This is a genomic window from Pseudomonas subflava, from assembly GCF_023823685.1.
Lineage (GTDB): Bacteria > Pseudomonadota > Gammaproteobacteria > Pseudomonadales > Pseudomonadaceae > Aquipseudomonas > Aquipseudomonas subflava.
In genome coordinates this window covers 448,669-504,888 of sequence record NZ_JAMXBF010000003.1, presented here as the reverse complement: position 1 = coordinate 504,888, position 56,220 = coordinate 448,669, and the positions used below count along the sequence as shown (strand labels likewise).

Sequence of the window (56,220 nt, the reverse complement as noted above, 5' to 3'; positions counted from 1 at the left end):
CACCTCGACCGACCTTGCGCGCTCGCTGGCCCTGCTGACCCATGGCGAGGTCAGCGCCCACTACCTGATCGGCGACGGCTCGGCCAAGGTCTACCGCCTGGTCGACGAGGACCGCCGCGCCTGGCACGCCGGGGTCAGCGAGTGGCAGGGCCGCACCTGGCTCAACGCCAGCAGCATCGGCATCGAGCTGGTCAACCAGGGCTACTACGACGGACCCACCGGGCGTTACTGGCAGCCCTACGGCGAGGCACAGATCCAGGCTCTGATCGCCTTGCTCAAGGACCTGGTCCAGCGCCACGACCTGCCGATCGACAGCATCATCGGTCACAGCGACGTCGCGCCGCAGCGCAAGGTCGACCCGGGCCCGCTGTTCCCCTGGAAGCGCCTGGCCGACGCCGGCCTGATCCGCTGGCCGGATGCCGCCGCCGTGGCCCGCGAGCAGGCGCGCTTCGCCGCCGTGCCGGCGGATGTCTTCTGGTTCCAGCAGCAGTTGCAGCAACTCGGCTACACGGTGCCGCATACCGGCGTGCTGGATCAGGCGACCCGCAACGTGCTGATCGCCTTCCAGATGAAGTACCGCCCGGCCCGTTACGACGGCGAGCCGGATGCCGAGAGCGCGGCCATCCTCCAGGTGCTCAACGGGCGCTGAGGTGGCCGTCCGTCGACCCGCTCGGGCATTTCGCTGCGCACCGAGCGATGCGCGGCGCCGGCGCCTGCCGCTGGGCTATACCTGAAGGGTCCCGTCCGGAGCCCTCCCCATGTCGCTCAGCCTGCGCCGCCTGATTTTCCGTCCCTGGCCGGCGGCGCTATTGGCCGGTTGCCTCGCGCTGCTGCTGTTCACTGCCGCCGGTCTGTGGCTGGCCAATCAGCAGGCCCAGCGGGCCGAGGCCGAGCGCCTGCAGGCGCAGGGTCAGCGCTTCCTGCAGCGCATCGAGCAGATCTTCGGCCAGCTCGGCGCCGCTCTCGACGAGCTGGAGCAGCAGCCGTTGCGCGGTTGCGACATCGCCATGGTGGAGACCCTGCGCCGCGTGGTGTTCCAGCACCGCTTCGTCTACGAGGCGGCCTTTATCGGCGGCGGTCAGCGCTGCTCGTCGTCGCCGCGGCGTAGCTCATTCGGCCCGGAGCGGCCGGCGGACCTGGAGGGCGAACGCCAGCGCTACTGGCTGAACACCACGACCCAGCCGGATGACGACCTGGCCGCGCTGGTGGTCGGCCGCGGACATTTTCGCCTGTCCACGTCTCGCGGCCACCTGGCCGACATGGTCGAGCTGCCACCCGGCGGCAGCCTGATGATCGTGCCCGGCGGCGGCTCGGCCGCGCTGCCCATCCTCGGCCAGGCTCAGGCATGGCCGCCGGCCGAGGGTTGGCCGCAAAAGCAGGCGCTGCTGCTGACGCCGGACCAGTTGATCTACCGCATGCCGACCAACAGCCCGGACTTCGAGCTGGTGCTGTTCGCCGACCGCAGCCTGCTGCAGCAGCGCCTGCGCCAGGGCATGGCGGGCTGGCTGCCGGTGGCCGTGCTGCTGGCGCTGCTGGTCGGCGGCACCACTTATCACCTGGTCAGCTATCGCCAGTCGCTCGGTGGCTCGCTGGCCTCGGCGCTGCGCCGGCGCGCGCTGCGAGTGCGCTACCAGCCGATCTTCGACCTGGAGAGTCGCCGCTGCGTCGGCGCCGAGGCGCTGGTGCGCTGGCGCCGCGCCGACGGCAAGCTGCTCGGCCCCGACCATTTCATTCCCATGGCCGAGAGCAGCGGGCAGATCCGCGAGATCACCGACTACATGCTGGAACAGACCCTCGCCCAGCTCGGCGAGCTGCTGCGCCAGCGCCCGGGCCTGTATGTGTCGATCAACCTGGCTGCCTGCGACGTGGCCGAGCCGCGCATCGGCGCCCTGGCCTCGCGCCTGCTGCTGCAGTACCGGGTCAGCGCCGCGCAGATCGCCTTCGAGGTCACCGAGTCGGGGCTGGCCGACATCCAGGCCGCCAAGGGCGTGCTGGCGCAGCTGCGCGCCAGTGGCCACCGGGTGCTGATCGACGACTTCGGCACCGGCTACTCCAGCCTCTCCTACCTGCAGGAGCTGCCGGCCGACGTGCTGAAGATCGATAAATCCTTCGTCGATGCCCTGGGCCACGACGCCGCCAGCAGCGGCGTGGCGCCGCACATCATCCAGATGGCCAACGCGCTGCAGCTGAAGGTGGTGGCGGAGGGCATCGAGCACGAGGCCCAGGCGCTGTTCCTCGCGTCCCAGGGCGCACACTGCGGCCAGGGCTGGCTGTTCGCCAAGCCGCTTACCGCCCGGCAGTTCCGCAAGCTGCTGGAGCTGCAGGCGGCCTAGGCGTCCTGGCAGCCGATCAGCCGCGAGTCGGCCAGGGCCGCGGTGCGATGCACGGTGGCGGCGCGGTATTCGGGGTCGGCGAGCATGCCGAGGAAGGCCTCCGGCGAGGGATAGCGCACCAGCAGCACTTCGTCCCAGGTCTCGCCCTCTGGCGCGATGAGTGCGGCGCGCGCCGGGGTCAGCAGGCGCACCTCGCCGCCCACGCCACGTACCTTGGCCAGGGCCTTGCGGCTGTAGCGGGCATAGGCCTCGCGGCCGCTGCAGGCTGCGTGCGGACTGGCGTCCGGATAGGCGGCCGCGGCGTTGTAGCGCAGCAGGTTGAGCATGAGGATGGGTTGGCCCGCGGGCATGTCGGCGGCGAAGGCGGCCAGTTGCGCCGGGCTGGGGTTGAGGCTGGGCATGGGCGATCTCCGTGAGGGTAGGCGGCCAGCCTGTTCGCTACGGCCGCCCCCTTCAACCGCCATCAGCCGGCCTGATGGCGGCCCATCAGGGTTTGAAGCTGCGGGCGTCCTTGGCCCAGGTATCCAGCGCCGGCTTGAGGTCGTCGAGCGTCAGCTGGCTGCTGTCGTTCTCCAGCTGCAGGCCGTGGCCCTTGCGCACCACCCGCACCATTGGCTGGTTGTTCTCGGCGTTCACCGCCTCCAGCTCGACGTAGATGTTGGTGTCGCGGTCGCGGGTACCCGCCGCGGTGCTGGCGGCCGCGGCGACCAGGGCGATGGGGATCACCTCGTAGACCTTGAGGCCCTCGGCGGAACTGTCAACGCCGGTGATCGCGCTGCGCAGCACCAGGCTGTCGCGGGTCGGCGTGTCGACCACCTGCATGCGTTGCGACAGTTCGCGCTCGATGGCCTGCTTCAGGTAGTCGGTGATCTGCTCCAGCGTCGCCTGGCTGACCTGGTCGCTGGGCTTGGGCGCCGGGTAGAACACCGGCTTTTCGACGTAGACCGAGACGTAGTCGGTCGCCTTGTAGTCCGGGGAGACCCAGCGCAGCACCGGCGCGCCACTCGCCGAGCTGGCCGGCTTGAGCTCCGAATAGTCGGCGAGGAAGCCGGAGTACTGCGAGGGCTGGGTGGTCTGGCTGGCGCAGCCGGTGAGTAGCAGGCCGGCGAGCAGGCCCAGGCAAAGCGGGGAGGCGCGGGACATGGTGGACGCTCCTGTTCCAGGGAGAATGCCACCAGCCTAGATGTCGCTTCGCTATCCCGCCAGGCCGTGTGCTAGCCGCCTGTAAGCTCGCCCAGCAGGCGCTCCAGCAGGGCCAGATCGTAGGGTTTGACGACGGCCTCGCTGGCCGCGTCGGGATGGCTCGCGCGCACCTCGTCGAGCAGTTCGCGTTCGCCATAGCCACTGGCGAACAGTACCGGCAGGTTGGGTCGCAACTGGCGGGCGGCGCGTACCAGCTGGCGGCCGTCCATGCCCGGCAGGCCGACGTCGGTCATCAGCAGATCGAAGTGCTCGTCTCCGCGCAGCGCCTCCAGCGCGCCGGGCGCCTCCTCGAAGGGCAGCACCTGGTAGCCGAACTCCTCGAGGACTTCGAGGGTGAGCAGACGTACGACCTGATCGTCTTCGACCAGCAGGATCTTCTTGGGGGTGGCGGTCATCGGTTCCTCTGTCGTGGTAATCGGGGCGGCGAAACGCGCAAATGTTTGGCAAACTTCGGGGCGCGCGCGCGGTCAGTGCGCCATACGCGCCCGGATCAGAAGCAGCGAGTCAGCCAACGAATGGACATCCCCATGTCGAATCAGTCCGCAATGGACGAGGAAAGTTTTCGTCGTATTCTCAGCCGCAACGTCAGCCTGCCCCTGGGGCTCGGGCTGCTCAGCGCGCTGTTCTTCGCCGCGGTGATCGGCTACCTGCTCAATGCGTTCAAGTGGGTGGAACACACCGACCAGGTACTCAATCGCGCCAGTGAAATCTACAAGCTGAGCCTGGACATGGAAACCGGCATGCGCGGATTCCTGCTCAGCGGCAACGAGGAATACCTCGAGCCCTACCAGCTGGCGCGGGTGAAATTCGCTCCGCTGGTGGAGCAGCTCGCCGTGCAGATCGCCGACAACCCCATGCAGGTTCAGCGTACCCAGCGGCTGCTGGCGCTGCAGCAGCAGTGGGACGAATACGCCCAGGAGATGATTGCCGCCCGCCGTGGCGGAGCCGACTTTCTCGGTGACGTGATCCGCGGGCGCGGCAAGAGCCTGACCGACGCCATGCGTCGCGAACTGGACGCCTTCATCGGCAGCGAGCGCACCCTGCGCCAGGAGCGCAATGAGGACGTCAGCAGTAGCACCACCTGGAGCACCGGCGCCTACTTGCTGGTAAGCATCCTGTTCAGCGGCCTGCTAGCGCTGTTCGGCCGTCGCGAGCTGCTCAACCTGTCGCGCGTGTATTCCGAGGCCATGGACAAGCAGGCCGCTTACGCCGAGGAGCAACGCCAGCGCGCCTGGCTGCGCGGCGGCCAGACCCAGCTCGCCGAGCGCCTGATTGGCCAGCAGCAGGTGCAGGACCTGGCCGATCGCTCCCTGGAGTTCCTCGCCGAATACCTCGGCTGCGTGGTCTCCGCCCTCTATCTGCGCGACCTGCAGACCGGCGACCTGCAGCGCATCGCCGGCTACGGCTTCAGCAACGACGAGTCGCTGGGGCAGCAGTTCTATCGCAACGACGGCCTGGTCGGACAGGTGGCCCAGAGCCGCCGCCCGGTGCAGCTGGAGCAGCTGCCGGACGATTACATCAAGGTCGCTTCCGGCCTCGGCGAGGGCGCGCCGGCCAGCGTGATCCTGGTGCCGCTGCAGGCTGACGACCGTACCAACGGCGTGCTCGAGCTGGCCTTCATGCGCCCGCTCGGCGCGCGCGACCAGGAATTCCTGGAGTCCATCGCCGGCGCCGTCGGCGCCTCGTTGGAAGCCGCGCGCTATCGCCAGCGCCTGCAGGAAGTGCTGGCCGAGACCCAGCAGCTCAACGAGGAGCTGCAGACCCAGCAGGAAGAACTGCGCGCCGCCAACGAGGAGCTGGAGCAGCAGGCGCGCCTGCTCAAGGAGTCCCAGGCGCACCTGGAGACCCAGCAGGCCGAACTGGAGCAGACCAACGAGAAGCTCTCCGAGCAGACCCAGGTGCTGGCCGACCAGCGCGACGAACTGGACCAGCGCAACGTCGCCCTGGGCCGCATCCAGGTGCAGCTGGAAGAGCGCGCCGAGGAGCTGCAGCGCGCCAGCCGCTACAAGTCTGAATTCCTCGCCAACATGAGCCACGAGCTGCGCACGCCGCTGAACAGCTCGCTGATCCTGGCCAAGCTGCTGGCGGAAAACCCCCAGGGCAATCTGGATGGCGAGCAGGTGAAGTTCGCCGAGTCCATCTACTCGGCCGGCAACGACCTGCTCAATCTGATCAACGACATCCTCGACATCGCCAAGGTCGAGGCCGGCAAGCTGGAGGTGCGCCCCGAGCGCACCCTGCTCGCCAGCATGCTCGAAGGCCTGCGCGACGTGTTCGCCCCCTTGGCCGGCGATCGCGGCCTGGGCTTCGAGGTCGAGCTGCACGCCGGCGTGCCGGAGGTGCTGTTTACCGATCGCCAACGCCTGGAGCAGATCCTGCGCAACCTGCTGTCCAACGCGTTCAAGTTCACCGAGCGCGGTTGCGTCACCCTGAGCGTGTCGCGACATGACGAGCGCACCTTGGCCTTCGCCGTGCGCGACACCGGTATCGGCATCGCGCTCGACCAGCAGGAGGTGATCTTCGAAGCCTTCCGCCAGGCCGATGGCACCACCAACCGCCGCTATGGCGGCACCGGCCTCGGTCTGTCCATCTCGCGCGATCTGGCGCAACTGCTTGGCGGCAGCATCGGCGTCAGCAGCGTGCCCGGTGAGGGCAGCGTGTTCACCCTGCTGGTGGCCGAGCGCATGGACGAGGCGCCGCGCATCGAGCCGCAACCGCTGCCGGCACCCGTGCCGGCGCCGCGCCAGCCGGCCCCAGTGCCGGCCGTGGCGCGCCCGGCCGCGCCCTTCCCTGACGACCGCGAGCTGCTGGCCGAGCGCGGTGGCCGTTGCGTGCTGGTGGTGGAGGACGAGGCGCGCTTCGCCCGCATTCTCTTCGACCTGGCCCACGAACTCGGCTACGCCTGCCTGGTGGCGCCAGGCGCCGACGAGGGCCTGGAACTGGCGCGCCTGCATCGCCCCGACGCCATTCTGCTCGACATGCACCTGCCCGATGGCTCCGGCCTCGGCGTGCTGCAGCGCCTGAAGGATGACGCGCAGACCCGACACATCCCCGTCCACGTGGTGTCGGTCGAGGACCACAGCGAGGCGGCCCTGCACCTGGGTGCGGTCGGCTACGCGCTCAAGCCCACCAGCCGCGACCAGCTCAAGGACGTGTTCGGCAAGCTCGAGGCCAAGCTCAACCAGCAGGTCAAGCGCGTGCTGCTGGTCGAAGACGATCCGCTGCAGCGCGACAGCATTGCCCGCCTGATCGGCGACGAGGACATCGAGATCACCGCCGTGGCGTTCGCCGGCGAGGCGCTGGAGAAGCTGCGCGAGACGGTGTTCGACTGCATGATCATCGACCTCAAGCTGCCGGACATGCAGGGCAACGAGCTGTTGCGGCGCATGGCCGCCGAGGACATCTGTTCGTTCCCGCCGGTGATCGTCTACACCGGGCGCAACCTGACCCGCGACGAAGAGGCCGAGCTGATGAAGTACTCGCGCTCGATCATCATCAAGGGCGCCCGCTCGCCGGAGCGCCTGCTCGACGAGGTCACCCTGTTCCTGCACAAGGTCGAGGCCGAGCTGTCCAGCGAGCGCCAGCGCATGCTCAAGACGGCGCGCAGCCGTGACAAGCTGTTCGAGGGCCGGCGCCTGCTGCTGGTGGACGACGACGTGCGCAACATCTTCGCCCTGTCCAGCGCGCTGGAGCAGAAGGGCGCGGTGGTGGAAGTGGCGCGCAATGGCCACGAGGCGCTGGCCAAGCTGCGCGAACACGACGACATCGACCTGGTGCTGATGGACGTGATGATGCCGGAGATGGATGGGTACGAGGCCACCCGGCAGATCCGCAAGGAGGCGCGCTGGAAGAACCTGCCGATCATCGCGGTCACCGCCAAGGCGATGAAGGACGATCAGGAGCGCTGCCGCGAGGCGGGCGCCAACGACTACCTGGCCAAACCCATCGAGCTGGATCGGCTGTTCTCGCTGATCCGCGTGTGGATGCCCAAGCTGGAACGCCTCTGAAATGCCCGACGAGATCGAACTGCGCCTGCTGATCGAGGCGATCTACCTGCGCTACAGCTACGACTTCCGCGACTACGCGGGCGCGTCGCTGAAGCGGCGGGTGCGCCAGGCCCAGGCGCAGCTGGACTGCCCGACCATCTCGGCCCTGCAGGAACGCATCCTTCATGACCCCAAGGCGTTCATGCAGCTGCTGCAGTTCCTCACCATCCCGGTCAGCGAGATGTTTCGCGACCCCGGCTACTTCCTCGCCCTGCGCCAGCAGGTGGTGCCGCTGCTGCACACCTACCCATCGCTGAAGGTGTGGGTGGCCGGCTGCAGCACCGGCGAAGAGGTGTATTCGCTGGCCATCCTGCTGCGCGAGGAAGGGCTGCTCGAGCGGACCATGATTTATGCCACCGACATCAATCCACATTCGCTGGAGAAGGCCGAGCAGGGTATCTTCGCCCTCGACCACATCCGCACCTATACCGAGAACTACCAGCGCTCCGGCGGCAAGCGCGCGTTCTCCGATTACTACACCGCGGCCTACGACCGCGCGCTGTTCGACAAGACGCTGCGTGACAACGTGACCTTCGCCGATCACAGCCTGGCCACCGACAGCGTGTTCGCCGAGACCCAGCTGATCTCCTGCCGCAACGTGCTGATCTACTTCAACCGCGGCCTGCAGGACCGGGCCCTGGGGCTGTTCCACGAGTCGCTCTGCCACCGCGGTTTCCTCGGCCTGGGCAGCAAGGAGAGCCTGGACTTCTCCGGCTACGCCCGGCAGTTCGAGGCGCTGGTGCGGCAGGAACGGATCTTCCGCAAGCGATGAGCAGGCAACCGCAGATCCGCCTGCGCGGGCGTTCGCGTGCGCCGCTGGAGGCCATTCTGGTCGGTGCGTCGGCAGGTGGCGTCGAGGCGCTGATGAACCTGTTCGATGGGCTGCCGGCAGACTTCCGCCTGCCGGTGGTGTGCATGCTGCATATGCCGGAGAGCGGCGACAACCTGCTGGTGGAGCTGCTCGCCCGCCGTGTGGGTTTGGCGGTCAAGGAGGCCGAGGACAAGGAGCGTCTGCGTGGCGGCGTGCTTTACGTGGCGCCGGCGGGCTACCATCTTTCCATCGAGATGGATCGCAGCTTCTCGCTGAGCCGCGAAGAACCCCGACACTTTTCCCGACCCTCGATCGACATTCTCTTCGAGTCCGCCGCCGACGCCTATGGCGCCGGGGCAGCTGGCGCGCTGCTTACTGGCGCCAACGAGGACGGCGCCGCCGGCCTGCTGGCGATTGCCCGGGCCGGTGGCCTGACACTGGTACAAACACCGTCCGACGCTCAGGTGCGGACCATGCCGGAGGCGGCGCTGGCGCTGTTGCAGCCGGACTTTCTCCTGCCCATCGATGCCATGCGCACGCTGCTCGCCGAACTGGATGCCCCCCTATGTTGAGGAAGATCGAAGCCAAGCTGCTGATCGTCGATGATCTGCCGGAAAACCTGCTGGCGCTGCACAAGCTCATCCAGGACGACGAGCGCACCGTCTACCAGGCTGCCAACGCCGACCAGGCGCTGTCGCTGCTGCTGGAACACGAGTTCGCGCTGGCCATTCTCGACGTGCAGATGCCTGGCATGAACGGCTTCGAGCTGGCCGAGCTGATGCGCGGTACGGAGAAGACCAAGCACATCCCGATCATCTTCGTCAGTGCCGCCGGGCGCGAGCTGAACTACGCGTTCAAGGGCTACGAGAGCGGCGCGGTGGATTTCCTGCACAAGCCGCTCTCGCCGTTCGAGGTGCGCAGCAAGGTGGCGGTGTTCGTCGAGCTGTATCGCCAGCGCAAGGCGCTGAGCCATCAGCTCGAGGAACTGCAGGCGGCTCGTCGGGAGCAGGAAGCGCTGCTCACCGAACTGCGCGAGACGCAGACGGAGCTGCAGAAGGCCGTGCAGATGCGCGACGTGTTCATGTCGGTGGTGTCCCACGAGCTGCGCACGCCACTCAACGGCCTGACGCTGGAGGTGCAGCTGCGCAAGATGCGCCTGCAGCAGAACCGCGACGAGGCCTTCACCCTGGACAAGCTGCGCGAGATGACCGCCCGCGACGAGCGGCAGATCCGCAGCCTGACCCGGCTGATCGACGACATGCTGGACGTGACCCGCATCCGCACTGGCAAGCTGTCGATCCGCCCGCAGCCCGGCGATTTGGGCGTGCTGGCCGGGCGCGTGGTGGAAAACCTGGCGGCCCAGTTCGCCAGCGCCGGCTGCCATGTGGAGCTGGCGGTCGATGGTCCCGCGCCCGTGCTGATGGACGAATTCCGCATCGAGCAGGTGCTGGCCAACCTGCTGACCAACGCCCTGCGCTACGGCGGTGGCAAGCCGGTGACGATGCGCGTCTGGGAAGAGGGCGAACAGGTCTGCGCCGAGGTGCGCGACCGGGGCCTGGGCATCTCCGAGGTCGACCAGCGGCGCATCTTCGAGCAGTTCGAGCGGGTCGGCGACACCAGCGTCGCCCAGGGGCTCGGCCTGGGGCTCTACATCAGCGAGCAGATCGTCCATGCCCACGGCGGACATATCACCGTGTGCAGCCGGGTAGGCGAGGGTTCCTGCTTCACCGTCCTGCTGCCGCGCCTGCACGGTCGTGCAATTTGCAATGAGTAAAAGCGTGCACTTTGCAAAGCGCATGACACGGTGGTGTCATCGATAAAATAAGTTGCTGATTTAAAAGGAAATTTTAAAGCGAATAAGTTGGCATGGCCGCTGCAACATCAGTCTCCGTAAGCCCCATTCACCCGCTGACGGAGAAGCACCATGCACACTGTTCACCTGAGCCTGTTCTGCGCTGCCGCACTGCTGGTCAATGGAGCTTACGCCACGGAGTTCACCGGCTCGGCCGGCGCCGCCGCGAAGACCGCAGAACTGACCGTACCGGCCGTCCAGGTCGGCCAGGCTCAGGATGCCACTTCCCTCCTCGACCTCGACGGTTATGCCGAGCTGCGTCGTCAGGCCTCCCGCGCCGCACGCGAGGACGGCCGCTGGGTGCGCATCTCCGACCAGGGTGACACCGACACCGCCGCCCGCCAGCCGCGCCCGTCCGACAGCACCCCGCGCTGGGTGTTCTAAGCGACCGACCGAAAGGAGCCTGCCATGTCCCGTAGCGCCGTGTTTCTGCTGATCATGACCCTGCTGAGCCTGGGTTCCCTCTGGCTGAACCCCGATATGGCCGAGATCCCCGCGCTGGCACTGAAATGCGCTTCGGGCTTCTTCGGTTTCGCCTTCGCCTTCGCGCTGGTGGCGGGCCGCCGCTTCAAGTTCGACCCGATCCTGCGCTGAGCGCGGGTTCGATCTCAGCCGCCTGCGGGCGGCTTTTTGTTGCCCTCGAAAGGGGGTAACGGCTTCCGCCGCGGCCGCGCTAGTGCACATGTGCTAATTGCCCCCGCCTCCCCGCGCCCCTAGATTCCCAGCTTCCATGTCATCCGGCGGAGCGTTCGTCCGCCTGCCGCCACAGGAAGTCCAGATGCCCTCGCTCGCTCGGATTCGTTTCGCCGGCCTGCTTCTCGCGTTGACCGGCGCCCATGGCTTCGCCGCCGATATCGAGGACATCTTCCATGCGGAAGACACCAACGGCGACGGCGCGATCTCCGTGGACGAGGCGCGGGTCGTGGCGCCGGCGAACTTCCTCCGCATCGACCGCGATGCCAGCGGCGGCGTCGAGGCGCAGGAGATCGCCGAGTTCACGGCCGCCGAGTCCTGTCCCGACGGGGTATGGCCGGCCGACGTGCTGGCATCGGTGGCGCGCAAGACGCTGGAATACTGGGACGGCAACCGCGACGGCAAGGTGACCGAAGCGGAGTACGCGGACGCTGCCGTCGCCCTGATGCTGCTGGCCGACGCAGACGGCAACCGCGAGGTGACCCGCGAGGAGCTGCAGCGCTTCCGCGGCGAGGCCGCGTCACCCCGATGACGGGGCCCGGGCCTAGCCCGGCCCCTGTCGGGGGCTCAGGGCGTGCGTGAGTCTCGGACCTCAAGGCAGAGCGGTACAGCGCTTTCATCTTCGGCAGCTAGCCAATCTGGGCTGGTCGGCTCGCGGTGACCTGCGCCTGCATTACCGCAACGGGCCGCTACGGCGGCTGCCCGATCACGTCGCGTGAACGCACTCGACGCGATTGCGCCCCGCCGCCTTGCCCCGGTAGAGCGCGGCATCCGCCTGCTGGATGCAGGCGTCGAGGGCCTGCGCACTTGTGAGTCCCGCCGAGACGCCGAGGGTCACGGTGCAGCTCAGCGGCCGGTCCGGGCTGGTGCCGGGGACTTCGCTGTGTTCGATCGCCGCGCGGGTGCGTTCTGCCAGCTGCAAGGCGCCGTCCCGGGTCGTGTCCAGGCTGATCACCACGAACTCCTCGCCACCCAGCCGGCAGATCAGATCGCCCTGGCGGGCGCTGGCCTTGAGGACCTGGGCGACGTGGCAGATCACCCGGTCGCCCACCTGGTGGCCATGGGTGTCGTTGATGTCCTTGAAGTGATCGATATCGACGATCAGCAGGTAGGCCGGCCCGGCCGTTCGCGAGCGGAAGTGCGCCTCCAGGCCTTCCATCAGCCCGCGCCGGTTCAGCACCCGGGTGAGCGGGTCGTGGGCGGCCATGCTGCGCAGTTCGTCCGTGAGTCGGCGCAGCACCAGCCAGACCACGCACGGCGGCAGCACGGTGCCGAGGAAGGACATGTAGATGTAGAAGGTCCGCTGAAAGGCGCTGTTCAGGTCGAGGGCCTCGAGGCCGCCGGAAAGGATCACCACCAGCTTCGCGGCATTGAGCGCGCCGAGGACGCCGATCAGCACGGCGAACACCGCCATCTCGGCGCGCAGGTCCCGCGCAACGGCGCGGCCGGCGTAGAGCGCGGCCAGGGCCATGGCCAGAAAGAGCGCGGCGCACGAGCCCGCCAGTAACGCGTGACGGGCCTCGCTGCCGAGCGTCGTCTGCACCAGCACCTGCATCGCGGTATAACCGGCCGCCACCGTCAGCAGCGGCCGCCACACCGGGGTCGGTCGGTCGAAGAAGCGCAGGGCGCCGAGGACGTAGGCGATGGGCGCACAGAGTGTGAGCGTGTGGTTGACGACGCTCATCAATCCCCAGCCCGCCGGGCCGCCCAGCAACTGCAGGATGTAGGCGAGCCCGAGCAGCAGATTGCCCAGGGCGAATACTTCCATGCCCATCTTCTTGCCGTTCAGCCGGGTGCTGATCAGCAGGAACATCACGCAGAAACACAGCAGATGCACGCAGAGCATGCCGAGGATGACGGTGGTGACCATGGATTCGAGCACGTGGGAGTCAGCGACGGGAGCCGAGCACGGAGGGCATGACGGAACGCCGGCCAGGACGTTCCCCGGCGTGATGGCGGGGCTATTGGATGTCGGGAATGCTAGCCAGATGTCGCGCCGGATGACAATCGGTCGGCGCGTCGGTCACCGGATTGCTGGGCGTTCAATCGATCTCGCGCGGCCCGGTGCGCGTGGTGGCCATGGCGGGTTTCGGTGCGAATCTGGCGGCCGATGCGCTCTACCCGAACGCCAACCTCGAGGGTCAGGGCCCGCCACTGCAGGGTGGGCGGCGCTACCGCCTGCACTTCGCGGCCGGGCAGCTGCCACCCGCCAAGGCCTTCTGGTCGGTGACCGCCTATGATGGCGACGCGCCAATCCACCGTGCCGCTATGCCCTGGGTGATCGCGATCCGCTCGCATACAACGAGGACGGATCGCTGGACCTGCTCCTGCAAAGCGAGGCGCCGGATGCCGCGAAACGCAGCAACTGGATACCGATCCCGCAAGAGGGGCCGTTCAGCCTGACCGGCAGAATCTATCTGCCCGAGGCCAGCATGCTCGAGGGTCGACGGCACATGCCCGCCACGGAGCCGCTATAACGAGCCGGAGGCCGCGGCGCTGCTTCGGGCGCCGATCTCCGGCCGGTAGCCTGTCACCGGGATCTTCCAAAACAAGCGGTCACGGCCTCCGCGCTTGCGGCTCGTCCGCTAGAGGCCCAGCTCCGACAGCCCCGGATGATCGTCCGGGCGACGCCCCAGCGGCCAGCGGAACTTGCGCTCGGCCTCGCTGATGGGCAGGTCGTTGATGCAGGCGAAGCGGTGGGCCATCAGACCGTTGTCGGCGAACTCCCAGTTCTCGTTGCCGTAGGAACGGAACCAGTTGCCGGAGTCGTCGTGCCATTCGTAGGCATAACGCACGGCGATGCGGTTCTCGGTGAAGGCCCACAGCTCCTTGATCAGGCGGTATTCGAGCTCCTTGTTCCACTTGCGGGTCAGGAAGGCCTGCGCCTCGGCGCGGCTGCTGGCGAACTCCGCGCGGTTGCGCCACTGGGTATCCGGGGTATAGGCGAGGGCCACCTTGCCGGCATCACGGCTGTTCCAACCGTCTTCGGCCAGACGCACCTTGAGGATCGCGGTCTCGCGGGTGAAGGGTGGAACCGGCTGGCGGATTTCGGGCGTGGACATGGGCTTGCTCCTGTGGGCGAAGGGGATTGGGGCGTTCAGTGGCGCGCGGCGCCGGCGACTGGCTGACGAATGCCGGTGCGTAGCGCGCGCCACAGGCTGAGCAGGCGGTTGGCCGAGGCGGCGGAGCAAGGGTGTTCGAGCGCCGCGGCCATCTGCGGCAGCAGCAGGTTGGCTTCCCACTCCATGACGTCACGGCTCGGCGGAGATGACGCGGGTGCGTCGTGCCATTGCACGGACGGCTGCATTTCCCAACTGCGCAAATCGCTTCTGTTCATGTCACGGCCTCCTCGTCAGAGATCCAGCACCAGGGGTTGCGGGCTGTCGTCGGTCTGCGCCGGCACGGCGCAGCAGATCAGCACCTTGTCGCCATCCGGCAGCTGCGCCGGCGGATTGGGGTAATGCACGGCGCCGCTGACCAGCCTGGCGGCGCAGGTGCCGCACGAGCCGCCACGGCAGCTGAATTCGGGGCTCAGGCCACGGCTTTCGGCCAGCTCCAGCAGGCTGCCGCTGTCGGGCTTCCAGCGCGCCTCGGTGGCCGAGGCGGAGAAGTACACCGGCACCGGCACCGTGGCTGCTGGTGGCTGCTCCAAGCTCGGTGGCTGTTCGCTCTGCGAACGGCGCAGGGCGGAGGGGCCGAAGGCCTCGGCGTGGATGCGCTGGTCGGGGATGTTGAGGCCGCGCAGGCCGTCGTACATGTCCTGCAGAAAACCGCTGGGGCCGCACAGGTAGAAGTCGTAGTCGTCCAGCGGCAGGCGCGCCTTGACCTGGGCGAAGCTCAGACGGCCGGCCAATTGATAGTCACGTTCGAGCTGCGCCTCGGCGCCGGGGCTGCTCAGGGCGCGGTGGATATGTAGCAGCCCGTCCGACTGCTGTTGCAGCGCCGTCAGCTCCTCGCGGAAGGGTAACTCGGCCAGGCTGCGGGCGCTGTGGAACAGATGGATGTGCCGCGCCCGCTGGTGCTGGCGGTTCTGCGCCACCAGCTCGCGGGCCATGGAAATCATCGGCGTGATGCCGACGCCAGCACCGATCAGCACCACCGGCCGCTCGCTGTCATCCACCAGGGTGAAGCTGCCCAGCGGGCTGCGCACTTCCAGCAGATCGCCGACCTGGATGTTTTCGTGCAGGTGGCGCGAGGCCTTGCCCTGCAGCTTCACGCTGATGCGGATATGCCCGTCGGACGGCGCACTGGAAACGCTATAGGTCCTGACCAGAGCTTCGTCGCCGGCCTGCAGGCGCATCGGCAGATGCTGGCCGGCGGCGAAGTTCACGCTGGCGTTGTCCTGCGGGGCGAGGAACAGCGAGCGGATGTCGCTGCTCTCCTGCTGCACCCGCGCCACGCGCCACTGCTGCCATTGCCGGCGTTGCTCGTACTGGCGCACGCGCTCCTCGGTCTCCGCCCAGGTGCCGGTGGCCAGGCTGGTGGGGGCGTAGTCGTGGAACTGCCAGCGGATGCCCACGGCGGCGGGGCGCAGCGCCACGTGCTCGACCTCGACCGTCCACAGCCGCTCGGCGCCTTCGAAAGACTTGGTCAGCGGGCTGTCGAGCAGCAGCTCGGTGCGCCCGCTGACTTGCAGCATGTCGCCACTGGCGAAGTCGACGAACAGCAGGCCGGCGATCGGGTTGGCCTGCAGGTTGCCCAGGGTGTTGAAGAACAGGTTGCCGGCGTAGTCGGGGATGGTCAGGCGGTTGCCCTCGACCCTGACGAAACCGGCGCGGCCGCCACGGTGGGAGACGTCCACCGAGCGGCGGTGGTCGTCATGCTCGACGTAGCTGGCGACGAAGAAGGTGTCGGCGGCGCGGATCAGCGCACTGCTGTAGTCGTCCAGGCTGGTGAAGTCCTGGCGCGGCGGCTTGCCGCCTGCAGGCACGGTGACGCGGGTGTAGGAGCGTTCCTGGATGTACTTGGGGCAATTGCCGTAGGAGTGTTCGACCTCCACCGCGAAGCCTGCGGCCGAGGCCTGCTGGATCACGCCGTTGATGCGGTTGCGGCGGCGCGTATGCAGCTCGATGCCGAGCATGCCGATGGCGCTGCCCGCCTGCAGTCCGGCGGCGGCCGGGTCCTGCGCGTCGAGCTGGCTGGCGAGGTACAGGTGCTGTGGATCGGCGGAGGTGACGAAACCTTCCGGCCCTTCGAGCAGGGTCGCCCAGGGGCGACCGTCTGCATCCACCGCGCCGACCACCATGAACGGCAACTGCTGGTAGAACTCGCGGTGCTGGTCGGGCATGTAGTCGCGGATGACCTTCTGCCCGATCACTTCCATGCGCTCGCTGGCGTACACCTTTTCCTGCAGCTGGCGTTCGCCGGCATGCCAGGGCGACTTACGGTGCTTGGGTAGATGGTCCATGACGGCGCTCCTCGAAAGAGCTGCCGGAAGAGCCCGGCAGCCGGGTCGACTCAGCTGGCTCGCAGACCGGCGGCGGTGCGTTGCATGGGCACGAAGCCGGGCAGGGCTTCGATGCGTTGCAGCCAGGCCCGCACGTTCGGGTAGGCGTCCAGCGACACGTTGCCTTCCGGGGCATGGGCGATGTAGCTGTAGTTGGCGACGTCGGCGATGCTCGGCTCGCGGCCTGCGAGGAACGGGCTGGCCGCCAGTTCGGTCTCCATCACCTTGAGCAGGACATGGGCGCGGGTGATGACCTCGTCGGCGTTGAAGGACGCGCCGAACACAGTGATCAGCCGTGCGGCAGCCGGTCCGTAGGCGACCTGGCCGGCGGCCACCGACAGCCAGCGCTGCACGCGTGCCTCGTGCAGCGGGTCGTTCAGTTGCCAGCTGCCGCTGCCGTACTGCTTGGCCAGGTAGACCAGGATCGCGTTGGAGTCGCTGAGCAGGGTGCCGTTGTCATCGATCACCGGCACCTGGCCGAAGGCGTTGATGGCCAGGTACTCGGCCTTCTTGTGCGCACCGTTGGCCAGGTCGACGAACACCAGCTCGGTGGGCAGGTTGAGCAGCGCGAGCATCAGCTCGACGCGATGGGCATGGCCGGACAGCGGGTGGCGGTAGAGTTTGATGGCGTGGGTCATGTTCGTGGCTCCGTAGGTTGGTTGGGTGGCCAGCGCGCTGTTCGGGTGTTGCGCTGTTGGAGCCATGCTGCGCCTATGCAGGAGCAAGCAGAATCACCACCCCGGGCAATCCATAATTCCGTTTTCCGAAAGAGTGGGACGCGCAGGTCAGCCGCAGAAGGCGGAGTGCGCGCGCAGCCGCGGGGTGGCGAAGTCGATGAAGCTGCGCACCCGCGCCTCGGCGCGGCGGCCGTGGCGGTAGATCAGCTGCGCCGGCACCCCGGCGCTGGCGAAGGGCTGCAGCACCGGCTCGAGCAGGCCGCTCTGCAGCTCGGCATAGGCTTCGTAGCTCATGCAGCGGATCAGCCCCAGGCCCAGGGTGGCGGCGTGGATGGCCGCGCGCTGGGTGGTGCAGGTCAGCACCGGCGTGGGCTTGACCACGCGCATGCTGCGCTCGCAACGGAACTGCCAGGGCGCGTCGTAACCGGACGCCGAGGCGATCACCGCGCGGTGGGCCTTGAGGTCATCCGGCGTTTGCGGTCGTCCCCACTGGGCTAGGTAGCCGGGTGCGGCGCAGACGATCGGCCGCACCTCGCCCAGGGGCTGGGCGAACTCGGACGAGTTGGCCAACTGGCCGACCACCAGCGCCACGTCGATGCCTTCCTCCAGCAGCCTGGGCGTGCCGTGGCTGGCGCGAGTGGCCAGCTGCACGTCGGGGAAGGCGTCGAGGTAGGCGAGGGCGATGGGCGTGAGCACCTGGTGGTCCATCAGCAGGGGCAGCGCCAGCGTCAGCTGACCGCCCGAGCAGGTATGCACACCCACCGCCGAGCGTTCGGCCTCCTCGGTCTGTTCGAGGATCTGCCGGCAGCTCAGGGCGAACTGCTCGCCGGCAGGGCTCAGGGTCACCCCGCGTGGCCCGCGAATCAGCAGCGTGGCGCTGAGGCGCGCCTCCAGGGCGCCGATGGTGCGCATGATGGTCGCCACGGACAGCTCCTGCTGGCGCGCGGCGGCAGCCAGGCTGCCGGCCTGCACCACGGCATCGAACACCTGCATCTGCCGGTAGCGGCTCATGCCCTCAGACCTCCGTCGCCGACTGCAGCGCCGGGTCCTGCTGGAAGCGCTGGGTGCAGAAGTCGACGAAGGTGCGCACCTTGGCCGAGATGCGCTTGCTGCCCTGGTACAGCACGTGCACCGGCAACGCCGCGGTTTCGTAGTCCTCGAGCACGATCTCCAGCTCGCCCTTGGCCACCAGCTCGGCCACCTGATACGACAGCACCCGCGTCAGCCCCCAGCCCATGCGCGCGGCATTGATCGCGGCCTGGTTGGAACTGACCAGCAGGCGCGGCTTGGGGTGCAGGGTGAGGGCGCCCTGCGGGCCATTGAACTGCCAGTCGGTGAGCAGATTGCTGGCCGAGGACATGACGACGGGCGCGTTCAGCACATCCTTGGGCACCTGGGGGCGCCCTGCACGCTCGAGAAAGGCCGGGGCGGCGCAGATCACCGGGCGGATGGCGCCCACCCGGATCGCCTGCAGGCCGCTGTCGGGCAGCTTGCCGATACGCACGGCCACGTCCAGGCCTTCATCGACCATGCTCACCAGGCGATCCACCAGCAGCGCGTTGATCGACACCTCCGGGTGCTGTTCGAGGTATTCGGTGATCAGCGGAATCAGGAACAGCTCGCCGAACATCACCGGCGCCGTCACGGTCAGGTTGCCGCGCACGCGACCGCTGCTGCCGGCGGCCAGCTCATCGGCCTCCTCCAGATCGAGCAGGATGCGCTTGCAGTCCTCGACATACCGCCGACCCGCCTCGGTCAGGCGCAGGCTGCGCGTGCTGCGGGCCAGCAGCAGGGTGCCGAGGCGATTCTCCAGCCCCGCGATCACCCGGGTCACGCTCGGCGGCGACATGCCCATCAGCTTGGCGCCCCCGGCAAAGCTCTCCGCCTCGGCGACCGCCAACAACACCTTCATCTCCTGAAACCTGTCCAAACTCACCGCCAGTCGTAGATTGCGTTGGGTGGTACAGCTTAGCGTTTGAAGGTGGTGATCAGGCGTGTATGGGTGAGTATTCGGAGTTTTGGCTAAGGGCGGCTAACGGCCAAAAGCGGTCAGCCAAGCTACCCCGGTGCTTACCCGAGAAGCTTGGCATTCCGACTCCTCTGAAAATGACGACGGGACAATCAGTCAGTCGACCCGTGTCAGCGTGACGTCGATATTGCCGCGGGTGGCGTTGGAGTAGGGGCAGACAATGTGCGCGCGCTCGATCAGCGTCTGGGCCTGTTCCTGGTCCATGCCTGGCAGGCTGATGCGCAATTCGACTTCTATGCCGAAACCGCCGGGGATCGCGCCGATACCGACTACACCCTCAATCGATGCGTCTTTTGGCATGGCCAGCTTGTCGCGGCCCGCGACGAATTTCATCGCGCCCAGGAAGCAGGCCGAGTAGCCCGCGGCGAATAGCTGTTCCGGGTTGGTGCCCTCGCCACCGGCTCCGCCGAGCTCTTTCGGTGTGGTCAGCGCGACGTCGAGTACGCCGTCGGAAGAGATGGCACGGCCGTCACGGCCGCCGGTGGCTTCTGCGTAGGCACGGTAAGCAATGGTTTGAATCGACATGGTGGTAGCCCTCTGGAGTTTCATGGCCGCATCGCTCAGCGGCCTTGTTGATACTGAATGGTCAGTCGTCACCGTCGAGCCTGGCGAAGGTGACGACTGATCCGTTATTGCCGGTCTGCTTAATGCGTGGTCGCTTGCGCAGCTTCGACGATCAGCGCGGCCACTTTCTCAGGGTTGGATGTCATCACTACGTGGGATGCCCCTGGAACGGTGACCGTCTTTTTCGAGCCAGCACGCTCGGCCATGAACTTCAGCGCAGCTTCGGGAATGTTCTTGTCAGCCGAGCCGTAGATGAACCAGGACGGCAGCTTCTTCCACGCCGGCTCGCCAGATCCCTCCGTCAAAGCGGCTTCACTGATCGGACGTTGTGTCGCGGCCATGAGGGCTGCTGAGGCCGCGGGCACGTCCGCGGCAAACTGTTGCCCGAACTTGTCCTGCTGGATGTAGAGGTCCTTGTTGCCGTCGTCTAGCAGCACCGGGGCTGCCAGGGTCGGGCCGAGGGTGCCGCCAGGGTAGCGACCGGACAGCTCGATCGCGGTTTCTCCCTTGTCTGGCGCAAAGGCCGCGACATAGACAAGCGCCTTGACCTTGGGATCTTCGTGTACCGCGTTGGTGATAACTGCCCCGCCGTAGGAATGGCCTACGAGGATCACCGGGCCGGCGGTTTGCTCGACGATGTCAGCGATGTAGTCCGCGTCTTGCTTCAACCCACGCAGCGGGTTCGCTGTGGCAATTACCGGGTAGCCCTGGTTCAGCAGCTGAGCGGCGACGCCGTTCCAGCTCGAGGACTCGGCAAACGCGCCATGCACCAGCACTACGGTGGGTTTGGCGGTATCTGGCTGTGCAGTGGCGGTTCCACTGAGTGCAAGCACGGCGACTGCCGAGGCAAGGGTGGTGGACACGAGAGATTTGAGAGTAAGCATGGCCGGTTCCTATGGTCATCAGTGAGAGGTGTTGTTGCGTTGACGGGGCCAGTATCTATCGCGAAACCATACGATTAATTACAGTTAGTCCTGATTTCTTAACGGATCGTATTTTATGGTCGATCGACTTGCCCCGTTGCTAGGGCACTTCTCCGTCAGTGCCCGCACTTTTCAAACGGGCCCTCTATGCGGCATCAACGAACTGGATGGCTCTCTGGCCTATGGGCAATTGCACTTGCTGAAGAGCGGAAAGGCTGAGGTATGGCACGGCAACACCAGGGCTCATTGCCTCGATGGCCCCACCCTGTTGTTTTACCCGCGCCCGGTTGCGCACCGGTTTGTCACCGACCAGGAACATGGCGCCGAATTTGTCTGCGCCCATATTGAATTCGAAGGCGGCGCCGCCAACCCCCTGGCGAACGCACTGCCCATATGCGTGTGCCTGCCCTTGGCGCAGATGCCCGACAGCGTGCCGGTGCTGACCCTGCTTTTTGCAGAATCAGAAGCTGCCAACTGTGGGCGTCAGGTCATGCTCAACCGATTGTTCGAGGTGTTGCTGATCCAACTGCTGAGGCAGTTGATGGAAAGCAGCGGCGCCCACGTCGGCTTGCTCGCCGGTCTCGCGCACGTTCAGTTGCGGCGGGCGATCGTCGCCATTCATGACGCGCCGGAAAAGAACTGGTCGGTTGAATCGCTCGCAGGTGTAGCGGGGATGTCCCGGAGCGTGTTCGCCAACCAGTTTCGCGACGCGCTGGGTGAGACGCCCGCCGGTTATCTCCAGCGCTGGCGGATCGGGCTCGTACAAAAATGGCTGAAGAATGGCCAACCGCTTCGACTGATTGCCGAGGAAGCAGGCTACAGCGGAGAGTCCGCCCTTTCGCGCGCCTTCAAATCACAGTGCGGAATTTCGCCCAAGGCTTGGCTGCGTCAGCAGCGGGCGGAGAGAGCAGAGTAATACCGCTACTCAATCACGCATTGACATATCGGAAAATTTCGATATCGTGGAGCCATGGAACTACTTGAAGTTTTCAAAGCGCTATCGAACCGGACCCGACTCGAGATCTTGAAGGGTTTGAAGGATCCGGTGAAAAGCTTCCCTCCGCAGGATGAGGGTGACGTACTCACGGTCGGCGTTTGCGTCAGCAGTATTCAGGAAGGCGTAGGACTGTCGCAGTCGACGGTCTCTGATTATCTCGCGACGCTGCAACGCGCCGGGTTGGTCGAAGTCAGGCGCATCGGTCAGTGGACCTACTACAAGCGCAACGAAGCAGCCATCAATGCCCTAGCCGAGATGATAGGGACAGAGCTGTAATTTTTTGCCACCTGATATCGCTTATTCCCGATATCCCTATTAGTAGAAATGAGGAGTCATGATGATGATCTAGAACGTCCGGATTCTTTGCATATATATCGGTAATTCCCAATATCCCTTTTTATAGAAACGAGGTTCTGCAATGAAAGCGATGATGCTCAAGTCCTTCGGTGGCCCGGAGGTGTTCGAACTGCATGATGTGGCCAAGCCAGTGCCGGGCACGGGCCAAGTACTGGTCCGTGTGCACGCCAGCTCCATCAACCCTTTGGATTATCAGGTCCGCCGCGGCGACTACTCCGACCTGGTCCCTCTTCCGGCGGTGACCGGTCACGACGTTTCCGGCGTTGTCGAAGAAGTCGGGCCGGGTGTGACGGCTTTCGCCCCCGGTGACGAAGTCTGGTACACCCCGCAGATATTCGCTGGCCCCGGAAGTTATGCCGAGTACCACGTTGCCGACCAAGCCATAGTCGGGAAGAAACCTGCCTCGCTGAGTCATCTCGAGGCGGCAAGCCTGAGTCTGGTCGGTGGAACGGCGTGGGAAGCGCTGACCGTGCGAGCGGCGCTAAAAGTGGGCGAAAGCATCCTGATACACGGTGGTGCCGGAGGCGTCGGTCATGTAGCGATCCAGTTGGCAAAGGCCATTGGCGCGCGCGTCTTCACGACCGTGCGCGAAGCGAACGTTGAGTTCGCACGAAGCATGGGTGCCGATGTAGTCATCGACTACGAAAAGCAGGATTACGTCGACGCCATCAATCGGGAAACGGATGGCCGCGGAGTCGATGTGGTGTTTGACACCATCGGCGGAAACACATTGTCCCGAAGCCCCGACGTCCTCGCTCAACTCGGCCGAGTTGTCTCCATTGTGGACATCGCCCAGCCACAGAACCTCATTCAGGCTTGGGGCAAGAACGCGAGTTATCACTTCGTTTTCACCAGACAAAACCGCGGCAAGCTGGATGAGCTGAGCACATTGGTAGAACGCGGTCAGCTGCGTCCGCACGTGGGTGCCGTCTATTCGCTTGCCGACCTTGCGCTCGCCCATGCGCGGCTGGAGACCCCCAACAACGGTATCCAAGGAAAGGTCGCGATCACAGTCGCCCCCTAGCCTCAAAACTGAACTCACCTCGGGACGAAATCCCATGATTTATGAGATCGCTGTACTGCCCGTTTACAAAGAACAGATCGAAAACTTCAGGAATGCGTTTGCCCAGGTTGCACCTTTGCTCTGCCGCGCAAAAGGTTACTGCGGGCATATGCTGGCCCAGGAGATCGAAACGCCGCACCGATTCAATCTGATCGTACGCTGGCAATCACTCGAGGATCACACTCCGGGCTTCGAAGCGAGTGAAGACCATCGAGTGTTCATGCTGGGCCTGCAGGATTACTTCTCGGAAGAACCACAGGTCTATCACATCGAGGGAGTGGCTTTTTCTAAAGGTGGTCCATTGTTCTAAGCGAATCTGTAGTCAGCCCCGCAATTGGCCGATTGCAGAACTTACCCGAGATTATGGCTAGCGACGGCCGCTCTCACCGAGAGCAGCCGAGTACACCAGCGGCCACCCCGTGTGACCGGCCAGGCCTTCAGGAGCGTTGCAGCCAGCTGAGGAACTTGCCCTTCTTGATCGTCACCGGCTTCTGTTCGAGCAGCGAGGCGCTGGCCTGCTGACGGAAGTTTTGCAGTTTGGCCAGCGCGCTGCCGACTTCGCTGCGTTGCTCCAGGCAGGTCTCCAGCGATGCCTTGTCGAGGCTGTACAGCACTCCCGAGCTGAGCGCGGTGAAGCGTGCCTCGGACGGCGTGCCGAAGGTGACGCCCTGTTCACCCATGATCTCGCCGGGGCCCATGCGCCCGGCCTCGATCATGTCGCTGCCGTTGGGTACGGCAGCCGATATCACTCCGGTACCGATCAGCAGCAACTGCTCGCTGACTTCGCCGACTTCCAGCACCACCTGCCCCTTGCTGAAGGTCTGCGCCACCAGCAGTTCGGCGAGTCGATCCTTGTCCTCGGCATCCAGCGTGCGGAAGATCTTCACGTCATCGAGCAGGACCCGCTGACGACTGCGCGGTGCGTCGGGAAGCTCGGTGCCGCGCAGGATTCCAGCGGCGTGCAGGTGCCGGTGGGCGAGGTCGAAAAGCAGGTTGCGCACCTCGCTCGCGCTGCTGCCGGCGGCAATGTATGCGCTCATCTCGTACTCCACCATGCTCAGGTCGGAGCTCTTGACTGACACCTTCGGCTTGGGGGTCTGCAGCAGTGCGCTGACACCTCGCAGGGTGCGGTTGAGGGCGTCGAGCACCAGGCGCGGGCGCACCTGCACCGGCACGCTGATGCTCAGCCTGACGTTATCGATGTCGGTGGAGCGATTGAGGTTGAAGACCTTGGTCTTGGCGGCCACCGAGTTGGGAATCACCACGGTGCTGCCCTGGCTGGTGCGCAGATGGGTGGCGCGCCAGTCGATCTCAATGACCTTGCCCTCGATCCCGTCGATCGACACCCAGTCATCCAGGCGATAGGGCTTGGTGGTGTTCAGCACGATCCCGGAGAACACGTCGCCGAGGGTGTTCTGCAGGGCCAGGCCGATGACGATGGCGACCACACCCGAGGTGGCCAGCAGGCCCTTGACCGGCAGTTGCATGATGTAGGCCGCCGCCGCGACCATGGCCGCGAGGAAGATCACCGCCCCCAGTACGTCCTGCAGCAGGCGCCCGGTGTGGCTGCTGCGTGGCATCAGCAGCACGCCGAGCACCACGGTCAGGGTGCGCGCGAAGAGCAGCCACCAGGCGATACCCAGTGCCGAGCCGAGCATGTTCAGCGCCGGCTCGCTCCACGGCGGCGGCTGCAGCGGGCTCATCCCGGCGCTGATGATGGCCAGGCTGTAGGCAATGAAGATCCCCAGGCGCAGCAGCACTCGCAAGACCTTGGCCTCGGGCGGCAACAGGCGCCAGCAGGCAAGGTCGACGAGCAGCAGGCCGACACCGAGGGTCAGCGGGTGTTGGGCAATCAGTGCGAGCATGGAGGGTTCCGCGGCAGGGAAGGAAGCGCACCCAGTATGACGGGATTGCCGGCAAAGAGATGAAGGCCTTATTCCCCCACCTTGGTCTGACCCGGGCGTCCGCTAGTGGCCGATAGCAGAACTCACCCGAGACTATGGCTAGCGCCGACCGCTCTCACCGAGAGCAGCCGAGTACACCACCGGCCACTCCCGTGGGACCGGCCAGGCCTTCAGGAGCGTTGCATCCCGCTGAGGAGCTTGCCCTTCTTGATCGTCACGGGCTTCTGTTCCAGCAGCGAGGCACTGGCCTGCTGACGGAAGCTCTGCAGTTTGGCCAGCGCGCTGCCGACCTCGCGGCGTTGCTCCAGGCAGGCCTCCAGCGCTTCCTTGTCGCCGAAAGTGACGCTCTGTTCACCCATGATCTCCCCTTCTTACTCAGCAGGTGCACGCAGAGCATGCCGAGGATGACATTGGTGACATCGATTCCAATCCCGGATGGCGCCGTTGGTCGCCTCGGCCGCCAGGCGATAACGCACGACCATTTCCTCGAGCACGCTTGTGGCCGGCACCGAAGTCACCCGGCGGTGACGGTCATTCCGCCATCGGCCATGACGATCGATCCGACCATGAAGCTGGCCCGGTCCGAGGCGAGGAACGCCACCACCTCGGCGATCTCCTCCGGCCGAGCCGCGCGCCCGATGGGCGCGGCTTCGCCATGCTGGGCCAGGAAACCGGGGCCGTCCTCGACCACGTCGTTGAGGATGTTGGTGACCACGTCGCCCACGCCGATGGCGTTGACGCGGATGCCGTGTTCGATGGCCTCGAGCGCTAGGGTGCGGGTTAGCTGAGCCAGCGCACCCTTGGAGGCGGCGTAGGCGGCGATGGTCGGGAAGGCAAAGTAGGCGGCGTAGGAGGCAATGTTGATGATCGCCCCCGCCCCGTTCGGCATCATCGCCTTGACCGCTTCGCGCGCATGCAGGAATGCCGCGGTGGCGTTCACCGCGTGGATGCGCTCCCAGTCTTCGCGCGTCATGTCGACCACGAGCTTGTTGATGATGACGCCGGCGTTGTTGACCAGGATGTCCAGCCGGCCGAACGTCTGCACCGCCAGTTCGACGGCGCGCTCGGCCGCTCCGTCGGCCGTGATGTCAGCCACCAGCGGCACCAGTCCCGGGCGGGCGAGTTCTTCTACGGCGGGATTCAGGTCCTCTGCCACGACCTTGGCTCCCCTGCCGTGCAGCAACAGGGCGATGGCCTTGCCGATGCCGCTGGCGGCTCCGGTCACCAGGGCGACCTTGCCTGCGACCTCCTGGATGACGCTGTTGTCGATGTCGGTCATGGTGATCTCCTTGATTGCAAGCCGGACAATCTCGCACTAGCTGCCGGAAGGGCTGGCTCGTCAGCGCTCGTTCAGGCCGGTCTTCGAGCGGATCTCTTGCGCCTCTTTCTCTTTTTGCTTGATCGAGGTCGGCGTGATCACCTTGTCGACGGTCTCGGTGGCCGGGTTCGGTGTTTCGAGTTCCGCGCCTTTGCTGAAGCCTTGCTGGGTACGCTGTGAATTCTCGGGCACGGGTGTTTTATCAGCGCTCTTGCTCATGATTTCTCTCCTGGATGACAACGTGGCGGCATGTCTCGCGACCGGCAGCCTGCTGTGTCAATCACGCCGAAGTCCGCGAGGTCGACTGCCGATGCCGGTCATGCCGCCCGGCAAATGGGCAGCCCTACAAGAGAGCGGGCGGCAGCTGCGATCGTTCCGCTGGCGGGACAAGCGGCGGTGACTGCGGCTGCGTTTCCAGCGGCGCGGGAGGGGCTCAGATCGGCAGCGAGAAATAGAAGCGCGCGCCCTGCCCCGGTTGCGATTTCACGCCGATGCGGCCGCCGTGCAGGTGGACGATCTCCTGGCACAGGGCGAGGCCCAGTCCGGCGCCGCCCTTGCGGCGGCCGACCTGGACGAAGGGCTCGAAGATGCGCGCCTGCTGGCCGTGCGGGATGCCCTCGCCGTCGTCTTCCACGCTGATGAACAGGCGGTCGCCCTGGCAGCGGGCCTGGAGCAGGATGTAGCCGCCGGGGTGGCTGTGGCGCAGCGCGTTGCCGATCAGGTTGTCCAGCACGCGCTCCAGCTGCATGCGGTCGAGCTCCAGTGGCGGCAGGTCCTCGGGCAGGTCGACGTGTATCTCGACCTGGCGTTCCTCTGCGCTCGAGGCGAAGCGCCGGGCCGCCTGGTCCAGCAGGTCGCCCGGGTCGCACAGCTGCAGTTCCAGGCGCTGCAGCCCGTTCTGGTAGCGGGAGAAGTCCAGCAGGTCGTTGATCAGGCGCAGCAGGCGCTGCATCTCGTCGCCCACGGTCACCAGCAGATCGTGTTCACGGCTGCTGTCGGAGAAGTGCAGGCGCTCGCGCAGTAGCTCGAAGGCCATGTGCATGCCGGTGACCGGCGTGCGCAGCTCATGGGAGGCGCGCAGGACGAACTCGCTGCGTACCCGCTCGAAGGCGCGCAGGCGGGTCACGTCGCGCAGCAGCATCACCGCGGCGATGATCTCGCCGCTGTCGTCGCTCACCGGGGTGAGGTTGTAGCTGAACAGGCGTTCCTCGCCGCTGCTGCCGACCTGCAGGTCTTCGCCATGGCGCGACGGGTGCTGGCCGGCCAGGGCCTGTTCCAGCTGCGCCTGCAGCGCCTCCTGCGGCAGCAGCTGGTGCAGCGGCGTGCCGATCGGCAGCTCTTCCCAGCCGAGCTGGTTCTGCGCCACCGGGTTGCCGTGTTCGAGCAGGCCATCGCGGTCGAAGATCAGCAGGCCGTCGTCGATGCCGTCGAGCACCGCCTGCAGGCGTCGCTGCCCGGCCAGCAGCGCCGCCACGTTGCTGGCGCGGTACTGGCGCAGGGCCTCGGCCATCTGGCCGAAGCGCCGGGTCAGCGAGGCCAGCTCGACCTCCTTGCTGATCGGCAGGGTCACCTGGAAATCGCCGCGGCCGATCTGGTCGGCGGCATCGGTGAGTGCCTCGATGGGGCGGCCGAAACGCTGCGCCACGCTGTGGGCGGTGAGGAATCCGATCAGCAGCACGGCCACGCCGATCAGGCCGAGCAGGCCGCTGATCATCCAGGCGTGCTGGCGCGCCTGCTGCTGCTCCAGGTCCACCGAGGCGACATAACGCTGCTGGGTCGCCGTGAGGCGGTCGCGCACCGCCTTGAGCAGCAGCACGAACTGGTCGTCGGCGAGCAGGCGCCGACGCACGTCCACCGGGTTCTTCAGGCGCTGCTCGAAGCCCAGGTAGGCCCGCTCGATCTCCAGCAGCGACTGCTGGTCGGCGTCGTCCAGGGCGCTGGCATGGGCCCTGGTCATGGCCTGGCGGAAGCGCTCGGAGGAGGCCGTCAGCGCGGGGCGGTCGAGCTTGTCGCTGAGGATCAGCATCAGCTGCTCGCCCAGCTCCTGGCGCATGGCCAGGCCGGCGCTGAGCATCTCCAGGTTGCGCTCCATCGCGTCGTTCTGCGTGCGCGCCAGCATCGCCACGCTGAGGATGCCCAGCACCAGCCCGAGCAGGGCCAGGGTGATGAGTGCGCTGATGCTGAAGAAGAGCTGGTTGCGCAGCTTCATAGGCCGTATTGCTTGCGCTTGCGGTACAGGGTGGAGACGTCGATGCCGAGGGTCTGGGCCGCCTGTTCCAAGGTCGAGCTGGAGGCCAGTACGGCGGAGATGTGGGCGCGCTCGAGATCCTCCAGGGTCATCTCCGCGCCGACCCGCGCCACGCCGCCGTCGACGCTGGTGTTGAGGCCGAGGTGGGTCGGCTCCACGCGGTCGCCGGGGCAGATGATGCTGGCGCGCTCGATCACGTTGCGCAGCTCGCGCACGTTGCCCGGCCAGCCGTATTGCTGCAGCGCGGTGCGGGCGGCGTCGCTGAAGGCCCGGGCCGGCCGCGCGTAATCCTTGACGAAGCGGGCGAGGAAGCCTTCGGCCAGCGGCAGGATGTCCTCGCTGCGTTCGCGCAGCGGCGGCAGGGTCAGGGTGATGACGTTGAGGCGGTAGAGCAGGTCCTCGCGGAAGGTGCCGGCGCGGACCATCTCGGTCAGGTCCAGGTTGGTGGCGGCGAGGATGCGCACGTCGGCGCGGCGGGTCACCGGGTCGCCGACCCGTTCGTATTCCTTGTCCTGGATGAAGCGCAGCAGCTTGGATTGCAGCGGCAGCGGGAAGTCGCCGATCTCGTCGAGGAACAGGGTGCCGCCGTCGGCCTGGCTGACGCGGCCCTGGGTGCTCTCGCTGGCGCCGGTGAAGGAGCCGCGGGCGTGGCCGAACAACTCGCTTTCCATCAGTTCGGCCGTCAGCGACGGGCAGTTGATCGTGACGAAGGGCTTCTTCGCCCGGCGGCTGCGGCTGTGGATCAGGCGCGACACCTCGCCCTTGCCGGTGCCGGATTCGCCGAGGATCAGCACGTTGGCGTCGGTGTCGGCCACCTGGCGGGCGGTTTCCAGCACGGCCTTGAGCACCGGGCTGTCGGAGTCCAGTTCGCCCTGGTTGCGCCGCGCCTCGCCCTCCAGCGCTTCCAGGCGCGCCTCGAGACGGCGCACCTCGAGCTGCTGGGTGGCGGCCAGGCGCAGCTGATCGGGGCTGCAGGGCTTGACCAGGTAATCGGCGGCGCCGGCCTGCATGGCGTCCACCGCGGTGTCCACCTCGGAATGGGCGGTGACCACCACCACGCGCATCCACGGCACCTGGATGCGCATGCGCTCGAGCACTTCGAGGCCGTTGTCCTCGCCCAGGCGCAGGTCGAGGAAGCACAGATCGAACACCTGCCGCTGCAGCAGCGCCTCGGCCTGGGCGGCGCTGCTGGCGGTGGCGACTTGGTAACCCTCGTCTTCCAGGCAATAGCGGAAGGTGCGGAGGATTGCCGCTTCGTCGTCGACCAGCAGGATACGGCCGCTGTTCTCCCCGTTTGTTTGCATGACGTTCTCCGTGGCAATGGCTCAGCTTAGGCTAGAAAAAGTCGTGCAAGTTGCACGGCCTTGTCGAGCCCTACTTGCAGAATGCAAGGGGAAAGCTCTCCATCGTTCTAGTTAACTTGTTGATATGTAAGAAAAATAAAATCCAAAATGAGCTGGCACAGCGCTTGCGATTGTAAGACCAAGCGGCGGGCAATAGGTGCGATTTCGTGACCTGGCCCGCACCAGGAGAACGATGCCATGTCCCGCGAGACGGCCCAACTCGACGAATTGATCGAAATCACCCGTGACGGCGAGCTGCTCTACAGCCACGCCGCCGAAGCCGTGAGCGACCGCACGCTGGCAGGCATCTTCCTGCAGATGGCCGAAGCCAAGCGCCGCCTGGTGGAGGCGCTGTCCCTGGCATTGGCCGAGCGGCACGAGCAGCCGCCCCGTGGCGGCACGCTGATCGGCTCGCTGCAGCGCCTGTACGCCGATGCCCGTGCCCGCCTCGCCGACGATGACGGGAACATTTATGTGGAACAGCTGGCCGACGTCGAGGAGCGCCTCTTGCAAGCCTTTGAAGAGGCTCGGCACGAGGCGCCCGCCGAATGGCAGGGCGTGCTGGACCGTGAAATGCCGAACGTGCGCGCGTGCCACGCACGAATGCTGGAACTGAAGGGCTCGAATTGAGCTCAACCAGGAGGACACGGAATGAAAGCCGTTAGCTCGTCGGCGCATCGCGCCCACCTCGATCTGCTGCTGCGCGCGACCCTGTTGTTCGTGTGTGGCGTCGCCGCCGGACAGGCAAGCCAGTTCGGCCAGGGGCAGGAGCCCGTCGGGCAGGTCCGCGACAAGGCGCCGGCTGCGGCTCAGCCGCTACGGCCCCTGACGGCAGAGCTGGCGACCCAGCGTCACGGCTCGCTCGAAGTAACCCAGCGGCAGCGCTGGGTGTTTTGAACAGATGGGGGCTGCCGGCCAAGCACCGGTGACCTGTCGTAGCGGGCCCTGCCATCCGGCAGGCCCGGAACCGCAAAAGGAGAAAACAACATGCTGAGCTGGTCCATTACCTTCCTGATCATCGCCATCATCGCCGGTGTACTGGGCTTCGGTGGCATCGCCGGTACCGCCGCGGGCATTGCCAAGATCCTGTTCCTGGTCTTCCTGGTGATGTTCATCCTGTCCTTCATCATGGGCCGTCGTCCGCGACCCTGACCTTCGATAGCCGGCTGCGGCGGTTGATCCGTCTCGGCCGGCGGAGATCGAGTTCGACGGCGGGTCCATGACCTGCCGACGGCCGCGGCGCGTTATCATCCCCTGCGACTAGGGGGAGACGACGCATGCTCAACGGCCTGTGGCTGGGATTCTTCGTGGTGGCCGCAGTGGCTGCCGCAATACGCTGGATAGGTGGGGACGCGACGGTCTGGGCGTCCATGGTGGAAGCGCTGTTCACCATGGCCAAGACGTCGGTCGACGTGATGATCCTGCTGTTCGGCACCCTCACCTTGTGGCTGGGCTTCCTGCGCATCGCCGAAAAGGCTGGCCTGGTCGAAATGCTCGCCCGCCTGCTCTCCCCGCTCTTCGCCCGGCTGATGCCGGACGTGCCCCGCGGCCACCATTCCCTCGGCCTCGTTACCCTCAGCTTCACCGCCAACGGCCTCGGCCTGGACAACGCCGCCACGCCCATCGGCCTGCGTGCGATGAAGGCGCTGCAGGAGCTCAACCCCAATCCCACCTCGGCGACCAACGCCCAGGTGCTGTTCATGGTGATGAACGCCTCGTCGTTCGTCCTGCTGCCGGTGTCGATCTTCATGTACCGCGCGCAGCAGGGCGCCGAAGACCCGGCCCTGGTGTTCCTGCCGATCCTGCTGGCCAACGCCATCTCCAGTGCCAGCGCCCTGCTGTCGGTGGCGGTGATGCAGCGCCTGCGCCTGTGGGACCCGGTGCTGCTGGCCTGGCTCGGCGGCGCTGCGCTGGCCATCGGCACCTTCATGGCGGTATTGGCGGGGTTGAGTGCGACGGCGCTGACCGCGCTGTCGTCGCTGCTCGGCAATCTCACGCTGTTCGGCCTGATCCTGGGCTTTTTGCTGCTCGGTGCACTGCGCAAGGTGCCTGTGTACGAGAGCTTCGTCGAGGGCGCGAAGGAAGGCTTCGAGGTGGCGAAGAACCTGCTGCCCTACCTGGTCGCCATGCTCTGCGCGGTGGGCGTGCTGCGTGCGTCGGGGGCGCTGGATGTGCTGCTCGACGGCGTGCGCTGGTGCGTCGAGGGCCTGGGCTGGGACAGCCGCTTCGTCGAGGCGCTGCCCACCGGGTTGGTCAAGCCGTTCTCCGGCAGCGCGGCGCGGGCGATGCTGATCGAGACCATGCAGAGCCAGGGCGTGGACAGCTTCCCGGCACTGATCGCGGCGACCATGCAGGGCAGCACCGAAACCACCTTCTACGTGCTGGCCGTGTACTTCGGCGCCGTCGGCATCCAGCGCGCCCGCCACGCGGTGGGCTGCGCCCTGTTCGCCGACCTGATCGGGGTGATCGCCTCGATTCTGGTGTGCTACTGGTTCTTTGGCTGAGCGCTTTGGGCTTCGGCGGTTGGCTCGGCGCTGCTTGGTCGGCGCACTGCCTTCGGCGAGGGCGCCCTATGGCGCGTCGTTTCACTCGGCTCGGTGGGCGATGCACGCGCCTTCGTAGGGTGGCCTCGTCCGCGCAGCGGACAGCCCACCATTGGCCCTGCAGCCCCACTCCACGCTCGGGCTTATGGCCAGGCGTTGCGGTTGGCTCGGCGTTGCCTCCTCGGCGCACTGCCTTCGGCGAGGGCGCCCTAGGGCGCGTCGTTTCACTCGGCTCGGTGGGCGAGGCACGCGCCTTCGTAGGGTGGCCTCGTCCGCGCAGCGGACAGCCCACCATTGGCCCTGCAGCCCCACTCCACGCTCGGGCTTATGGCCAGGCGTTGCGGTTGGCTCGGCGTTGCCTACGCGGCGCACTGCCTTCGGCGAGGGCGCCCTACGGTGCGTCGTTTCACTCGGCTTGGTGGGCGACGTACGCGCCTGTGTAGGGTGGCCTCGTCCGCGCAGCGGACCGCCCACCATTGGCCCTGCAGCCCCACTCCACGCTCGGGCTTATGGCCAGGCGTTGCGGTTGGCTCGGCGGTGCCTGTGCGGCGCACTGCCTTCGGCGAGGGCGCCCTACGGTGCGTCGTTTCACTCGGCTTGGTGGGCGACGTACGCGCCTTTGTAGGGTGGCCTCGTCCGCGCAGCGGACAGCCCACCATTGGGCCTGAACTCCCACTCCAAGCTCGGGCTTATGGCCAGGCGTTGCTGTTTGCTCGTCGTTGCATACGCGGCGCACTGCCTTCGGCGAGGGCGCCCTACGGTGCGTCGTTTCACTCGGCTTGGTGGGCGCCCACGCGCCTTCGTAGGGTGGCCTCGTCCGCGCAGCGGACAGCCCACCATTGGGCCTGAAATCCCACTCCAAGCTCGGGCTTATGGCCCGGAGTTGTGGTCGGCTAGGCGCTGCCGGGTCGGCGCACTGCCTTGGCGAGGGCGCTCTACGGTGCGTCGTTTCACTCGGCTTGGTGGGCGCCCACGCGCCTTCGTAGGGTGGCCTCGTCCGCGCAGCGGACAGCCCACCATTGGGCCTGCACTCCCACTCCAAGCTCGGGCTTATGGTCAGGCGTTGGGGTAGGCTCTGCGCTGCCGGGTCGGCGGACTGCCTTCGGCGAGGGCGCCCTACGGTGCGTCGTTTCACTCGGCTGGGTGGGCGCCCCCGCGCCTTCGTAGGGTGGCCTCGTCCGCGCAGCGGACAGCCCACCATTGGGCCTGCAATCCCACTCCAAGCTCGGGCTTATGGTCAGGCGTTGCGGTCGGCTCGGCGCTGCCGGGTCGGCGCACTGCCTTCGGCGAGGGCGCCCTACGGTGCGTCGTTTCACTCTGCTTAGTGGGCGACACGCGCTAGCGTAGGGTGGCCTCGTCCGCGCAGCGGACAGCCCACCATTGTGCCTGCAATCCCACTCCACGCTCGGGCTTATGGTCAGGCGTTGCGGTCGGCTCGGCGCGGCCGGGTCGGCGCACTGCCTTCGGCGAGGGCGCCCTACGGTGCGTCGTTTCACTCTGCTTAGTGGGCGTCACGCGCTTTCGTAGGGTGGCCTCGTCCGCGCAGCGGACAGCCCACCATTGAGCCTGCAGCCCTACTCCACGGCCGGGCTTATGGCGCGGAGTTTCGGTTGGCTCGGCGTTGCCGGGTCGGCGCACTGCCTTCGGCGAGGGCGCCCTACGGTGCGTCGTGTCACTCGGCTTGGTGGGCGCCCTCGCGCATTCGTAGGTGTTCCGATGCCGCGTAGCGGACAGCCCACCATTGGCCCTGCGGCCCCACTCAAAGCACGGGCTTATGGCTCGGCGTTGCGGTTCGCTCGGCGCGGCCGGGTCGGCGCACTGCCCTCGGCGAGGGCGCCCTACGGTGCGTCGTTTCACTCGGCTTGGTGGGCGACTTACGCGCCTTCGTAGGGTGGCCTAGTCCGCGCAGCGGACAGCCCACCATTGGCCCTGCGGCCCCACTCAAAGCACGGGCTTATGGCTAGGCGTTGCGGTTCGCTCGGCGCTGCCGGGTCGGCGCACTGCCTTCGGCGAGGGCGCCCTACGGTGCGTCGTTTCCCTCGGCTTGGTGGGCGCCCACGCGCTTTCGGAGGGTGGCCTCGGCCGCGGAGCGGACAGCCCACCATTGGGCCTGCAGCCATACTCCCAGCTCGGGCTTATGGTCGGGCGTTACGGTTGGCTCGGCGTTGCCGGGTCGGCGCACTGCCCTCGGCGAGGGCGCCCTACGGTGCGTCGTTTCACTCGGCTTGGTGGGCGCCCACGCGCTTTCGTAGGGTGGCCTCGGCCGCGTAGCGGACAGCCCACCATTGGGCCTGCAGCCATACTCCAAGCTCGGGCTTATGGTCGGGCGTTACGGTTGGCTCGGCGTTGCCGGGGCGGCGCACTGCCTTCGGCGAGGGCGCCCTGCGGTGCGTCGTTTCACTCGGCTTGGTGGGAGCCCACGCGCTTTCGTAGGGTGGCCTCGTCTGCGCAGCGGACAGCCCACCATTGGCCCCGCATCCGCTACTTCAGCCCCAGGCGTGTCGCCAGGCGGTGCAGGTTGGCGCGGTCCAGGCCGAGTTCGCGGGAGGCGGCGGCCCAGTTGTCTTCGGCGCGCTCCAGGGCGGCCTGGATCAGCCGGCGCTGGTAGTCATCCACGGCCTGGCGCAGGTCGCCGGTCGGCATTGGAGCAGGCTTCGCGGACGTCGCCGCCGGCCCGGCCGGTAGAGGCGCGACCACCGCCGAATCCAGATCCAGGTCGCAGGCCTCCAGGCTGAGAATCCGCGGTCGCTCGGGCTGGCGGGCCATGGCCTTGAGCGCGGCGCGGCCGAGCAGGTGCTCCAGCTCGCGCACGTTGCCCGGCCAGTCGTGGCGCAGAAGCGCCGCCTGGGCCTCGGCGCTCAGGCGCAGGCCGCGCAGGTGCAGGCGCGCGCGGTTCTGCTCGAGGAAATGCCCGGCCAGCAGCAGCACGTCGCGGCCGCGTTCGCGCAGCGGCGGCACCTGCAGCGGGTAGACACTGAGGCGGTGGTAGAGGTCGGCACGGAAGCGTCCGGCGCGCACCTCCTCGGCCAGGTCGCGGTTGGTGGCGGCGAGGATGCGCACGTCCACCCGGTGCTCGCGGTCCGAGCCCAGGCGCTGCAGCTGGCCGCTCTGCAGCACGCGCAGCAGCTTGGCCTGCACCGCCAGCGGCAGCTCGCCGACCTCATCGAGGAACAGCGTGCCGCCATCGGCCAGCTCGAACTTGCCGCTGCGTTCGCCGCTGGCGCCGGTGAAGGCGCCGCGCACGTGGCCGAACAGCTCGCTCTCCACCAGCTGATCCGGCAGGGCGGCGCAGTTGATGCTGATCAGCGGCCGGCGCGCCCGCGCCGAGCGGGCGTGGATGGCCTGGGCCACCAGCTCCTTGCCGACGCCGGTTTCGCCGGCGATCAGCACGGTCAGGTCGCTGCCGGCCACCGTGTCGATCTCCGCCATCAGGCGCTTGTGCGCGGTGCCCTGGCCGATCAGCTCGGCCGCGGCGGCCTGGCCGGCCACCTCGCGAAAACGCGCGGCCAGCTGGCGCTCGGCCTCGGCGCGCTGGGTCAGGCTGAGCAGGCGGTCGTTGGCCTTGACCGAGGCGGCGGCGAGGCGGGCGAAGGCCTCGAGGTTGTCCAGGTCGCTCTGGGCGAAGCTGCCCGGCTCCAGGCTGTCGAGGGTGATCAGCCCCCAGGGGCGGTCATCGATGAACAGCGGGCAGCCCAGGCAGTCGTGGACTTCCAGATGACCCACGTGGTCCTCGACCAGTCCGTCGTAAGGGTCGGGCAGATCGCTGTCGGCGGCGAAGCGGGTCGGCGCGCGGTCGCCCAGCAGCACCTCGAAACGCGGGTGTTCGGCCAGGGCGAAGCGCCGGCCGAGGGTGTCCGGGCTGAGGCCATCCACGGCCAGCGGGATCAGCTGCTCGCCTTCCAGGCGCAGCAGCGCGGTGGCGTCGCAGGGGATCAGCGCGCGTAGGGCCGCGAGCAGGCGCCGGTAGCGCTCGTCCTCTTCGAGTTCGCGACTGAGATCGTCGACCAGCGGCAGCAAGGCGCGAAGCAGTGGATGGGTTGTCATTCAGACTCCTTGCTGTCGAATAAACCTCGTCGGGAGAGAGTCAAATCGACCTTTAATAAAGCAACTTATTGATATTTATATAAAATATTTCTGGCACGAATGCTGATTCCTCCTTTCGCAAAATAACCTGCGTGCAAGAGGAAGCCCCCTATGTTGTCCAACGAACACATCGCTCTCGTCAAGGCCACCGTGCCGCTGCTGGAAAGCGGCGGCGAGGCGCTCACCACCCACTTCTACCGCATGATGCTCTCCGAGTACCCCCAGGTGCGTCCGCTGTTCAACCAGGCGCACCAGGCCAGCGGCGACCAGCCGCGGGCGCTGGCCAATGGCGTGCTGATGTACGCCAGGCACATCGACCGCTTGCAGGCGCTCGGCCCGCTGGTCAGCCAGGTGGTGCAGAAGCATGTGTCGCTGCAGATTTTGCCGGAGCACTATCCCATCGTCGGCGCCTGCCTGCTGCGCGCCATCCGCGAGGTGCTGGGCGAGGAGATCGCCACCGACGAGGTGATCGAGGCCTGGCGCCTGGCCTACGGCCAGCTGGCCGACCTGCTGATCGGTGCCGAGGAGGAGATCTACGCCTCCACCGAGCGCACCGCAGGCGGCTGGCGCGGCGGTCGTGCCTTCCGCGTCGCGCGCAAGGTCGCCGAGAGCGAGGAGATCACCTCGTTCTACCTGCAGCCGGCCGACGGCGGCGCCATCCTCGACTTCATTCCCGGCCAGTACATCGGCATCCGTCTGTTCATCGAGGGCGAGGAGGTACGCCGCAACTACTCGCTGTCCGCCGGTCCGAATGGCCGCGAGTACCGCATCAGCGTCAAGCGCGAGCCGGGCGGCCGCGTCTCCAACCATCTGCACGACCGCGTCGCCGAGGGCGATGAAGTCGAGCTGTTCATTCCCGCCGGCGAGTTCACCCTCAACCGCTCGAACAAGCCGCTGGTGCTGATCAGCGCCGGTGTCGGCATCACCCCGCTGATGACCATGCTGGAGACGGCGGTGCACAGCGGCCGGCCGATCCGCTTCATCCACTGCGCGCGCCACGCCGGCGTGCAGGCCTTCACCTCCAGGGTCGAGGAACTGGCCGCGGCCCACCCGCAGCTGCAGCGCTTCTACTGCCTGGAGGAACAACGCGAGGGCGACATTGCTCATGGCTACGGCCGGCTTTCGCAAGAGCGCCTGGCCACCTGGTTGCCGGCGGAGCGTGATGTGGACGTCTACTTCCTCGGACCCAAGCCGTTCATGAGCGCGGTCAAGCGCAGCCTGCGCGAACTCGGCGTGCCGGATGCCCAGGCCCGTTACGAGTTCTTCGGCCCGGCTTCGGCGCTGGAGGGCTGAAAGCGGTCGATGCCGCGGGGCGCGTCCAGCGCGCCTCGCGGCGTTGCGCCTGCCGCGGTGCCGCGTGCAGCCCGGCGGTCACTGGCTAGACTCAGCGAATCTCCCTCTCGTTCTGGAGTCGTTCGCCATGTTCCTGCGCGCTTACAGTGTCGGTCTTCGCAACACCGTCGGTTTCGGGATTCTCATCGTGATCCTGCTCTGCACCGGGGGCATCGCCTTGAGCCAGTTGTCGAGCCTGCGGGACGACCTGGTGGAGGTGAAGGACGTGTGGATGCAAGGCCTCGATCTGATCGCGGATATCAAGTCCGATCGCCAGCTCATGCGCCTGGACGAGAATGAGGCGGTGGCGCAGCCCACCGAACTGGAGGCGCTGCGCGCGGAGATCCAGACGATCGAGCAGCGGGTCGGCAGCAACGACGACGCCTACGAGAAGACCATCATCCTCGAAGAGGACCGGCGCCTCTTCGATGAATACCAAGCCAAGAGCGCGGCCTACGAACAGAGCCTGGGGCAGGTCTTGAGCAGCCTGGCTTCGGCGCAGGTGACGCCCGAGCTCCAGGCGCAGTCCGAGCGGGATTTCGACGCACTGATCGCCGCCCTGGATCAGTTGATTGCCCTCAACAACAAGGGCGCGGAGGACGCCGGCAACCGCGCTGAAAAGAGTGCCACTGCTGCCACCGCGACCTTCAGCCTGATCCTCGGCGCGGCGGTGATCTTCACCGTCGTCGCCGCCTGGCTACTCAGCCGCAGCATCACCCAGCCGCTGTCGGAGCTATCGCGCTCGGCGCAGCGCATCGCCAGTGGGGACCTGACCCAGGCGGTTAGCGCCGAGGGCAATGACGAGGTGACGCAGGTGCAGCGCTCGCTCGGCGACATGCAGAACACCCTGCGCGACACCCTGCAGAACATCCAGAACTCGGCGACCCAGCTGGCCTCGGCCGCCGAGCAGCTACACGCGGTGACCGACGAATCGGCCCAGGGCATCACCCGGCAGAACGACGAGATCCAGATGGCTGCCACCGCGGTCACCGAGATGTCGGCGGCGGTGGACGAGGTGGCGCGCAACGCCAACCACACCTCGGACTCGTCACGCGAGGCAGAGCAGAGCGCCGAGGCCGGGCGCCACCAGGTCAGCACCACGCGCAGCACCATCGAACAGCTCAGCGAACGCCTGCAGATCACCTCCGGCACCATCGCCCGGCTGGCCGACGAGGCCATCGCCATCGGCCGGGTGCTGGAAGTGATCCGCACCATCGCCGAGCAGACCAACCTGCTCGCCCTCAACGCCGCCATTGAGGCGGCGCGGGCCGGCGATCAGGGCCGCGGTTTCGCCGTGGTGGCCGACGAGGTGCGCGCGCTGGCCCAGCGCACGCAGAGCTCGACCCAGGAGATCGAGCGGATGATCAGCGCCATCCAGAGCGCCAGCCGCGAGTCGGTGGATGCCATGGGCCAGAGCAGCGAGTTCGCCTCCCGCAGCAGCGAGATGGCGACCCAGGCCGACAGCGCCCTGGCGCTGATCGCCGAGCGGGTCGGGCAGATCAACGAGATGAACCTGGTGATCGCCAGCGCCGCCGAGGAGCAAGCCCAGGTGGCCCGCGAGGTGGACCGCAACCTGGTGGCCATCCGCGACATCGCCGCGCAGAACGCCACCGGCGCCCACGAAACATCGGTGGCCAGCGATCAGCTGGCGCGCCTGGCCACCGACCTCAACGGCATGGTGCAGCGCTTCCGCCTCTAGTCCTGCTTCTCTTCCGCGGGACGCGAGGCATCGACCTCGCGCGGGCTGCCGCCGCCGGCCTGGCGCGCCGGATCGACGCGAAAGCGCAGCACGCCGATCTGCTGACCGGCCTCGGTGACCACCTGCACGCGCCAGTCGCCGACCGGGTCCGCCGGAAAATTGCGCTTGTGCGTCCAGGCCCGGTAGCCGGCCTTGCGTCCGCCGTGGATGTCCAGGGCGATGCGGTCCATCTCCACGCCGTCGAGTTTCCACACGTGATAGATGCGCTCGTTGAGCCCGCGCGGCGCGCTGATCGCCGTGTAGGCGTAGAGTCCCGCCTGCTGCAACTGCGCGACCGAGACCTGCTTGAGGCTGCGTCCCGGGTTACGCTCCTGCAGCTGCTCGGTGACCGCCACCTGGGTCAGCCAGAGGGTCGCCGGCGGCACCCAGGGCCGGGTCAGCCAGGCGCCGGCGCCGAGCGCGGCAATCAGGCCGGCCAGGGTCGCCCAGCGCCACAGGCCCTGGATGTGCAGGCTGCTGCCGAGGCTGGGCAGGGCAATGACCAGCGCGGCGCCGAGCGCCAGGCGGTAGCTCTGCGCGGTGGTCAGGTGGACGATCAGCGGCAGCGCCACCAGCAGCACGGCGAACAGGGTCAGCGTGTGATAGCTGAGGTACAGCCAGCGCCGCCGGGCCAGCCACTTGTAGTAGAGCGGGTCGACGATGGCGACCAGCGCCGCGGCGCCGAGCAGGCCGGTGAAGAGCGCCTGGCCGCTGTTCCAGGCGGTGGTGATGAAAAAGAACGGCAGGGCGAAGAACAGGCTTTCCTGGTGGATCAGCTGGGTCAGGTAGCGCAACACCAGCGGCGGCACCTCGATGCCCAACCAGCGCGCCGCGCCGCGGGTGAGCAGGCCTTCGAGCAGCAGCAGGACCCAGCTCAGCAGCATCAGCACGGCGATCACCTTGCCGACTTCGGCCTGGCGGTCGACCAGCAGGAAGCTGGCCACCCCGGACACGAAGCCGAAGGCGGCGATCAGGCCGGGGTAGCGTTGCAGCAGCGCCAGCAGGCGCAGCAGGCGCGGTTTCCAGGAGAGCAGCATCGAGGAGGCGGGCATCGTTTTGGTCGGGGGCGGGAGGATAGCAGCAGGGTCGGGCGACGGGCATGGCGCTCGTCAGCCGCTTGCCGGCGGGCCGGCCTGCGCCAGCGCGTCGTGTGGCAGCGGCTCGCCCTCGACTTCCAGCACCCGGTAGGCGCCGCCGCAGAACAGCGAGTTGAGGCGCTTCATGTCGGCGATCAGCTCCAGGTGCAGGGCGCTGGTCTCGATGCTCTGCACCACCTGCTGCCCCAGGCGGTCGACGTGGGCGTGGGCCAGGCGGCGCTCCTCGCGGCGAAAGCGCATCTTCTCGTGCAACAGCTGGCGGGCGTTGTCGTGATTGCCGTCGAGGAACACGTTGAGGCTCAGACGCAGGTTGTGGGTCAGCCGCGCGTGCAGTTCGCTGAGTTCCTCCAGGCCGCTGTCGGAGAAGCGGTGGTGGCGGGCGCGCTTGTGGTTGTCCAGCTTGCCGACCATTTGCTCGATCAGGTCGCCGGCATGCTCCAGGTTCACCGCCAGCTCGATGATCTCCGCCCAGCGCCGACCATCCTGGTCCGGCAGGTCGTCGCGCGGCATCTGCGCCAGGTACAGCTTGACCGCGCTGTGCAGGGCGTCGACGTCATCGTCCAGGCGGCGCACCTCGCGGGCCGCGGTGGGCGAGCTCTCGCGCAGCACCTCCAGCAGGTGGCCGAGCATGCGTTCGATCAGGTCGCCGATGCGCAGGGTCTCGCGCACCGCGTTGGCCAGCGCCAGGCTGGGCGTGCCGAGCACGGCGCGGTCCAGGTGGCGCGGCGCCGCCACGCCTTCGTCGCGGGCCCGCTCCGGCAGCAGCAGGCTGCACAGCCGCGCCATCCAGCCCACCGTCGGCAACAGCAGCAGGCAGCGCAGGCCGTTGTAGCCCAGGTGGAAGCCGATCACCAACGTCGCCGCCGACCAGTCGAGCGAATCCATCCACGCCACCAGCGGCTGCACCAGCGGCAACACCAGGAACAGGCCGAGCAGCTTGTACAGCAGGCTGCCGAGGGCCACCCGGCGCCCGGCGGCGGACTGCATGCTGCTGCTGAGCAGGGCCAGCACGCCGCTGCCGATGTTGGCGCCGATGACCAGGCCGATGGCCGCCGGCAGGCCGATCATGTCGCTGCCGGCCAGCGTCGCGGTGAGCAGCACGGCGGCCAGGCTGGAGTAGGTGATCAGGGCGAACAGCGCGCCGACCAGGGCGTCCAGCAGCAGGTCGCCGGTCAGCGAGGCGAACAGCGTCTCGATGCTGCGCGATTCGGCGATCGGCCGCGCCGCCTCGACGATCAGCTGCAGCGCCAGGATCAGCACGCCGAGGCCGATCGCCACCCGGCCGATCTGCCCCAGGCGGCTCTGCTTGCGCGAGAGGAACAGCACCACGCCGGCGAAGATCAGCAGCGGCGACAGCCAGGACAGGTCGAGGGTCAGCACCCGCGCCATCAGCGCCGTGCCGACGTCCGCGCCGAGCATGATGGCCAGTGCCGGGGTCAGCGCCATCAGGCCCTGGGAGACGAACGAGGTGACCAGCAGTGCCGTGGCGTTGCTGCTCTGCACCAGGGCGGTGACGACGATGCCGGCGGCAAACGCCAGCGGTCGGCGCGTCACGCTGCGGCTGAGCACGTGACGCAGCTGCGAGCCGTACACCCGCAGGATGCCGGTCCGCACGATGTGGGTGCCCCAGACCAGCAGCGCGATGGCCGAGAGCAGATCGAGAAGGGTGAGCATGCGCAGACTCCCGATGCACTGGGGCGCGCGGGGTCGGCGTCCCGAAGATCTCCTGTGTCGATTTAGTTGTAGATAGATGACAGCGGCGGCGGTTCAGCTCCGTTGGCCGTGGCCGCGGAACTGTTCGACCAGCAGCTGCAGGCGTTCGGCCAGGGCCGCCACGTGGTCGGCGCTGGTGCGGCTGCGGCCGCTGGCAGCGACGCTGCTGTGGCCGGCCTCGCGGATGCCCGCGAGGTTGCGCTGGATGTCTTCGCCCACCGCGCTCTGCTGCTCCACGGCGGTGGCGATCTGCAGGCTCATGCCGCTGATGGCCTGCACCTGGCGGTTGATGCCGGCCAGCGCCTCGGCGGCCTGCAGGGCGTTATCGACGCTGCCCTCGGCCTGGTCCTGGCTGCGCTGCATGGCCGCCACCGCAGCGGCCGTGCCCTGCTGCAGGCGCTCGATGATGGTCTGGATCTGCGCCGTGGACTGCTGGGTACGGCTGGCCAGGCCGCGCACCTCGTCGGCGACCACCGCGAAGCCGCGCCCGGCCTCGCCGGCCCGCGCCGCCTCGATGGCGGCGTTCAGCGCCAGCAGGTTGGTTTGCTCGGCGATGCCGTGGATCACCTCCAGCACCTGGTCGATCTCCAGGCTGTGCGTCTGCAGCTGCTGGATCACCCGGTTGCCGCGCTGCACCTCCTCGGCCAGCCCGGCGATCAGCTGGCGCGTCTGTTCCACCTGGCGCAGGCCACTGTCGGTGGCCTGGTTGGCCTCGGCGGCGGCGCTGGCGCTGAGCTGGGCGTGGCGCGCCACTTCCTGCACGCTGGCGGCCAGCTGCACCACGGCGCCGGCCACCTGCTCGGTCTCGTGCTGCTGCAACACGCTGGCGCCGCGGCTGCAGTCCACCGCGGCGGCCAGTTCGCCGGCATCGTCGCTGAGCTGGCGCGCCGAGTCGGCGATGCGCCCGACCATGGCCGCGGATTCGGCCTCCAGACTGCGCAGGGCGAAGGCGATCTGCCCGAAGCAGTCGCTGCGGCCGCAATACACCTGCTGGCTCAGCGGGTTGTCGGCGATGCGCCGGGCTTCGCGTGCCAGTTCGTCGAGCGGGCGCAGGCGCCAGCGCACCAGGGCGGCGAGACCGGCGCCGGACAGCGCGCCGCCGAGCAGCGCCGGCAGCAACGGCAGCGCGCCGAGTCCGCCGAGCAGCCCCGCGCTCAGCAGCGGCGCGGCGCCCACCAGCAGCGCCAGGCTGGCCACCGCGCCCAGGCGCCGCGGCCGCAGTGCCCGCGGCATGCGACCGGCGGCGAGCTCGGCGTACAGCGGCTCGGCCCGCGCCACCTGTTCCGGGCTCGCGTGGTTGCGCACCGACTGGTACTCGACCACCGCGCCGCCGCGCATCACCGGGGTGGCGAAGGCGCTGACCCAGTAGTGGTCGCCGTTCTTGCAGCGGTTCTTCACCAGGCCCATCCAGGAGCGGCCGCCCTTCAGCGTCTGCCACAGGTGCTCGAAGGCTGCCGCCGGCATGTCCGGGTGGCGCACCTGGTTGTGGCTGCGGCCGAGCAGCTCGGCCTCGCCGAAGCCGCTGATGGCGACGAAGTCCGGGTTGACGTAGGTGACCACGCCCTTGAGGTCGGTGGTGGAGAGGATGTTGGCGCGCGGGTCGACCTTCACCTCGCGCTGGGTGACCGGCAGGTTGAGCTTCATCGATGGTTTTCCCGACGAGAATGGGTAGTCGTGTCCGCCGGCAGCAGGCGCCACAGGCCGTCTTCGCCGGCGTCGCCGCCGAACAGGCGCTGCAGCTCCGCGGCCGGCTGTGGCCGGCTGAACCAGTAGCCCTGGGCCAGGCGACAGTCTTCGTGCTGGAGGAAGTCGAGCTGCTCGTCGCGCTCCACGCCCTCGGCCACCACCTCCAGGCCCAGGCTGCGGCCGAGGCCGATGATGGCCCGGCTGATCGCCCGCGACTCGGTGTCCGCGCCGTCGATGAAGCTCTTGTCGACCTTGAGGATGTGCAGCGGGAAGCGCTTGAGGTAGCCGAGCGAGGAATAGCCGGTGCCGAAGTCGTCCAGCGCCAGGCGCACGCCGAGGCTGCCCAGCTCGCGCAGGGCGATCAGCGTGGCGGTGCAGTCGCGCATCAGCTGGCTCTCGGTGATCTCCAGCACCAGGCTCGCCGGCGGCAGGCCGCTGTCCATGAGGATGTCGGTGAGGCGGGCGACGAAATCGTCCTGCTGCAACTGCCGGCTGGACAGGTTGACCGCGCAGCGCAGCCGCGTCTGGCCGGCCAGCTGCCAGGCGCGCACCTGGCGGCAGGCCTCGCGCAGCACCCAGTCGCCGACCCGCAGGATCTCGCCGGACTCCTCCAGCGAGGGGATGAATTCCTGCGGCGCGATCAGCTCGCCGTCGTGACGCCAGCGCAGCAGCGCCTCGACCCCGACCAGGCGCGGCACACCGGCGTCGACCTGGCAGATCGGCTGGTAGTGCAGGACGAACTCGTCGCGCTCCAGGGCCTGGCCCAGCGCGCTCTCGAGCTCCAGCTGGCGCCGCGCGGCGGCCTGCAGCTCCTGGCTGTAGCGGGCGAACTGCGCCTTGCCGGCCTGCTTGGCGCGGTACAGCGCCAGGTCGGCGGCCTGCAGCGCCTCGGCGGTGTCGGCGCTGGCGCGCAGCCCGGCCACGCCGATGCTGGCGCTGACCACCAGGGTGTTTTCGCCCAGGTGCAGCGGGTGGTGCAGGCCGTCGAGCATGCGCTGCGCCACCTGCTCGGCGTCGCCCATGCTGGCCAGGTCGGTGAGCAGCACGACGAATTCGTCGCCGCCGAAGCGGATCAGGTGATCGCCGGGGCGTAGGCACTGCTGCAGGCGGCGGCCGACCTCGACCAGCACCTGGTCGCCGCTCTGGTGACCGAGGCTGTCGTTGATCAGCTTGAAACGGTCGAGGTCGACGAACAGCAGCGCGGCCTGGCGCGCGCCGGGCTTGGCCAGCTGCTGCAGGGTCTGCTGCAGCAGCTCGTCCAGGCGCAGGCGGTTGGCCAGGCCGGTCAGCGGGTCGTGGCGGGCGGCGTGCTTGAGCTGCTGCTCCACCGCCTTGCGCGCGCTGATGTCGGTCTGCGAACCGGCCATGCGCCGCTGGCCCTGCGGGTCGAGCTCGACCACGCCGCGGGCCAGCACCCACAGGTAGTCGCCGCGCCGACGCCGCATGCGGTACTCGTGATGCAGCAGCGCGGTGCGCCCGCCGAGATGCGCGTCGATGGCCTGGCGCAGGCCCGGCAGGTCGTCCGGGTGGACCCGCGAGAACCAGGCCGCGCAGCCCTCGCCGAGGGCGTCGCGGCTCAGTTCGAGCATGTCGGCCCAGCGTTCGGAGACATACAGCCGGTCGTGCTCCAGGTGCCAGTCCCAGAGGCCGTCGTTGGCGCCGCGCAGGGCCCGGGCGAAGCGCGCCTCGCTGTCCTCCAGGGCGCGGCGCTGGGCGGCGCCGTAGGTGTCGATGGCCAGGGTCATGTCGAAGAACACCGCCTTGAGCAGGCTGGCGAACAAAGCGGCGCGGGGATGCTCGGCGAACAGCGCGCCATGCAGGGCGTCCAGGTACAGGCGGTAGCCGGCCAGGTACCACTTGGGTTCGACGCCGGCCAGTTGGTGGATCAGGCCGATGCGCAGGCGGCCGAGCACGTAGTCGCGGTCGTAGGGGCCGCGCCACAGGCGCTGGTAATAATCGAGCTGGCTGTGCTTGAGGCGCGTCACGCCCGCCGGGTCGCTGAGCAGGGCGGCTGGGCCGGGGAAGTGGCCGAGGTGCTCGTAGAGGCGGTCGACGAAGGCCTGGTGCGCGTCGCTCGCTTCGTCGGCGGCCTGCTGCAGGCGTGGCGGGTCGTCGTGGCGCCAGTCGAGCAGACGCAGGCGCTCGCGCAGCTCGGCGGCGTCCAGGCCGATGCGGCCGATCAGCTCCTGCAGGCTTTCCTCTGGTTTCATCGCGTGTCCTTCCTTTTCTGCGGGCACAAAAAAAGCGCCGGACGGCGCGTTCGTGGGAACGCGGCGTCGCGGCGCTTCGTCTTGCAGGCCCGGATGTCCTGCCCGGCAAAGCCGGTCTCCGCCGAGGGGCGGAACCTGAATGGCGCGAGTTCTACTTCATTCGGGCGGTGCTGACAATTCGACCAAGAGCCGCTCCAGGCGCTGCCGCAGCTGGCCCAGCTCCCGCGAGCGGAAGGCGTGGCGGGTGCGCTCCAGAGTGGCCACGGCGTCGTTCAGCGCCGCCTGCACCCGGTCCCGCTCGCCCACGGGAGCCTCCCGCAGCCAGCCGCACAGCGAGGCGCGGCTGCACTCGAGCGGGACCTCGATCACCTCGCAGTCGTCGAACTGGCGGCGCAGGCTGTGGGCCAGCTGGGGATCGCTGCAGGCGATGCGGCGCGGAGCGTGAGTGATCATGTGGGCCTGTGACCAAGGGGTTTCAGGCCACGATAGCGATACTGGCGCATGGCCGGTTGACTCGGATCAACCGCCCGCCAGAAGCGTACCGGCCATTCGTCGGCGGCGAGCTGCTACCCTAGCGCCCATCGACCCGGACGATGCCCATGCTTAGCCTCTATCACGCCCCCGACCTGGAAACCCTCGGCGCCCTCGCCTGCCGCCTGCTCGCCCAGCCGCAGGCCGACGTGCTGGCGCCGGCGCGGGTGGTGGTGCCGAGCCAGGGTATCGGCCGCTGGCTGACGCTGCAGTTGGCGCGCGAGCAGGGCATCGCCATGCACCTCGACGTGCAGCTGCCGTCCAGCTTCGTCTGGGCCCTGGCGCGCCAGGTGCTCGGCGCCCTGCCGGAGCAGTCGGCATTCAACCCGCAGGCGATGACCTGGCGTCTGTACGACTGGCTGTGCGAGCCGGCCAATCTGGCCCGCGCCGAGCGCCTCGAGCGCTATCTGGAGGGCGGCGACGAACGCCGCCGCCTGGCCCTGGCGGCGAAGATCGCCGACGTGTTCGACCAGTACCTGCTCTATCGCGACGACTGGCTGGCCGCCTGGGAGCGCGGCGAACTGTGCGACCTGGGCCCGGACGAGGCCTGGCAGGCGCTGCTGTGGCAGGAGCTGACCGCGGGCGGCCACCCGCACCGCGCGCGCCTGCTCGGCGAGCTGCTGGCGCGGCTGCACGGCGCCCAACCCATCGAAGGCCTGCCGGAGCGCCTGCTGGTGTTCGGCATCAGCTCATTGCCGCCGCATCACCTGCGTGTGCTGGAGGGTCTGGCGCGGCATGCCGACGTGGTGATCTTCGCCCTCAACCCCTGCCGCGAGGCCTGGGGCGAGATCCGCGACGTGCGCGAGCTGGCGCAGTCCGAGGTCAGTCCCGAGGACTGGTACCTCGACGTCGGCCATCCGCTGCTGGCCAGCCTGGGCAAGCAGGGCCGCGACTTCTTCGACAGCCTGCTCGGGCAGATCGCCGAGGAGAACGGCATCTACCCGCAGGACGCCGAGCTGGCCGACGACAGCCTGCTGCACGCCCTGCAGAACGACATCCTGCGCCTGCGCACCCGTGCCCCCGAAGAGCGCCTGGCGCTGCGCGCGGACGACCGCTCGCTGGAGCTGCACATCGCCCACTCGCCGCTGCGCGAGGTGGAGATCCTGCACGACCAGCTGCTCGCGCGCTTCGCCGCCGACCCGAGCCTGAGCCCGGACCAGGTGGTGGTGCTCACCCCGGACATCGAGCGCTACGCGCCCTTCATCGAAGCCGTGTTCGCCCGCCGCGATGGCGCGCCATACGTGCCCTACAGCCTGGCCGACCGCAGCCTGCGCGCCGAAACGCCGCTGATCGAGGCCTTTCTCGGCCTGCTCAGCCTGCCGGAGAGCCGCTTCGCCGCCGAGGAGGTCCTCGCCTGGCTGGAACAGCCGGCCATCGCCCGCCGTGCCGGCATCGAGAACGAGGACCTGCCGCTGCTGCGCGACTGGCTGCGCCAGGCCGGCGTGCGCTGGGGCCGTGACGGCGACCACCGCGCCGCCCTCGACTTGCCCGCCGATGATGCCTTCACCTGGCGCCAGGGCCTGGATCGCCTGCTGCTGGGCTTCGCCGCGCCGCCGCAACTGGCCGGTGACGGTCTGCCGCTGCTCGGTGACAGCTGGCCGCTGGACGCGCTGGAGGGCGCCCGCGCTCAGTTGCTCGGCCGCCTGTGCGCCTTCGTCGAACAGCTTGCCGGCCTGGCCGAGCGCCTGCAGCGTGCGCGGCCGCTGGCCGACTGGGCGCTGGACCTGCAGGGCCTGATCGACGCGCTGTTCGATGAGCGCGAATCCGGCGACACGCTGTTGTTGCTCAGCCAGGCCTGCGCGGGCCTGGGTCGCCAGGCCGCCGATGCCGGCATCGTGCGCCCGGTGGAACTGACGCTGGTGCGCCAGCAGCTCGGCGCGGCGCTGGAGAGCGGCAGCGGCGCCTCGGGCTTCCTCACTGGCGCGGTGACCTTCTGCACCATGGTGCCGATGCGCAGTCTGCCGTTCCGCCTGGTCTGTCTGCTCGGCCTGGACGACGGCGCCCTGCCGCGGCGCACCCCGGCGGCCGGTTTCGATCTGATCGCCCGGCGCCCGCGCCGCGGCGACCGGGCGCGGCGCCTGGACGACCGCTACCTGTTCCTGGAAACCCTACTCAGCGCCAGGGACGGTTTGTACCTCAGCTATGTCGGCCGCGACCCGCGCGACAACGCCGAGCTGCCGCCCTCGGTGCTGGTCAGCGAGCTGCTGGAGGCGGTCGATCTGACCGCGACCCAGGGTGCGCACAAGGCCAGCGCCGGCATCACCGTCGAGCATCCGCTGCAGCCCTTCGCCCCCGGCAACTTCGCCGCCCACGGCCCGCACCGCGGCTTCGCTTCCGCCTGGTTCCGCGCCGCCCAGCGCCTGGCCGAGGCGCCGACACTGGAGTTGCCGCCCTTCATCGAGCGCCTGCCCGAGCCGGGCGAGGACTGGTTCACGATCGAGCCCAGCCAGCTGCTGCTGTGCTTCCGCCACCCGGCGCGCTTCCTTCTGGAGCAGCGCCTGGGCCTGCGCCTGGCCAGCGCCGAGGAAGGTATCGCCGCCGATGAGCCCTTCAGTCTGGAGCGCTCGGCCTACCAGGGCCTGCGCCAGCTGGCATTACAGGCGGTGGAACGCGGCTGGAGCGAGGAACAGGAACGCCGCGTGGCCCGCGCCGCCGGCTGGCTGCCGCCCGGCGAGCTGGGCCATGCGTTGTGGGGCAAGCAGCGCGGCCCGGTGCGCGCCTTTGCCCCGCGCCTGTTCGAGGCGCGCCCCGAGGAGAGTCCCGAACCGCTGCTGGTGGATATCCAGTTGGCCGGCGTGCGCGTGCACGGCTGGCTCGACGGCGTGACCTCCAGCGGCCTGTTCGACTGGCGCCTGCGCGCGCCGGACGCCCGTGACCTGCCCGGCTTCTGGCTGCGCCACCTGCTGCTCAACGTCGCCGCCACCCCGGATGTCGCCCGCGAGAGCCTGCTGGTGTCGCCTGCCGGCGACTGGCAGCTCGGCCCGTTGAGCGATGCCCGCGCGCTGCTGGAGCCCTGGCTGGCCGCCTACCGCGAGGCACAGTGCGAGCCGCTGGCCTTCATCAGCCGCAGCAGCTACGAGTTCGCCAAGGCGCTGGTGACGCCCAGCGCCAAGAGCCGCAAGCAACCGCTCGACGCGGCCCGCGACAAGGCGCGGGCCGCCTGGCTCGGCGCCGAATTCAGCCCGCTGGCCGGCGAAGCACTCGATCCCTGGTACGCCCTGGCCTTCCGCGAGCGCGACCCGCTCGACGCCCGCTTCGAGCTGCTCGCCGAAAACCTGCTGGGTCCGGCGCTCAAGGCCCTGGCCGCCGACGAGGAAGATTGAGAGATGGCTTCACTGTTGTCGCCTTTTAGGCTACAAACGTTGCTTTCACGGCAACAGGAAGAATCATGAGCCTGGCGACGCTGCTGTTCACCGACTACCGCCGTCGCGTCCTCGGCCTGCTGTTGCTGCACCCCGAGCGCAGCTACCACTTGCGGGAGATCGCCCGGCTGACCGCGACCCAGCCCGGAACGCTGGCGCGCGAGCTGAACAAGCTGGCGGAAGCCGGCGTGCTGACCAAGCGCAAGGTCGGTAACCAGCTGCAGTACGGTGCCGACCGCCAGTGCCCGATATACGAGGAACTCGCCAGCATCCTGCGCAAGACCAGCGGCCTCGCCGATGTGTTGGCGGATGCCCTGCTGGCCGTGCGCGACCAGGTTGCGGTGGCCTTCGTGTTCGGCTCCACGGCCAGCGGCAAGGCGAGTGCCGACAGCGATATCGACCTGCTGCTGATCGGCGAACTCGGCTTCGCCGACGCAGTGGCGGCGCTGTATCCGGCCCAGGAAGCGCTGGGCCGGGAGATCAATCCCAAGCTGTACCGGCCCGAGGAATGGCGCCTAGCGCTGCGCGAGCGCGGCAGTTTCATGCGCGACGTGCGGGCCAAGCCGAAGCTCTTCGTCATCGGTGACGCTGCCGAGCTGCAGCGGATCGAGGAGCAGCCATGACCCTGGACAACCTGCTCGGCCTGTCGCTGGAAGCCGTCGTCGCGGATGCCTCCGCCATCCAGCGCCTGCTGGAGGCCGCCAGACGCAGCCTGGCCGATTCCCGTCTGGCGGGGATCAGCCCGGAGGGGCGCTTCGACATGGCCTACAAGGCGATCATGCAATCGGCGAACGCCGCCTTGCAGGCCAGCGGTTACCGCACGCTGACGAGCAAGCCGGGCCACCACCAGACCATGCTGCAGAGCCTGCCGAAGACCGTCGGCCTGGATCGCGACACCCTGATCCTGCTCGATACCCTGCGCAAACAGCGCAACGTGATCGATTATTCGGGCGACGTGGTCAGCGCCTCCATGGCCGACGAAGCGCAGATGCAGGCCGAGCGCCTGCTGCTTCGGGGCGAGGCGTGGCTGGCCGAGCGCCATCCGGACCTGCTGGCATGAGCCTCGACCTCCACGACTCGTCCTTCGCTGGCCGCTCGCTGATCGAGGCCAGCGCCGGCACCGGCAAGACCTGGACGCTGACCGCGCTGTATGCGCGCCTGCTGCTGGAGCGCGAGCTGTCGGTCGGGCAGATCCTGGTGGTCACCTACACCACCGCCGCCACGGCCGAATTGAGGGAACGCATCCGCGCGCGCCTGGCCGAGCTGCTGGCGCTGTATGAAGGCGGCACCAGCGAGGACAACTTCCTCGTCGAGCTGCATCGCCGTTATCCCGGCGAGGCGGCGCGCCGCCGTCTGCTGCTGGCCGTGCACGGCTTCGACGAGGCGGCCATCTTCACCATCCACGGCTTCTGCCAGCGCGCCCTGCAGGACTCGGCGTTCGAGGCCGGCGGCGACTTCGACGCCGAGCTGACCCAGGACGACCGCGAGGTGCTCGACGCGCTGCTCGGTGACGCCTGGCGCCATGTGCTGGCGGAGGCCGACCCGGCCTGGGCGCGCTTCCTGGCCAAGCAGCGCATCACCCCGGCGACCCTGCGCCAGGCCCTGCGCAGTCATCTCGGCAAACCCTATCTCCACGTAGAACCGCGCACCGAGCGCGAGACGGTCGGTGATGCCGAGCTGAAAGCCGCCAGCGCCGCCTGGCAGCACGCCGCCGAGTTGTGGCGCGGCGACGGCTATGACTGGATCGAGACCCTGCGCGAACACGGCGGCCTCAGCCAGACCTCCCACAAGAGCGCCAAGCTGCCGTTGTGGTCGGCCGAACTGGACGCCTACTTCGCCGACCCGGCGGCGCTGTTCGACGTGCCGGACGGTCTGCTCAAGCTCGGCGCCGTGGCCCTGGGCAAGGCCTGCAAGAAGGGCCACGACGCGCCGACCTGCGAGCTGGCGGAGGCCCTCGATCGGCTCGGCGAGGCGCTGGCCGCCGCCGAACCGGCGGGCCGGCAGAAGCTGATCGCCCTGCAGGTCGAGCTGCTCGACCGGCTCAATGTCGAGCTGCCGCAGCGCAAGGCGGCGCAGCGCCTGCTGGCCTTCGACGACCTGCTCAACCGCCTGCACGAAGCGCTGCATGGCGCGGCCGGCGACGACCTGGCCGCGCGCCTGCGCGAGCAATACCCGCTGGCGCTGATCGACGAATTCCAGGACACCGACCCGATCCAGTACGCCATCTTCGACCGCATCTACCCAAAAGCGGCGAGCGTAGCGAGCGGCTCGCCCGCCAGAACACATTCGCCTGGAGCGAATGCGGACAGCTCCGCTGGCCCGAAGGGTGAAGGTCAGGACGACCATCACGGGGCTTCGAGCGAAGGCTGGGACAGTGCAGCAAGTGCGGCGAGGCCTGAGCGAGAAACCGACAACGCTGGCCAGTCGCGCGGTGGCCCGCGTGGCGATCTGTGTTTCGTCGGTGATCCCAAGCAGGCCATCTATGCGTTTCGCGGCGCCGACCTCGCCACCTATCTCAAGGCGCGGGACGCGGCCGAGCGGCAGTACGATCTGCCCTTCAACTTCCGCTCCACGCCCGAGCTGATCGCCGCGCTCAACCGCCTGTTCGACCGCCCGCAGCCCTTCGCCGAAGAGGGCCTGGTCTACCCGCCGGTCAGCGCCGGCAAGAAGGCGCGCGCGACGCTGGTGCTGCCCGAGCAGGACGGCCGTGCGCCGCTGGGCTTGGTCTGGCTCGGTGACGAGAGTATGAACAAGGCCCGCGCCGGCGAGCTGGCGGCACTGGACACGGCGCGGCGCATCGCCGGCCTGCTCGATGCCAGCGCCCGGGGCCAGGCTTATTTCGAGGAAGGTGGCGCGAAAAACCCCCTGCGCGGCGGCGACATCGCTGTGCTGGTCAGCAACCACCGCGAGGCGGCCAGCGTCGCCGCCGAACTGGCCGCCCGCGGCGTGCCCAGCGTGCGCCGCGGCCGCGACAGCGTCTGGCACAGCGAGGAGGCGGGCGAGCTGGCGGCGGTGCTGGCGGCCTATGCCGAGCCGGGCCGCGAGGGCGTGTTGCGCTATGCCCTGGCCACCCGCCTGCTCGGCCGCGACGCCGCGCAGATCGCCCGCTGCCAGGAAGTCGAGCAGGAATGGGACCGCGAGCGCGCCGCCGCCGAGCAGTACCACCAGCTCTGGCAGCAGCAGGGTTTCATGCGTGTGTTCCGGGCCTGGCTGGATCAGGAGCGGGTGGCCGAGCGCCTGCTGGCCGGCATCGACGGCGAGCGGCGGCTGACCAACCTGCTGCACCTGGGCGAGCTGCTGCAGGCCGAAAGCCTGCAACGTCCGGGGCTGGAGCCGCTGCTGGCCTGGTTCGCCGCCCAGCGCGGCAGCGAGGGCGCCGGCGAGGATGCCCTGATGCGCCTGGAAAGCGATGCCGAGCGCGTGCAGATCGTCACCATCCACACCTCCAAGGGCCTGGAGTACCCGCTGGTGTTCTGTCCCTTCCTGTGGGACGGCCGCCTGCTCGGCCAGCACACCGACAGTGCCCGCTGCCACGATGAAAACGGCCAGCCGCTGCTCGACCTGGGCAGCGCGCGCCTGGAGGAGCGCCTGCAAGCGGCGCGGCGCGAGAGCTTCGCCGAGAAACTGCGCCTGACCTACGTGGCCCTGACCCGCGCCCGCGACCGTCTGTGGCTGCACTGGGGCCCGGCGGCCCTGCCCAAGGCCAAGAAGGACGGCTCGCTGCCCGACGAGGGTCTGCACAGCAGCGCCCTGGCCTGGCTGCTGCACGGCCGCGAGCTGCCCGGTGAGGATGCTCTGGCCGAACTGGCCGGCCATCTGGTCACCCGCGACGGCGCGGCTCTGGCTGCCGAGCTGGATCGACTGGCGGACGGCAGTGCCGGGCTGATCGCGCGCCTGGCGCCGCTCGCCGAAGAGGTCCAGGCCGCCGGCGAGGGCCGCGCCGAGCCGCCCCAGGCCCTGCAACCGTTCGAGCGCAGCCTGCACAGCGCCTGGCGCATCGGCAGCTTCTCGGGCTTATCGGCAGGCATGCATATGGAGGCGCCGGACCGCGACAGCCTGGCCCTGGTCGATGCCAGCGAGCCGGGCGTCGGCTTCTTCGCCTTCCCGCGTGGCGCCCGTGCCGGTACCTGCCTGCACGCCATCCTCGAAGACTGGATGCGTGGCAAGGGCAGCCTTGAGCAACTGGTGCCGCTCGCTCTGCAGGAGCACGGCATCGACGCCGAGCTGTGGAGCGAAATCGCCATCGCCCAGCTGCAGGCGGTGCTGGACACCGATCTGGACGGCCAGGGCCTGTGCCTGGCGGCGTTGCAGCCCAACCGGCGCCTGCCCGAGCTGGGCTTCACCTTCCCGGTCGAGCGCCTCGATGTGCAGCGCCTGCGCGAACTGCTGGCCGATCCGGCGCACGGCCTGCCGCCGGCCATGCGTCAGGCCGCCGAGCGCCTGCAGTTCGACGAGCTGAAAGGCTTTTTGAAGGGCTTCATCGACCTGACCTTCGAGCATGCCGGGCGCTGGTACATCCTCGACTACAAGTCCAACTGGCTCGGCCCGACCGCCACGCACTACGGCGCCGGTCGCCTGGAGCAGGCCATCGCCGCCGAGCACTACCACCTGCAATACCTGATCTACCTGGTGGCGCTGCGGCGCTTCCTGCGCACGCGCCTGGCCGGCTTCGAAGACGAGCAGCTGGGCGGCGCCTGGTACCTGTTCCTGCGCGGCATGCCGGAGGCGGGCGTGTATTTCGCGCGGCCGGCCGACGCGCTGCTGGATGCGCTCGACGCGTTGTTCGGAGGAGGCGCATGAATCCGGATGGAGGGTGCGCCATGCGCACCACGGCATTGCGCCGTCGTGCCGGTGCGCATGGCGCACCCTACGGAGAGCCGATGAGCAGTAGCCCGGATGCAATCCGGGGGCGGGCCTACCCGGATTGCATCCGGGCTACTTCTGGATCCTATGTTTGCGGAGGGAGCCCGATGAGCACCGAACGTAGGGCGGATATCTCGCGCAGCGAATATCCGCGGGGCGCCACGGTGGACAAGGCTACGCCGTTGTCCACCCTACGAGTTGCCAACGAGCAGGAGGTTGGCGATGCAGTTGACTGACCTGCCCCTTGGCCCGCTGGAGCGCGCCCTGCTCGCCACCTTGCAGCGCCTCGAGCCGCAGGCGTCGGACGCCGTGCTGGCCTGCGCCGCGCTGTGCAGCGAAGCCCTGGCGGCGGGGGATGTGTGCCTGCCGCTGGCGCGGGTGGCCGGCCGCCGGCCCTGGGCGGAGCACGACTTCGTCCTGCCATCGCGGGACGAGTTACGGGCGTTGCTGGAGTCCTCCACGCTGGTCGGCGCGCCCGGCCGTTTCGCGCCGCTGACCCTCGAGGGCGAGCGCCTGTACCTGGCGCGCTACCAGGCCTATGAACAGCGCCTGGCCGAGCGCCTGCTGGCGCTTTCCGCCGAGCGGCCCGTGGTGGACGAGATGCTGCTGTGCGAGAGCCTGACGCGCCTGTTCGCCTTCAACCAGCAGCAACCGGACTGGCAGCGCCTCGCTGCGGCCCAGGCGGTACGCCGGCGGCTGGCGGTGATCTCCGGCGGTCCCGGCACCGGCAAGACCACCACCGTGGTGCGCCTGCTGGCGGCTCTTTTGGAACAGCCCGGCGGCGAGCGCCTGGCCATCGGCCTGGCCGCCCCGACCGGCAAGGCGGCGGCACGCATGGCCGAGGCGATCCGCAATGCCAAGGCCGACCTGCCGCTGGCCGATGAACTCAAGGCGCTGTTGCCGGAAGAGGCGCGCACCCTGCACCGCCTGCTCGGCAGCCGTGGCGACAGCCCGGCGGTGCGCCACGACGCGGCGCGGCCGCTGGCGCTGGACGTGCTGGTGGTGGACGAGGCGTCGATGGTCGACCTGGCGCTGATGGCCAAGCTGGTCGACGCCTTGCCGCCGCAGGCGCGGCTGATCCTGCTCGGCGACAAGGACCAGTTGGCGGCGGTCGAGGCCGGCGCGGTGTTCGCCGAGCTGTGCGAGGGGCGCGGCTTCGACGCCGATGCCGCCGCCGAGCTGCAGCGCATCACCGGCCAGACGGTCCCGGTCGAGGCGCCGCGTTCGGCCCTCGGCGACGCCGTGGTGCTGCTCA

General features: G+C 68.2%; 47 protein-coding genes and 4 pseudogenes (2 of these 51 cut by a window edge). 26 read left to right on the top strand and 25 right to left on the bottom strand.

Features of this window, described 5'->3' with window-relative positions; genetic code table 11:
- Positions 1 to 649 carry the 3' portion of an N-acetylmuramoyl-L-alanine amidase gene (locus tag NF616_RS05725; RefSeq protein WP_252272176.1) on the top strand. It extends 125 nt beyond the left edge of the window, so only the last 649 of its 774 coding nucleotides appear in the window; the start codon falls outside the window, past its left edge; it ends in the stop codon at positions 647 to 649.
- A 109-nt stretch (positions 650 to 758) separates the two neighbouring features.
- A complete protein-coding gene (locus NF616_RS05720; RefSeq protein WP_252272174.1) occupies positions 759 to 2,333 on the top strand; it encodes an EAL domain-containing protein in 1,575 nt (524 codons plus the stop codon).
- Here NF616_RS05720 and NF616_RS05715 read toward each other — a convergent pair.
- The 3 genes from NF616_RS05715 to NF616_RS05705 all read right to left on the bottom strand — a co-directional run bounded on the left by NF616_RS05715 (position 2,330) and on the right by NF616_RS05705 (position 3,931).
- Positions 2,330 to 2,734: a DUF1330 domain-containing protein gene (locus tag NF616_RS05715; protein WP_252272172.1), complete on the bottom strand. Its 405-nt coding sequence runs from the start codon at positions 2,732 to 2,734 to the stop codon at positions 2,330 to 2,332. The two genes, NF616_RS05720 and NF616_RS05715, sit on opposite strands and share 4 nt — an antisense overlap.
- Before the next feature lie 85 nt (positions 2,735 to 2,819).
- Positions 2,820 to 3,476 (bottom strand): DUF3313 domain-containing protein, encoded by a 657-nt coding sequence (locus NF616_RS05710; protein ID WP_252272171.1) that lies wholly within the window; start codon positions 3,474 to 3,476, stop codon positions 2,820 to 2,822.
- A 71-nt stretch (positions 3,477 to 3,547) separates the two neighbouring features.
- Positions 3,548 to 3,931: a response regulator gene (locus tag NF616_RS05705; protein WP_252272169.1), complete on the bottom strand. Its 384-nt coding sequence runs from the start codon at positions 3,929 to 3,931 to the stop codon at positions 3,548 to 3,550.
- A gap of 132 nt (positions 3,932 to 4,063) precedes the next feature.
- Here NF616_RS05705 and NF616_RS05700 point away from each other — a divergent pair, with 132 nt between their 5' ends.
- The 7 genes from NF616_RS05700 (at position 4,064) to NF616_RS05670 (ending at position 11,470) form a co-directional block, all read left to right on the top strand.
- Positions 4,064 to 7,543, top strand: coding sequence for a response regulator (locus NF616_RS05700; RefSeq protein WP_252272168.1), 3,480 nt, complete (start codon positions 4,064 to 4,066; stop codon positions 7,541 to 7,543).
- Position 7,544: 1 nt separating this feature from the next.
- The gene (locus NF616_RS05695) at positions 7,545 to 8,354 is read left to right on the top strand and encodes a CheR family methyltransferase (protein WP_252272167.1); all 810 of its coding nucleotides are present in this window, start codon (positions 7,545 to 7,547) and stop codon (positions 8,352 to 8,354) included.
- Positions 8,351 to 8,965 (top strand): chemotaxis protein CheB, encoded by a 615-nt coding sequence (locus tag NF616_RS05690; RefSeq protein ID WP_252272165.1) that lies wholly within the window; start codon positions 8,351 to 8,353, stop codon positions 8,963 to 8,965. Before NF616_RS05695 ends, NF616_RS05690 begins: the two co-directional genes overlap by 4 nt.
- Positions 8,959 to 10,167, top strand: coding sequence for a hybrid sensor histidine kinase/response regulator (locus NF616_RS05685; protein WP_252272163.1), 1,209 nt, complete (start codon positions 8,959 to 8,961; stop codon positions 10,165 to 10,167). The genes NF616_RS05690 and NF616_RS05685 overlap by 7 nt, the downstream gene beginning before the upstream one ends.
- Positions 10,168 to 10,317: 150 nt before the next feature.
- Positions 10,318 to 10,629, top strand: a complete 312-nt coding sequence (locus NF616_RS05680; RefSeq protein WP_252272161.1) for a hypothetical protein — start codon at positions 10,318 to 10,320, stop codon at positions 10,627 to 10,629.
- Between the two features lie 24 nt (positions 10,630 to 10,653).
- On the top strand, positions 10,654 to 10,839 hold the full coding sequence (locus NF616_RS05675; protein WP_252272159.1) for a PA3371 family protein: 186 nt from the start codon (positions 10,654 to 10,656) through the stop codon (positions 10,837 to 10,839).
- Positions 10,840 to 11,023: 184 nt separating this feature from the next.
- Entirely contained in the window at positions 11,024 to 11,470 is a 447-nt protein-coding gene (locus NF616_RS05670) for an EF-hand domain-containing protein (RefSeq protein WP_252272158.1), read from the top strand.
- 174 nt (positions 11,471 to 11,644) lie between these two features.
- Here the strand turns inward: NF616_RS05670 and NF616_RS05665 are convergent, their stop codons facing one another.
- Positions 11,645 to 12,820: a GGDEF domain-containing protein gene (locus tag NF616_RS05665; RefSeq protein ID WP_252272156.1), complete on the bottom strand. Its 1,176-nt coding sequence runs from the start codon at positions 12,818 to 12,820 to the stop codon at positions 11,645 to 11,647.
- 197 nt (positions 12,821 to 13,017) lie between these two features.
- On the opposite strand from NF616_RS05665, the pseudogene NF616_RS21250 reads away from it, so the two are divergent.
- Positions 13,018 to 13,415: pseudogene (locus tag NF616_RS21250) on the top strand (DUF1214 domain-containing protein).
- A 108-nt stretch (positions 13,416 to 13,523) separates the two neighbouring features.
- On the opposite strand, the gene NF616_RS05660 reads toward NF616_RS21250, so the two are convergent.
- The 8 genes from NF616_RS05660 to NF616_RS05625 form a co-directional block, all read right to left on the bottom strand.
- Positions 13,524 to 14,000: a nuclear transport factor 2 family protein gene (locus tag NF616_RS05660; RefSeq protein WP_252272154.1), complete on the bottom strand. Its 477-nt coding sequence runs from the start codon at positions 13,998 to 14,000 to the stop codon at positions 13,524 to 13,526.
- Positions 14,001 to 14,035: 35 nt separating this feature from the next.
- Positions 14,036 to 14,275 carry a hypothetical protein gene (locus NF616_RS05655; RefSeq protein WP_252272153.1) on the bottom strand — a complete coding sequence of 80 codons (240 nt, stop codon included), beginning with the start codon at positions 14,273 to 14,275 and terminating at the stop codon, positions 14,036 to 14,038.
- A 15-nt stretch (positions 14,276 to 14,290) separates the two neighbouring features.
- The gene (locus tag NF616_RS05650) at positions 14,291 to 16,345 is read right to left on the bottom strand and encodes a pyridoxamine 5'-phosphate oxidase family protein (RefSeq protein WP_252272151.1); all 2,055 of its coding nucleotides are present in this window, start codon (positions 16,343 to 16,345) and stop codon (positions 14,291 to 14,293) included.
- Between the two features lie 50 nt (positions 16,346 to 16,395).
- The gene (locus NF616_RS05645) at positions 16,396 to 17,022 is read right to left on the bottom strand and encodes a glutathione S-transferase family protein (RefSeq protein ID WP_252272149.1); all 627 of its coding nucleotides are present in this window, start codon (positions 17,020 to 17,022) and stop codon (positions 16,396 to 16,398) included.
- A gap of 147 nt (positions 17,023 to 17,169) precedes the next feature.
- Positions 17,170 to 18,072, bottom strand: a complete 903-nt coding sequence (locus tag NF616_RS05640) for a LysR family transcriptional regulator (RefSeq protein ID WP_252272147.1) — start codon at positions 18,070 to 18,072, stop codon at positions 17,170 to 17,172.
- A gap of 4 nt (positions 18,073 to 18,076) precedes the next feature.
- Positions 18,077 to 18,973 carry a LysR family transcriptional regulator gene (locus tag NF616_RS05635; RefSeq protein WP_252272145.1) on the bottom strand — a complete coding sequence of 299 codons (897 nt, stop codon included), beginning with the start codon at positions 18,971 to 18,973 and terminating at the stop codon, positions 18,077 to 18,079.
- Positions 18,974 to 19,186: 213 nt separating this feature from the next.
- Positions 19,187 to 19,615: an organic hydroperoxide resistance protein gene (locus NF616_RS05630; protein ID WP_286674914.1), complete on the bottom strand. Its 429-nt coding sequence runs from the start codon at positions 19,613 to 19,615 to the stop codon at positions 19,187 to 19,189.
- Between the two features lie 119 nt (positions 19,616 to 19,734).
- Positions 19,735 to 20,538, bottom strand: coding sequence for an alpha/beta fold hydrolase (locus NF616_RS05625; protein ID WP_252272143.1), 804 nt, complete (start codon positions 20,536 to 20,538; stop codon positions 19,735 to 19,737).
- 115 nt (positions 20,539 to 20,653) lie between these two features.
- Here NF616_RS05625 and NF616_RS05620 point away from each other — a divergent pair, with 115 nt between their 5' ends.
- From NF616_RS05620 to NF616_RS05605, 4 genes are all read left to right on the top strand, one after another.
- Positions 20,654 to 21,493, top strand: a complete 840-nt coding sequence (locus NF616_RS05620) for a helix-turn-helix transcriptional regulator (RefSeq protein WP_252272140.1) — start codon at positions 20,654 to 20,656, stop codon at positions 21,491 to 21,493.
- A gap of 54 nt (positions 21,494 to 21,547) precedes the next feature.
- Positions 21,548 to 21,850 (top strand): ArsR/SmtB family transcription factor, encoded by a 303-nt coding sequence (locus tag NF616_RS05615; RefSeq protein ID WP_252272139.1) that lies wholly within the window; start codon positions 21,548 to 21,550, stop codon positions 21,848 to 21,850.
- Between the two features lie 142 nt (positions 21,851 to 21,992).
- Positions 21,993 to 22,955, top strand: a complete 963-nt coding sequence (locus NF616_RS05610; RefSeq protein WP_252272137.1) for a zinc-dependent alcohol dehydrogenase family protein — start codon at positions 21,993 to 21,995, stop codon at positions 22,953 to 22,955.
- A 34-nt stretch (positions 22,956 to 22,989) separates the two neighbouring features.
- Positions 22,990 to 23,304: an antibiotic biosynthesis monooxygenase family protein gene (locus NF616_RS05605; protein ID WP_252272136.1), complete on the top strand. Its 315-nt coding sequence runs from the start codon at positions 22,990 to 22,992 to the stop codon at positions 23,302 to 23,304.
- Between the two features lie 127 nt (positions 23,305 to 23,431).
- Here NF616_RS05605 and NF616_RS05600 read toward each other — a convergent pair whose 3' ends face one another.
- The 6 genes from NF616_RS05600 to algB all read right to left on the bottom strand — a co-directional run bounded on the left by NF616_RS05600 (position 23,432) and on the right by algB (position 29,768).
- On the bottom strand, positions 23,432 to 24,859 hold the full coding sequence (locus tag NF616_RS05600) for a mechanosensitive ion channel family protein (protein WP_252272134.1): 1,428 nt from the start codon (positions 24,857 to 24,859) through the stop codon (positions 23,432 to 23,434).
- Positions 24,860 to 25,068: 209 nt separating this feature from the next.
- Complete coding sequence (locus tag NF616_RS05595; protein WP_252272133.1) at positions 25,069 to 25,257, bottom strand: hypothetical protein; 189 nt, start codon at positions 25,255 to 25,257, stop codon at positions 25,069 to 25,071.
- Positions 25,258 to 25,412: 155 nt separating this feature from the next.
- The gene (locus NF616_RS05590; protein ID WP_252272131.1) at positions 25,413 to 26,177 is read right to left on the bottom strand and encodes an SDR family NAD(P)-dependent oxidoreductase; all 765 of its coding nucleotides are present in this window, start codon (positions 26,175 to 26,177) and stop codon (positions 25,413 to 25,415) included.
- A gap of 60 nt (positions 26,178 to 26,237) precedes the next feature.
- Positions 26,238 to 26,435: a hypothetical protein gene (locus tag NF616_RS05585; RefSeq protein ID WP_252272129.1), complete on the bottom strand. Its 198-nt coding sequence runs from the start codon at positions 26,433 to 26,435 to the stop codon at positions 26,238 to 26,240.
- Between the two features lie 214 nt (positions 26,436 to 26,649).
- Positions 26,650 to 28,425 carry an ATP-binding protein gene (locus NF616_RS05580; protein ID WP_252272127.1) on the bottom strand — a complete coding sequence of 592 codons (1,776 nt, stop codon included), beginning with the start codon at positions 28,423 to 28,425 and terminating at the stop codon, positions 26,650 to 26,652.
- Complete coding sequence (algB, locus tag NF616_RS05575) at positions 28,422 to 29,768, bottom strand: sigma-54-dependent response regulator transcription factor AlgB (protein WP_252272125.1); 1,347 nt, start codon at positions 29,766 to 29,768, stop codon at positions 28,422 to 28,424. The genes NF616_RS05580 and algB overlap by 4 nt, the downstream gene beginning before the upstream one ends.
- Positions 29,769 to 30,005: 237 nt before the next feature.
- On the opposite strand from algB, the gene NF616_RS05570 reads away from it, so the two are divergent.
- The 4 genes from NF616_RS05570 (at position 30,006) to NF616_RS05555 (ending at position 32,311) form a co-directional block, all read left to right on the top strand.
- Positions 30,006 to 30,437: a PA2169 family four-helix-bundle protein gene (locus tag NF616_RS05570; RefSeq protein ID WP_252272124.1), complete on the top strand. Its 432-nt coding sequence runs from the start codon at positions 30,006 to 30,008 to the stop codon at positions 30,435 to 30,437.
- 21 nt (positions 30,438 to 30,458) lie between these two features.
- A complete protein-coding gene (locus NF616_RS05565) occupies positions 30,459 to 30,704 on the top strand; it encodes a hypothetical protein (RefSeq protein WP_252272122.1) in 246 nt (81 codons plus the stop codon).
- Between the two features lie 90 nt (positions 30,705 to 30,794).
- Positions 30,795 to 30,959, top strand: a complete 165-nt coding sequence (locus tag NF616_RS05560; protein ID WP_252272120.1) for a DUF1328 domain-containing protein — start codon at positions 30,795 to 30,797, stop codon at positions 30,957 to 30,959.
- A 125-nt stretch (positions 30,960 to 31,084) separates the two neighbouring features.
- Positions 31,085 to 32,311, top strand: a complete 1,227-nt coding sequence (locus NF616_RS05555; RefSeq protein WP_252272117.1) for a nucleoside recognition domain-containing protein — start codon at positions 31,085 to 31,087, stop codon at positions 32,309 to 32,311.
- A 2,520-nt stretch (positions 32,312 to 34,831) separates the two neighbouring features.
- Here NF616_RS05555 and norR read toward each other — a convergent pair.
- A complete protein-coding gene (gene norR, locus NF616_RS05550) occupies positions 34,832 to 36,394 on the bottom strand; it encodes a nitric oxide reductase transcriptional regulator NorR (protein ID WP_252272115.1) in 1,563 nt (520 codons plus the stop codon).
- A gap of 150 nt (positions 36,395 to 36,544) precedes the next feature.
- On the opposite strand from norR, the gene hmpA reads away from it, so the two are divergent.
- From hmpA to NF616_RS21355, 3 genes and pseudogenes are all read left to right on the top strand, one after another.
- Entirely contained in the window at positions 36,545 to 37,726 is a 1,182-nt protein-coding gene (hmpA, locus tag NF616_RS05545; protein ID WP_252272113.1) for an NO-inducible flavohemoprotein, read from the top strand.
- Positions 37,674 to 38,378, top strand: a pseudogene (locus tag NF616_RS21360) (MCP four helix bundle domain-containing protein); the annotation flags it as partial. The gene hmpA and the pseudogene NF616_RS21360, both read left to right, overlap by 53 nt.
- 39 nt (positions 38,379 to 38,417) lie before the next feature.
- Entirely contained in the window at positions 38,418 to 39,464 is a 1,047-nt protein-coding gene (locus NF616_RS21355; RefSeq protein WP_434091869.1) for a methyl-accepting chemotaxis protein, read from the top strand.
- Here NF616_RS21355 and NF616_RS05535 read toward each other — a convergent pair.
- From NF616_RS05535 to NF616_RS05515, 6 genes and pseudogenes are all read right to left on the bottom strand, one after another.
- Entirely contained in the window at positions 39,461 to 40,555 is a 1,095-nt protein-coding gene (locus NF616_RS05535) for a DUF5924 family protein (protein WP_252272109.1), read from the bottom strand. The two genes, NF616_RS21355 and NF616_RS05535, sit on opposite strands and share 4 nt — an antisense overlap.
- A gap of 57 nt (positions 40,556 to 40,612) precedes the next feature.
- Positions 40,613 to 42,274 (bottom strand): Na/Pi cotransporter family protein, encoded by a 1,662-nt coding sequence (locus tag NF616_RS05530; protein ID WP_252272107.1) that lies wholly within the window; start codon positions 42,272 to 42,274, stop codon positions 40,613 to 40,615.
- A gap of 93 nt (positions 42,275 to 42,367) precedes the next feature.
- Positions 42,368 to 42,880 (bottom strand): annotated as a pseudogene (locus NF616_RS21350) (methyl-accepting chemotaxis protein); the annotation flags it as partial.
- Between the two features lie 747 nt (positions 42,881 to 43,627).
- Positions 43,628 to 43,957: pseudogene (locus NF616_RS21345) on the bottom strand (PAS domain-containing protein); the annotation flags it as partial.
- Positions 43,954 to 46,209: a putative bifunctional diguanylate cyclase/phosphodiesterase gene (locus NF616_RS05520; RefSeq protein ID WP_252272103.1), complete on the bottom strand. Its 2,256-nt coding sequence runs from the start codon at positions 46,207 to 46,209 to the stop codon at positions 43,954 to 43,956. The gene NF616_RS05520 and the pseudogene NF616_RS21345, both read right to left, overlap by 4 nt.
- Before the next feature lie 156 nt (positions 46,210 to 46,365).
- Positions 46,366 to 46,662 (bottom strand): hypothetical protein, encoded by a 297-nt coding sequence (locus tag NF616_RS05515; RefSeq protein WP_252272102.1) that lies wholly within the window; start codon positions 46,660 to 46,662, stop codon positions 46,366 to 46,368.
- Positions 46,663 to 46,808: 146 nt separating this feature from the next.
- On the opposite strand from NF616_RS05515, the gene recC reads away from it, so the two are divergent.
- The 5 genes from recC to recD all read left to right on the top strand — a co-directional run.
- Entirely contained in the window at positions 46,809 to 50,063 is a 3,255-nt protein-coding gene (recC, locus tag NF616_RS05510; RefSeq protein WP_252272100.1) for an exodeoxyribonuclease V subunit gamma, read from the top strand.
- Between the two features lie 65 nt (positions 50,064 to 50,128).
- Positions 50,129 to 50,725 carry a nucleotidyltransferase domain-containing protein gene (locus NF616_RS05505; RefSeq protein ID WP_252272099.1) on the top strand — a complete coding sequence of 199 codons (597 nt, stop codon included), beginning with the start codon at positions 50,129 to 50,131 and terminating at the stop codon, positions 50,723 to 50,725.
- Positions 50,722 to 51,162: a DNA-binding protein gene (locus NF616_RS05500; RefSeq protein ID WP_252272097.1), complete on the top strand. Its 441-nt coding sequence runs from the start codon at positions 50,722 to 50,724 to the stop codon at positions 51,160 to 51,162. The genes NF616_RS05505 and NF616_RS05500 overlap by 4 nt, the downstream gene beginning before the upstream one ends.
- Positions 51,159 to 54,902: a UvrD-helicase domain-containing protein gene (locus NF616_RS05495; RefSeq protein WP_252272096.1), complete on the top strand. Its 3,744-nt coding sequence runs from the start codon at positions 51,159 to 51,161 to the stop codon at positions 54,900 to 54,902. Before NF616_RS05500 ends, NF616_RS05495 begins: the two co-directional genes overlap by 4 nt.
- 285 nt (positions 54,903 to 55,187) lie before the next feature.
- Positions 55,188 to 56,220, top strand: the 5' portion of a protein-coding gene (recD, locus tag NF616_RS05490; RefSeq protein WP_252272095.1) for an exodeoxyribonuclease V subunit alpha. 800 nt of this gene lie beyond the right edge of the window; only the first 1,033 of its 1,833 coding nucleotides appear in the window; its start codon is at positions 55,188 to 55,190; the stop codon falls past the right edge of the window.

Bases quoted from the DNA above. Each gene is read 5' to 3' on its own strand.
- NF616_RS05720 (WP_252272174.1), top strand. From the start codon at position 759: ATGTCGCTCAGCCTGCGCCGCCTGATTTTCCGTCCCTGGCCGGCGGCG.
- NF616_RS05715 (WP_252272172.1), bottom strand. From the start codon at position 2,734: ATGCCCAGCCTCAACCCCAGCCCGGCGCAACTGGCCGCCTTCGCCGCC.
- NF616_RS05710 (WP_252272171.1), bottom strand. From the start codon at position 3,476: ATGTCCCGCGCCTCCCCGCTTTGCCTGGGCCTGCTCGCCGGCCTGCTA.
- NF616_RS05705 (WP_252272169.1), bottom strand. From the start codon at position 3,931: ATGACCGCCACCCCCAAGAAGATCCTGCTGGTCGAAGACGATCAGGTC.
- NF616_RS05700 (WP_252272168.1), top strand. From the start codon at position 4,064: ATGTCGAATCAGTCCGCAATGGACGAGGAAAGTTTTCGTCGTATTCTC.
- NF616_RS05695 (WP_252272167.1), top strand. From the start codon at position 7,545: ATGCCCGACGAGATCGAACTGCGCCTGCTGATCGAGGCGATCTACCTG.
- NF616_RS05690 (WP_252272165.1), top strand. From the start codon at position 8,351: ATGAGCAGGCAACCGCAGATCCGCCTGCGCGGGCGTTCGCGTGCGCCG.
- NF616_RS05685 (WP_252272163.1), top strand. From the start codon at position 8,959: ATGTTGAGGAAGATCGAAGCCAAGCTGCTGATCGTCGATGATCTGCCG.
- NF616_RS05680 (WP_252272161.1), top strand. From the start codon at position 10,318: ATGCACACTGTTCACCTGAGCCTGTTCTGCGCTGCCGCACTGCTGGTC.
- NF616_RS05675 (WP_252272159.1), top strand. From the start codon at position 10,654: ATGTCCCGTAGCGCCGTGTTTCTGCTGATCATGACCCTGCTGAGCCTG.
- NF616_RS05670 (WP_252272158.1), top strand. From the start codon at position 11,024: ATGCCCTCGCTCGCTCGGATTCGTTTCGCCGGCCTGCTTCTCGCGTTG.
- NF616_RS05660 (WP_252272154.1), bottom strand. From the start codon at position 14,000: ATGTCCACGCCCGAAATCCGCCAGCCGGTTCCACCCTTCACCCGCGAG.
- NF616_RS05655 (WP_252272153.1), bottom strand. From the start codon at position 14,275: ATGAACAGAAGCGATTTGCGCAGTTGGGAAATGCAGCCGTCCGTGCAA.
- NF616_RS05650 (WP_252272151.1), bottom strand. From the start codon at position 16,345: ATGGACCATCTACCCAAGCACCGTAAGTCGCCCTGGCATGCCGGCGAA.
- NF616_RS05645 (WP_252272149.1), bottom strand. From the start codon at position 17,022: ATGACCCACGCCATCAAACTCTACCGCCACCCGCTGTCCGGCCATGCC.
- NF616_RS05640 (WP_252272147.1), bottom strand. From the start codon at position 18,072: ATGAGCCGCTACCGGCAGATGCAGGTGTTCGATGCCGTGGTGCAGGCC.
- NF616_RS05635 (WP_252272145.1), bottom strand. From the start codon at position 18,973: ATGAAGGTGTTGTTGGCGGTCGCCGAGGCGGAGAGCTTTGCCGGGGGC.
- NF616_RS05630 (WP_286674914.1), bottom strand. From the start codon at position 19,615: ATGTCGATTCAAACCATTGCTTACCGTGCCTACGCAGAAGCCACCGGC.
- NF616_RS05625 (WP_252272143.1), bottom strand. From the start codon at position 20,538: ATGCTTACTCTCAAATCTCTCGTGTCCACCACCCTTGCCTCGGCAGTC.
- NF616_RS05620 (WP_252272140.1), top strand. From the start codon at position 20,654: ATGGTCGATCGACTTGCCCCGTTGCTAGGGCACTTCTCCGTCAGTGCC.
- NF616_RS05615 (WP_252272139.1), top strand. From the start codon at position 21,548: ATGGAACTACTTGAAGTTTTCAAAGCGCTATCGAACCGGACCCGACTC.
- NF616_RS05610 (WP_252272137.1), top strand. From the start codon at position 21,993: ATGAAAGCGATGATGCTCAAGTCCTTCGGTGGCCCGGAGGTGTTCGAA.
- NF616_RS05605 (WP_252272136.1), top strand. From the start codon at position 22,990: ATGATTTATGAGATCGCTGTACTGCCCGTTTACAAAGAACAGATCGAA.
- NF616_RS05600 (WP_252272134.1), bottom strand. From the start codon at position 24,859: ATGCTCGCACTGATTGCCCAACACCCGCTGACCCTCGGTGTCGGCCTG.
- NF616_RS05595 (WP_252272133.1), bottom strand. From the start codon at position 25,257: ATGGGTGAACAGAGCGTCACTTTCGGCGACAAGGAAGCGCTGGAGGCC.
- NF616_RS05590 (WP_252272131.1), bottom strand. From the start codon at position 26,177: ATGACCGACATCGACAACAGCGTCATCCAGGAGGTCGCAGGCAAGGTC.
- NF616_RS05585 (WP_252272129.1), bottom strand. From the start codon at position 26,435: ATGAGCAAGAGCGCTGATAAAACACCCGTGCCCGAGAATTCACAGCGT.
- NF616_RS05580 (WP_252272127.1), bottom strand. From the start codon at position 28,425: ATGAAGCTGCGCAACCAGCTCTTCTTCAGCATCAGCGCACTCATCACC.
- algB (WP_252272125.1), bottom strand. From the start codon at position 29,768: ATGCAAACAAACGGGGAGAACAGCGGCCGTATCCTGCTGGTCGACGAC.
- NF616_RS05570 (WP_252272124.1), top strand. From the start codon at position 30,006: ATGTCCCGCGAGACGGCCCAACTCGACGAATTGATCGAAATCACCCGT.
- NF616_RS05565 (WP_252272122.1), top strand. From the start codon at position 30,459: ATGAAAGCCGTTAGCTCGTCGGCGCATCGCGCCCACCTCGATCTGCTG.
- NF616_RS05560 (WP_252272120.1), top strand. From the start codon at position 30,795: ATGCTGAGCTGGTCCATTACCTTCCTGATCATCGCCATCATCGCCGGT.
- NF616_RS05555 (WP_252272117.1), top strand. From the start codon at position 31,085: ATGCTCAACGGCCTGTGGCTGGGATTCTTCGTGGTGGCCGCAGTGGCT.
- norR (WP_252272115.1), bottom strand. From the start codon at position 36,394: ATGACAACCCATCCACTGCTTCGCGCCTTGCTGCCGCTGGTCGACGAT.
- hmpA (WP_252272113.1), top strand. From the start codon at position 36,545: ATGTTGTCCAACGAACACATCGCTCTCGTCAAGGCCACCGTGCCGCTG.
- NF616_RS05535 (WP_252272109.1), bottom strand. From the start codon at position 40,555: ATGCCCGCCTCCTCGATGCTGCTCTCCTGGAAACCGCGCCTGCTGCGC.
- NF616_RS05530 (WP_252272107.1), bottom strand. From the start codon at position 42,274: ATGCTCACCCTTCTCGATCTGCTCTCGGCCATCGCGCTGCTGGTCTGG.
- NF616_RS05520 (WP_252272103.1), bottom strand. From the start codon at position 46,209: ATGAAACCAGAGGAAAGCCTGCAGGAGCTGATCGGCCGCATCGGCCTG.
- NF616_RS05515 (WP_252272102.1), bottom strand. From the start codon at position 46,662: ATGATCACTCACGCTCCGCGCCGCATCGCCTGCAGCGATCCCCAGCTG.
- recC (WP_252272100.1), top strand. From the start codon at position 46,809: ATGCTTAGCCTCTATCACGCCCCCGACCTGGAAACCCTCGGCGCCCTC.
- NF616_RS05505 (WP_252272099.1), top strand. From the start codon at position 50,129: ATGAGCCTGGCGACGCTGCTGTTCACCGACTACCGCCGTCGCGTCCTC.
- NF616_RS05500 (WP_252272097.1), top strand. From the start codon at position 50,722: ATGACCCTGGACAACCTGCTCGGCCTGTCGCTGGAAGCCGTCGTCGCG.
- NF616_RS05495 (WP_252272096.1), top strand. From the start codon at position 51,159: ATGAGCCTCGACCTCCACGACTCGTCCTTCGCTGGCCGCTCGCTGATC.